Source organism: Tamilnaduibacter salinus (genome assembly GCF_003096655.1).
Taxonomy (GTDB): Bacteria; Pseudomonadota; Gammaproteobacteria; order Pseudomonadales; family Oleiphilaceae; genus Tamilnaduibacter; species Tamilnaduibacter salinus.
On the sequence record NZ_QEKQ01000007.1, the window covers coordinates 172,179 to 229,849 of the forward strand.

Annotated in this window: 51 protein-coding genes (2 of these 51 cut by a window edge); 26 read left to right on the forward strand and 25 right to left on the reverse strand. The window is 60.3% G+C overall.

All coding sequences use genetic code 11. The annotated features are described in order from the left end of the window. From sthA to C8D92_RS11850, 10 genes are all read right to left on the reverse strand, one after another. Positions 1-711: the 5' portion of a Si-specific NAD(P)(+) transhydrogenase gene (gene sthA / locus C8D92_RS11805; protein WP_095609527.1), read on the reverse strand. The gene continues 681 nt to the left of window position 1, outside the view; only the first 711 of its 1,392 coding nucleotides appear in the window; its start codon is at positions 709-711; its stop codon lies beyond the left edge, outside the window. 231 nt (positions 712-942) lie between these two features. Beyond that, positions 943-1,179: a (Na+)-NQR maturation NqrM gene (gene nqrM / locus C8D92_RS11810; protein WP_116919458.1), complete on the reverse strand. Its 237-nt coding sequence runs from the start codon at positions 1,177-1,179 to the stop codon at positions 943-945. A 10-nt stretch (positions 1,180-1,189) separates the two neighbouring features. Beyond that, a complete protein-coding gene (locus C8D92_RS11815) occupies positions 1,190-2,224 on the reverse strand; it encodes an FAD:protein FMN transferase (RefSeq protein WP_116919459.1) in 1,035 nt (344 codons plus the stop codon). Positions 2,225-2,233: 9 nt separating this feature from the next. Further along, positions 2,234-3,460, reverse strand: coding sequence for an NADH:ubiquinone reductase (Na(+)-transporting) subunit F (nqrF, locus tag C8D92_RS11820; protein WP_116919460.1), 1,227 nt, complete (start codon positions 3,458-3,460; stop codon positions 2,234-2,236). A 32-nt stretch (positions 3,461-3,492) separates the two neighbouring features. Further along, the gene (gene nqrE, locus C8D92_RS11825) at positions 3,493-4,101 is read right to left on the reverse strand and encodes an NADH:ubiquinone reductase (Na(+)-transporting) subunit E (protein ID WP_095609523.1); all 609 of its coding nucleotides are present in this window, start codon (positions 4,099-4,101) and stop codon (positions 3,493-3,495) included. Beyond that, positions 4,101-4,766, reverse strand: a complete 666-nt coding sequence (locus C8D92_RS11830; protein WP_095609522.1) for an NADH:ubiquinone reductase (Na(+)-transporting) subunit D — start codon at positions 4,764-4,766, stop codon at positions 4,101-4,103. Before C8D92_RS11830 ends, nqrE begins: the two co-directional genes overlap by 1 nt. A gap of 2 nt (positions 4,767-4,768) precedes the next feature. Further along, the gene (locus tag C8D92_RS11835; protein ID WP_095609521.1) at positions 4,769-5,572 is read right to left on the reverse strand and encodes a Na(+)-translocating NADH-quinone reductase subunit C; all 804 of its coding nucleotides are present in this window, start codon (positions 5,570-5,572) and stop codon (positions 4,769-4,771) included. Then, a complete protein-coding gene (locus C8D92_RS11840) occupies positions 5,565-6,770 on the reverse strand; it encodes an NADH:ubiquinone reductase (Na(+)-transporting) subunit B (RefSeq protein ID WP_095609520.1) in 1,206 nt (401 codons plus the stop codon). Before C8D92_RS11840 ends, C8D92_RS11835 begins: the two co-directional genes overlap by 8 nt. 3 nt (positions 6,771-6,773) lie before the next feature. Beyond that, complete coding sequence (locus tag C8D92_RS11845) at positions 6,774-8,120, reverse strand: Na(+)-translocating NADH-quinone reductase subunit A (RefSeq protein ID WP_095609519.1); 1,347 nt, start codon at positions 8,118-8,120, stop codon at positions 6,774-6,776. A gap of 319 nt (positions 8,121-8,439) precedes the next feature. After that, positions 8,440-9,897 carry a glyceraldehyde-3-phosphate dehydrogenase gene (locus tag C8D92_RS11850; protein ID WP_165819273.1) on the reverse strand — a complete coding sequence of 486 codons (1,458 nt, stop codon included), beginning with the start codon at positions 9,895-9,897 and terminating at the stop codon, positions 8,440-8,442. A gap of 370 nt (positions 9,898-10,267) precedes the next feature. Here C8D92_RS11850 and mfd point away from each other — a divergent pair, with 370 nt between their 5' ends. Both mfd and C8D92_RS11860 read left to right on the forward strand, forming a co-directional pair. Continuing rightward, a complete protein-coding gene (gene mfd / locus C8D92_RS11855; RefSeq protein WP_116919497.1) occupies positions 10,268-13,801 on the forward strand; it encodes a transcription-repair coupling factor in 3,534 nt (1,177 codons plus the stop codon). A gap of 8 nt (positions 13,802-13,809) precedes the next feature. Next, positions 13,810-14,601 carry a CsiV family protein gene (locus C8D92_RS11860; protein WP_165819272.1) on the forward strand — a complete coding sequence of 264 codons (792 nt, stop codon included), beginning with the start codon at positions 13,810-13,812 and terminating at the stop codon, positions 14,599-14,601. Here the strand turns inward: C8D92_RS11860 and C8D92_RS11865 are convergent. From C8D92_RS11865 to C8D92_RS11885, 5 genes are all read right to left on the reverse strand, one after another. Continuing rightward, positions 14,595-15,359, reverse strand: a complete 765-nt coding sequence (locus C8D92_RS11865; protein ID WP_116919462.1) for an S-methyl-5'-thioinosine phosphorylase — start codon at positions 15,357-15,359, stop codon at positions 14,595-14,597. The two genes, C8D92_RS11860 and C8D92_RS11865, sit on opposite strands and share 7 nt — an antisense overlap. Beyond that, positions 15,356-16,579, reverse strand: coding sequence for a mechanosensitive ion channel family protein (locus C8D92_RS11870; protein ID WP_243402436.1), 1,224 nt, complete (start codon positions 16,577-16,579; stop codon positions 15,356-15,358). Before C8D92_RS11870 ends, C8D92_RS11865 begins: the two co-directional genes overlap by 4 nt. Positions 16,580-16,619: 40 nt before the next feature. Next, positions 16,620-17,123, reverse strand: coding sequence for a L,D-transpeptidase (locus tag C8D92_RS11875; RefSeq protein ID WP_116919463.1), 504 nt, complete (start codon positions 17,121-17,123; stop codon positions 16,620-16,622). A 98-nt stretch (positions 17,124-17,221) separates the two neighbouring features. Next, positions 17,222-17,881, reverse strand: a complete 660-nt coding sequence (locus C8D92_RS11880) for a TetR/AcrR family transcriptional regulator (protein WP_095609514.1) — start codon at positions 17,879-17,881, stop codon at positions 17,222-17,224. A 60-nt stretch (positions 17,882-17,941) separates the two neighbouring features. Further along, positions 17,942-18,880 carry a hypothetical protein gene (locus tag C8D92_RS11885; protein ID WP_207775167.1) on the reverse strand — a complete coding sequence of 313 codons (939 nt, stop codon included), beginning with the start codon at positions 18,878-18,880 and terminating at the stop codon, positions 17,942-17,944. Positions 18,881-18,957: 77 nt separating this feature from the next. Between C8D92_RS11885 and C8D92_RS11890 the strand changes: the two genes are divergently transcribed. The 3 genes from C8D92_RS11890 (at position 18,958) to C8D92_RS11900 (ending at position 20,680) form a co-directional block, all read left to right on the forward strand. Next, complete coding sequence (locus C8D92_RS11890) at positions 18,958-19,566, forward strand: riboflavin synthase subunit alpha (protein WP_116919464.1); 609 nt, start codon at positions 18,958-18,960, stop codon at positions 19,564-19,566. Between the two features lie 116 nt (positions 19,567-19,682). Next, positions 19,683-20,099, forward strand: a complete 417-nt coding sequence (locus C8D92_RS11895; protein WP_095609512.1) for a hypothetical protein — start codon at positions 19,683-19,685, stop codon at positions 20,097-20,099. Between the two features lie 224 nt (positions 20,100-20,323). Next, positions 20,324-20,680: a TraR/DksA family transcriptional regulator gene (locus tag C8D92_RS11900; protein ID WP_095609511.1), complete on the forward strand. Its 357-nt coding sequence runs from the start codon at positions 20,324-20,326 to the stop codon at positions 20,678-20,680. Here C8D92_RS11900 and C8D92_RS11905 read toward each other — a convergent pair. The 4 genes from C8D92_RS11905 to C8D92_RS11920 all read right to left on the reverse strand — a co-directional run bounded on the left by C8D92_RS11905 (position 20,646) and on the right by C8D92_RS11920 (position 25,381). Beyond that, complete coding sequence (locus C8D92_RS11905) at positions 20,646-21,482, reverse strand: hypothetical protein (protein WP_116919465.1); 837 nt, start codon at positions 21,480-21,482, stop codon at positions 20,646-20,648. The genes C8D92_RS11900 and C8D92_RS11905 overlap by 35 nt on opposite strands. A 5-nt stretch (positions 21,483-21,487) precedes the next feature. Further along, a complete protein-coding gene (locus C8D92_RS11910) occupies positions 21,488-22,498 on the reverse strand; it encodes a class I SAM-dependent methyltransferase (protein ID WP_116919466.1) in 1,011 nt (336 codons plus the stop codon). After that, a complete protein-coding gene (locus C8D92_RS11915; RefSeq protein ID WP_116919467.1) occupies positions 22,495-23,601 on the reverse strand; it encodes a tRNA-queuosine alpha-mannosyltransferase domain-containing protein in 1,107 nt (368 codons plus the stop codon). Before C8D92_RS11915 ends, C8D92_RS11910 begins: the two co-directional genes overlap by 4 nt. Positions 23,602-23,860: 259 nt before the next feature. After that, the gene (locus C8D92_RS11920) at positions 23,861-25,381 is read right to left on the reverse strand and encodes a fumarate hydratase (protein WP_116919468.1); all 1,521 of its coding nucleotides are present in this window, start codon (positions 25,379-25,381) and stop codon (positions 23,861-23,863) included. Positions 25,382-25,541: 160 nt separating this feature from the next. On the opposite strand from C8D92_RS11920, the gene C8D92_RS11925 reads away from it, so the two are divergent. The 3 genes from C8D92_RS11925 to C8D92_RS11935 all read left to right on the forward strand — a co-directional run bounded on the left by C8D92_RS11925 (position 25,542) and on the right by C8D92_RS11935 (position 32,267). Further along, positions 25,542-26,315, forward strand: coding sequence for an enoyl-CoA hydratase (locus tag C8D92_RS11925; RefSeq protein ID WP_095609506.1), 774 nt, complete (start codon positions 25,542-25,544; stop codon positions 26,313-26,315). Between the two features lie 266 nt (positions 26,316-26,581). Continuing rightward, on the forward strand, positions 26,582-29,512 hold the full coding sequence (locus C8D92_RS11930; protein WP_116919469.1) for a hypothetical protein: 2,931 nt from the start codon (positions 26,582-26,584) through the stop codon (positions 29,510-29,512). A gap of 283 nt (positions 29,513-29,795) precedes the next feature. Next, a complete protein-coding gene (locus C8D92_RS11935; protein ID WP_116919470.1) occupies positions 29,796-32,267 on the forward strand; it encodes a penicillin acylase family protein in 2,472 nt (823 codons plus the stop codon). On the opposite strand, the gene C8D92_RS11940 is transcribed toward C8D92_RS11935, so the two are convergent. Continuing rightward, on the reverse strand, positions 32,254-33,300 hold the full coding sequence (locus tag C8D92_RS11940; RefSeq protein WP_095609503.1) for an AraC family transcriptional regulator: 1,047 nt from the start codon (positions 33,298-33,300) through the stop codon (positions 32,254-32,256). The genes C8D92_RS11935 and C8D92_RS11940 overlap by 14 nt on opposite strands. A gap of 398 nt (positions 33,301-33,698) precedes the next feature. Between C8D92_RS11940 and C8D92_RS11945 the strand changes: the two genes are divergently transcribed. Then, the gene (locus C8D92_RS11945; RefSeq protein ID WP_116919471.1) at positions 33,699-33,941 is read left to right on the forward strand and encodes a FitA-like ribbon-helix-helix domain-containing protein; all 243 of its coding nucleotides are present in this window, start codon (positions 33,699-33,701) and stop codon (positions 33,939-33,941) included. Further along, positions 33,938-34,360: a type II toxin-antitoxin system VapC family toxin gene (locus C8D92_RS11950; protein ID WP_116919472.1), complete on the forward strand. Its 423-nt coding sequence runs from the start codon at positions 33,938-33,940 to the stop codon at positions 34,358-34,360. The genes C8D92_RS11945 and C8D92_RS11950 overlap by 4 nt, the downstream gene beginning before the upstream one ends. A gap of 262 nt (positions 34,361-34,622) precedes the next feature. On the opposite strand, the gene C8D92_RS11955 is transcribed toward C8D92_RS11950, so the two are convergent. Beyond that, positions 34,623-35,834, reverse strand: coding sequence for an argininosuccinate synthase (locus tag C8D92_RS11955; RefSeq protein ID WP_116919473.1), 1,212 nt, complete (start codon positions 35,832-35,834; stop codon positions 34,623-34,625). A 248-nt stretch (positions 35,835-36,082) separates the two neighbouring features. Further along, the gene (locus C8D92_RS11960) at positions 36,083-36,988 is read right to left on the reverse strand and encodes a flagellar protein MotY (RefSeq protein WP_116919474.1); all 906 of its coding nucleotides are present in this window, start codon (positions 36,986-36,988) and stop codon (positions 36,083-36,085) included. A 119-nt stretch (positions 36,989-37,107) separates the two neighbouring features. Here C8D92_RS11960 and pyrC point away from each other — a divergent pair, with 119 nt between their 5' ends. Further along, on the forward strand, positions 37,108-38,148 hold the full coding sequence (gene pyrC / locus C8D92_RS11965) for a dihydroorotase (RefSeq protein WP_116919475.1): 1,041 nt from the start codon (positions 37,108-37,110) through the stop codon (positions 38,146-38,148). 41 nt (positions 38,149-38,189) lie between these two features. Then, positions 38,190-38,810 (forward strand): ribonuclease T, encoded by a 621-nt coding sequence (gene rnt, locus C8D92_RS11970; protein ID WP_095609562.1) that lies wholly within the window; start codon positions 38,190-38,192, stop codon positions 38,808-38,810. A gap of 225 nt (positions 38,811-39,035) precedes the next feature. Here rnt and C8D92_RS11975 read toward each other — a convergent pair whose 3' ends face one another. Together C8D92_RS11975 and C8D92_RS11980 are read right to left on the reverse strand one after the other, a co-directional pair. Next, complete coding sequence (locus C8D92_RS11975) at positions 39,036-39,638, reverse strand: peroxiredoxin (RefSeq protein WP_095609492.1); 603 nt, start codon at positions 39,636-39,638, stop codon at positions 39,036-39,038. 318 nt (positions 39,639-39,956) lie between these two features. Beyond that, complete coding sequence (locus C8D92_RS11980) at positions 39,957-41,942, reverse strand: SDR family oxidoreductase (RefSeq protein WP_116919476.1); 1,986 nt, start codon at positions 41,940-41,942, stop codon at positions 39,957-39,959. Between the two features lie 320 nt (positions 41,943-42,262). Here C8D92_RS11980 and C8D92_RS11985 point away from each other — a divergent pair, with 320 nt between their 5' ends. The 13 genes from C8D92_RS11985 to rdgC all read left to right on the forward strand — a co-directional run bounded on the left by C8D92_RS11985 (position 42,263) and on the right by rdgC (position 53,975). Next, entirely contained in the window at positions 42,263-42,547 is a 285-nt protein-coding gene (locus C8D92_RS11985; protein WP_095609490.1) for a hypothetical protein, read from the forward strand. 21 nt (positions 42,548-42,568) lie between these two features. Beyond that, a complete protein-coding gene (locus C8D92_RS11990; RefSeq protein ID WP_243402437.1) occupies positions 42,569-45,403 on the forward strand; it encodes an insulinase family protein in 2,835 nt (944 codons plus the stop codon). 105 nt (positions 45,404-45,508) lie between these two features. Then, a complete protein-coding gene (gene mtnA, locus C8D92_RS11995; protein WP_116919477.1) occupies positions 45,509-46,540 on the forward strand; it encodes an S-methyl-5-thioribose-1-phosphate isomerase in 1,032 nt (343 codons plus the stop codon). Further along, on the forward strand, positions 46,513-47,856 hold the full coding sequence (locus C8D92_RS12000; RefSeq protein WP_116919478.1) for a TRZ/ATZ family hydrolase: 1,344 nt from the start codon (positions 46,513-46,515) through the stop codon (positions 47,854-47,856). Before mtnA ends, C8D92_RS12000 begins: the two co-directional genes overlap by 28 nt. 11 nt (positions 47,857-47,867) lie before the next feature. Continuing rightward, on the forward strand, positions 47,868-48,596 hold the full coding sequence (gene ubiG / locus C8D92_RS12005) for a bifunctional 2-polyprenyl-6-hydroxyphenol methylase/3-demethylubiquinol 3-O-methyltransferase UbiG (RefSeq protein ID WP_116919479.1): 729 nt from the start codon (positions 47,868-47,870) through the stop codon (positions 48,594-48,596). Further along, complete coding sequence (locus C8D92_RS12010) at positions 48,593-49,255, forward strand: HAD-IA family hydrolase (protein ID WP_116919480.1); 663 nt, start codon at positions 48,593-48,595, stop codon at positions 49,253-49,255. The genes ubiG and C8D92_RS12010 overlap by 4 nt, the downstream gene beginning before the upstream one ends. A 231-nt stretch (positions 49,256-49,486) precedes the next feature. Further along, positions 49,487-50,239, forward strand: a complete 753-nt coding sequence (locus C8D92_RS12015) for a YciK family oxidoreductase (protein WP_095609485.1) — start codon at positions 49,487-49,489, stop codon at positions 50,237-50,239. Between the two features lie 244 nt (positions 50,240-50,483). Further along, positions 50,484-50,729 carry a glutaredoxin family protein gene (locus C8D92_RS12020; RefSeq protein WP_095610312.1) on the forward strand — a complete coding sequence of 82 codons (246 nt, stop codon included), beginning with the start codon at positions 50,484-50,486 and terminating at the stop codon, positions 50,727-50,729. Positions 50,730-51,056: 327 nt separating this feature from the next. Further along, positions 51,057-51,305, forward strand: a complete 249-nt coding sequence (locus C8D92_RS12025; RefSeq protein ID WP_207775168.1) for a type II toxin-antitoxin system Phd/YefM family antitoxin — start codon at positions 51,057-51,059, stop codon at positions 51,303-51,305. Next, the gene (locus tag C8D92_RS12030) at positions 51,299-51,676 is read left to right on the forward strand and encodes a type II toxin-antitoxin system VapC family toxin (RefSeq protein ID WP_095610314.1); all 378 of its coding nucleotides are present in this window, start codon (positions 51,299-51,301) and stop codon (positions 51,674-51,676) included. Before C8D92_RS12025 ends, C8D92_RS12030 begins: the two co-directional genes overlap by 7 nt. A 105-nt stretch (positions 51,677-51,781) precedes the next feature. After that, positions 51,782-52,558, forward strand: a complete 777-nt coding sequence (yaaA, locus tag C8D92_RS12035; RefSeq protein ID WP_116919481.1) for a peroxide stress protein YaaA — start codon at positions 51,782-51,784, stop codon at positions 52,556-52,558. Positions 52,559-52,570: 12 nt separating this feature from the next. Then, the gene (locus tag C8D92_RS12040) at positions 52,571-52,774 is read left to right on the forward strand and encodes a DUF2788 domain-containing protein (protein ID WP_095610316.1); all 204 of its coding nucleotides are present in this window, start codon (positions 52,571-52,573) and stop codon (positions 52,772-52,774) included. Positions 52,775-53,045: 271 nt separating this feature from the next. After that, positions 53,046-53,975: a recombination-associated protein RdgC gene (gene rdgC / locus C8D92_RS12045; RefSeq protein ID WP_116919482.1), complete on the forward strand. Its 930-nt coding sequence runs from the start codon at positions 53,046-53,048 to the stop codon at positions 53,973-53,975. 217 nt (positions 53,976-54,192) lie between these two features. Here the strand turns inward: rdgC and C8D92_RS12050 are convergent, their stop codons facing one another. Then, entirely contained in the window at positions 54,193-56,925 is a 2,733-nt protein-coding gene (locus C8D92_RS12050; RefSeq protein WP_116919483.1) for a bifunctional acetate--CoA ligase family protein/GNAT family N-acetyltransferase, read from the reverse strand. A 321-nt stretch (positions 56,926-57,246) separates the two neighbouring features. Between C8D92_RS12050 and C8D92_RS12055 the strand changes: the two genes are divergently transcribed. Beyond that, on the forward strand, positions 57,247-57,671 hold the 5' portion of the coding sequence (locus C8D92_RS12055) for a histone deacetylase family protein (protein WP_116919484.1). It continues 502 nt past the right edge of the window; the window shows 425 of its 927 coding nt (coding positions 1-425); its start codon is at positions 57,247-57,249; its stop codon lies beyond the right edge, outside the window.

The following is a 57,671-nucleotide window of genomic DNA, read 5'->3' on the forward strand; positions in this document are numbered from 1 at the left end:
CTTCTCGTTGTGACGAACCAGCACGCCATTGTTCCGAAGGTGGTAACTCAACGCATCCGATATCTCGTCATCCAGGAACGACAGCAACCGGCTGCCCGGATTAACGAGATCAACCTTGACACCCAGCCCGGCAAAGATCGAGGCGTATTCACAGCCGATCACGCCCGCGCCATAGATCGTCAGCGTCCGCGGTGTATGGGACAGCTTGAGGATAGTGTCACTGTTGTAGATCCGATGATGGCGGAAGTTCACATCCGGCGGCGAGTATGGCCGTGACCCGGTCGCAATGACGATATTGCGGGCGTGGATCACCTCGTCCGAACGGCCGCCTTTGATGGCCAGCCGGTTGGCATCGATGAACGAAGCCTGACCGCTGAACACGTCAACCCGGTTGCGGGCGTAGAACTGAGTGCGTAGTTTGACCTGTTTACCGATCACCTTTTCAGCATTCTGGAGCACCCGAGGGAAGGAAAACCAACGCGGATCGCCAATCTCACGGAACATCTGATTGGTGTTGAACGTGATGATCTGTTTCACCGAATGGCGCAGAGCCTTAGACGGAATCGTGGCCCAGTGGGTGCAGTTACCGCCCACCATGGCCTTGTCATCGATGATCGCGGTGCGTTTCCCATGTTTGGTGGCGTTCATCGCCGCCCCTTCGCCGGATGGGCCAGCCCCGATCACGACCACATCATAGTGATGTTCCGCCATACTCCCAGCTACTCCTTTCCATTCATTTCGCCAGTCAATTCGATTCCTCCGGCCCACCTCAGGATGGCTCTGCGCCACTGTCGCGCCTGGTTGATTCGCTGACTGACGGCGTGACTCTGACGGTCCTGGGCAAGTCGTCAGTCCGCAGGCGGGCCTACTCCCCTCAAGGGCTGACAACGTCGCTCCGGCGCCGCGCCCTTCAGGGGCTCAGTCAGTCAGCGAATTCATCCACTAGTCCTGCTTGGTGGCATCGTACGCCAACGGTTCATCGTCCGCGCCTCCATGCCCGGCGTTCTCTTTTTCACACTTCTTCTGGTCGCCGCCACAGACATCACAGGCAGTGTCCATTCCGAGCGCGCTCATACCACCGCATGAGCCACTGATAGGCTTGCGCCCCATGATGACGCCGATTGACATGCCCAGAAGCAGGAACGCCACCAGCCCCAGTGCGAGAAGAAAGGTACTCATACGCCCCTCCTTATTGAATCAGGTAAGACGAGAACTCCGGCGTGTACCGCACGCGAAACGACTCCCCGTCTCTGTAGACAAAGTATGCGGGCAGATCCCGCTCGACTGCAAACGCGTAACCGCGCTCCTCCCCCATGACGCTGAGCGCTGTCGCCAGTGCATCCGCCGTCATCGCCTTCTCTCGGATCACCGATACGGAGGCCAGGCTATGCTCAATCGGTCGACCGGTTTGCGGATCGACGGTGTGCGAGTATCGCTGACCATCCACCTCATAGTAGTTCCTGTAGTCCCCCGAAGTGGCAATCGCCCCTTTTTCCATCGCCACAACCTGCTGGATAGAACGCGCTGAGGAGATGGGCTGTTCAACTGCCAGCTTCCAGGCGTCTCCCGACGGTTTCCGCCCCTGAACCCGGATTTCACCGCCAATCTCGACCAGATAGGCGGCAATGCCTTTTTCCCGAAGGATTCGGCTTACCTCATCGACCGCATAGCCCTTCGCGATGGCCGAGAGATCGACATACTGCTCCCCCTGCGACTTAAGGGCCGGAGGCTTCTCGCGCAGCGCCAGCTTTTCATACCCTGTCTCTGACAATGTGGCAGACAAGGTCCGGGGGTCGGGAATCGTCTCCGGGCGCCCTTTCGGGCCGAATCCCCACAGATTCACCACTGGGCCAATCGTGACGTCGAATGCTCCGTCGGTCATGCGTCCAATGCGCAGGCTCTCTTCCAGCACCTCATGAAACCCATCCGACACGGGAAACCAGTCCCCGCTCCCGGACTGGCGGTTGAACCGCGAGAGCTCGGAATCATCCCGCCATGTCGACATGGCAGCGTCAACGTCTTCCAGAACCCGGTTGATATCATCACGCAGATCATCCGGCGTGCTCGACTCGCCGGTCAATACGACCTTGATGTGATAGCTGGTACCGAAGATGGGACCACTGATTTCGTGAACAACACGGGAAGGGCCAAACGAACAACCCGCCAGGGCGATGATGCCAACAAGCACCATCACGCTGGCGGGCCAAGTGAACCTCGCTGTCATGGACCGGCCTTATCCACCAAAGTCGTCCAGCATAATGTTCTCATCCTCAACGCCCAGATCCTTGAGCATTGTGATGCACGAGGCGTTCATGATGGGCGGCCCACACATGTAGTACTCACAGTCCTCGGGAGCGGGGTGATCCTTGAGGTACATGTCGTACAGCACGTTGTGAATAAAGCCTGTCGGGCCTTCCCAGTTGTCGTCCGGGAGCGGATCGGACAACGCCACATGCCATTCAAAGTTGTCGTTTTCTTCCTGGAGCTGGTTGAAGTCCTCTTCGTAGAACATCTCCCGAACGCTGCGGGCCCCGTACCAGAAGCTGATCTTGCGATCAGAGTTGAGGCGCTTGAGCTGGTCAAAGATGTGAGCCCGCATCGGCGCCATGCCGGCACCACCGCCGATAAAGACCATTTCGGCATCGGTTTTCTTCGCAAAGAACTCACCGAACGGCCCCATCACGGTGACTTTGTCCCCCGGCTTCAGGTTGAACGCGTAGGAAGACATCTGCCCCGGCGGGTGGTCCGTTCCGGGTGGCGGCATCGCAATCCGGATATTGAACTTCAGAACCCCTTTCTCTTCCGGATAGTTGGCCATGGAATAGGCCCGGATGATCGGCTCTTTCACTACTGACTTAAAGCGCCAGAGATCGTGCTTGTCCCAGTCTTCGTGGAACTCTTCCTCTATGTCGAAGTCCTTGAAATCCACTTCGTAGGGCGGTGCCTCAAGCTGCACATAGCCACCGGCACGGAAGTCGACTTCCTCACCTTCGGGCAGCTCCAGCACCAGCTCTTTGATGAAGGTGGCGACGTTGTGGTTCGAGCGCACGGTGCACTCCCACTTCTTCACGCCGAAGAACTCCTCCGGCACCTCGATCTTCATGTCCTGCTTGACGGGAACCTGACAGGACAGACGCCAGCCTTCACGCTCCTCACGGGGTGTGAAGTGGGTCTTCTCAGTTGGCAGCATCGCGCCACCGCCTTCAAACACCTTGCACTTGCACTGGGCGCAGGTGCCGCCACCACCGCAGGCGGAAGACAGGTAAATGCCACTGTTTGCCAGGGTGCCGAGCAGCTTACCGCCCGACTCCGCCGTCAGGGAGTGATCCGGGTCATCATTGATTTCAATCTGAACGGCCCCGGTGCTCACCAGTTTGGATCGTGCCGCCAGAATGACCGCCACCAGCGACAGCACGATGACGGTAAACATGACCACACCAAGAATGATTTCTGTACTCATGGTCTCGTCCTATGGTTATTCAACCGGATGGCTTACAGCGAAATGCCGGAAAAGGACATGAAGCCCAGCGACATCAGACCGACCGTGATAAAGGTGATGCCCAGACCACGCAGGCCTTCTGGCACATCACTGTACTTGAGCTTTTCACGGATGCCGGCCAGTGCGGCAATCGCCAGAGCCCAGCCCAGGCCGGCGCCAAAGCCGTATACCAGACTTTCCCCGAAGGTGTAGTCTCGCTCCACCATGAACAGTGATGCGCCCAGAATGGCGCAGTTCACCGTAATCAGGGGCAGGAAGACGCCCAGCGCGGCATAGAGCGTGGGTATGTACTTGTCCAGCACCATCTCAAGGATCTGAACCATCGCGGCGATCACGCCGATGTAGGTCAGCAGGCCCAGGAAGCTGAGGTTGACGTTGGGCAGACCCGCCCAGGACAGGGCCCCCTCACGGAGCACGTTGTTGTAGATCAGGTTGTTGACCGGCACCGTCAGCGTCAGCACGACGACAACGGCAACACCCAGGCCGATCGCCGCCTCCACCTTTTTGGAGATGGCCAGAAAGGTACACATCCCCAGAAAGAAGGCCAGCGCCATGTTCTCAACAAAGACGGCCTTAATAATCAGACTGATATAATGTTCCATCAGAAGGCCTCCTTAACGGTCTGCCGGGACATCCGGTACTCCGGCTCTTCCACCTGCTCCGGCTTCCAGGCACGCAGTGCCCAGATACCAAGCCCGATAATGAAGAACGCGCTCGGCGGCAGCAGCATCAGACCGTTGGTGGCATACCAGCCACCATCGCTGACCGACGGCAGAATCGTGTACCCCATCAGCGTGCCGGCACCCAGCAGTTCCCGGAAGAACGCCACAAAGACCAGCAGGACCGAGTAGCCCAAACCATTGCCGACACCGTCCATGAAGCTCAGGAACGGCGGGTTCTGCATGGCGAACCCTTCCGCCCGACCCATAATGATGCAGTTGGTGATGATCAGCCCCACGAAGACCGACAGCTGTTTACTGATTTCGTAGGCATAGGCCTTGAGGATCTGATCCACCACGATGACGAGCGAGGCGATAATGGTCATCTGAACGATGATCCGGATGCTCCCTGGAATCTGAGTCCGAACAAGCGACACGGCCAGATTGGAGAAGGAGCACACGGCAATCACCGAGGCACACATCACCAGCGTAACGCTCATGCTGCTGGTGACCGCCAGCGCTGAACAGATCCCAAGGATCTGGAGCGCGATCGGGTTATTGTCAAATATCGGTTCAAAGAGAACCTGTTTGGCTGATTTTTCGGCCACTGTCAGACCTCCCCGCTACGAAGCTGTTTCAGATAAGGCGCGAAGCCGCGATCCCCCATCCAGAAATTCACCATGTTCTGGACGCCTCGACTGGTGAGCGTCGCGCCAGACAACGCATCCACCTTATGCTGCTTGTCTTTGGCGTCGGCGCCGACACCGCCTTTGATCAGGCGAATCTGCGGCTCGGTCGAGTCCTCTTCATAGATCTTTTTACCGATCCAGTTCTGCTTCCACTCCGGGTTGTCGATTTTGCCACCCAGACCCGGCGTCTCACCGTGAGAGTAGAAGCCCAGCCCCTCAACGGTATTCGCGTCGCCTTGAAGCGCCATAAACCCGTACATCGTCGACCAGAGGCCGTAACCGTGGACAGGCAGGACGATCTTCGTCACCTCGTCGCCTTCACGGAGAATGTACACCTTGGCGATGTCCGCCTGGCGCTTGATACCCGCCTTATCCTCGGACGCCGGAATATTCTCCGAACGCTCGGGGTTGTTCGACGCCTGATACTGATCGTACGCCATGGCATTGGCCAGCCCGAGCGATTCGGGGTCGATATATTCCCCAGTTTCCAGACTCACCAGCTTGACGTCAAAGCGACTGAACAGCTCCTCTATCCGGTCGGAGGAGGCACCCTTTGGCAACATACCGGCAGCCGCCAGGATATTGGATTTCATATCCAGCAGACGGTTAGTCGCCTGCGCCGGACTGAGGGTGACGGCCGCCGTGGAGACAATCACCGAGCAGACGATGCACAGTGCCAGCGCGACCATGACGGTTCTGGAGACGGTTTCCTTCTTGTTAGCCACGGGCAAGCCTCCGTTTAATGTTGGACTGCATCACGAAGTAGTCGATCAGCGGTGCAAACAGGTTGGCGAACAGAATCGCCAGCATGATGCCCTCGGGGAAGGCCGGATTGACCACCCGGATCAGCACTGTCATCAGCCCGACGAAAATCCCGAAGATCCACTTACCGGTACTGGTCATGGAAGCCGATACCGGATCGGTGGCCATGAACATCATGCCAAACGCGAAACCGCCGACCACCAGGTGCCAGTGGGCCGGCATGGCGAACAACGGATTGGTCTCGGAGCCGACGGCATTGAGCAACAGGGACGTTGCAATCATGCCAATCATGACCCCGCCAACAATACGATAGGAGGCAATCTTCATCACCAGCAGCGCAATGCCGCCGATCAGAACGGCCAGCGTTGAGGTTTCACCCATGGAGCCCTGGATGGTGCCCATGAAGGCCTGCATCCAGCTGATGCTTTCCTGCAACGCCGCCATGCCGTCACTTGCCGCGACACTCAGAGCAGTGGCTCCGCTGAAGCCATCGACGGCGGTCCAGACCGTATCGCCGGAAATCTGCGCCGGATAGGCGAAGTACAGGAACGCCCGACCGGTCAGTGCCGGGTTCAGGAAGTTCTTGCCGGTGCCACCGAATACTTCCTTGCCGATCACCACGCCGAACGTGATGCCCAGCGCCACCTGCCACAACGGGATTGTCGGCGGGCAGATCAGGGCAAAGAGGATGGAGGTGACGAAGAAGCCTTCGTTGACCTCGTGTTTCCGCACGGTGGCGAACAGCACTTCCCAGAAACCGCCAACGACGAACGTGACGAAATACACGGGTATGAAGTAAGCGGCACCATACACAAGGTTGTCCCAGATACTGGACGGATCATTACCCGCCAGCGCAGCGATGAATGCGGTTCTGAGGCCGCCATCGCCCATCATCGCGTCCGGATTGGCCGCAAGGAAGCTGTTGGCCTGGTAGCCGATGTTCCACATACCGAAGAACATGGCCGGCCACACGCAGAACCAGACCGTGATCATGATCCGTTTCAGATCGATACCATCACGTACATGAGCCGTTGTGGACGTCACATGGCCCGGCGTATAGAAAATCGTATCGACGGCTTCATAGAGCGCATACCACCGCTCGAATTTGCCGCCCTTCTCGAAATGATGCTCGATGCCGTCAAGGAACTGTCGTAATGCCATGGTTTAGCCCTCGATCTCGATGCGGGTCAGGTTTTGACGCAGAATCGGGCCGTACTCGTACTTCCCGGGGCAGACGAAGGTGCACAGGGCCAGATCTTCCTCATCCAACTCCAGGCATCCCAGGTTCTGTGCCATCTCCGTGTCACCGATGATCAGTGACCGGAGCAACTGCGTCGGCAGAATATCCAGAGGCATCACCTCTTCGTACGCACCGACAGGCACCATGGCGCGCTCGCTGCCATTGGTGGTGGTCGTAAAATCAAACAGGCGACCAGGCGCCAGCTTGGACAGGTAGATGTTCAGCTTGGAGAACTTGCGACTGCCCGGTGAGAGCCACCCCATGAACTCGCGCTTGTCGCCCTCTTCCAGAACGGTCACCTGATTGGCGAATCGGCCCAGGTAGTTGCAGGGACCACGGCCGCTTCGTCCGCCAAAGACGGAGCCGGAAATCGTCCGCACTTCGCAGTCCGTGGCCACTTCGCCGGCCATCAGGTCCTCCAGGCTGGCACCCACTTCGGTACGGACCAGCCGGGGCTTTTCCGCCTTGGGACCACCAATCGCCACCACCCGCTCGGTTGGAAGCTCGCCGGTCGTGAACAGCCGGGCAATGGCCATCACGTCCTGATAGCCGATGGTCCAGACCTTCTTGTCTCCGGAAATCGGGTCCAGAAAGTGGATATGGGTACCCACGTTGCCCGCCGGATGAACACCATCAAACTGCTGTACCTCGATCCGGTCGTCGGACGGGACCGGCACATCAGAGCCCGGCTTGCCGCAGACAAACACCTTGCCGTTGGTCAGATGGCTGATGATTTTCAGGCCATTTTCAAACGCTTCCGGGTCATCTTTAATGATGACTGTCGGGTCCGCCGCCAGCGGGTTGGTGTCCATCACGGACACGAAAATGGAATTGGGGGCCGAGTCGATTTCCGGCACCTTGCTGTACGGACGGGTCCGAAGCAACGTCCAGAGGCCGGACTCCACCAGGTTGTCCACCACCTGCTGCCGCTCCAGAGAGCCCAAATCACTCGCCTCGTAGCGGGCGAAGGTTTCGGCCTCGTCGCCGTCCTTCTCAATCACGATGGACTGAAACACCCGACGCTCACCCCGGTTGACCTCTTTGATCACACCGGCGGCAGGCGCGGTATAGCGAACGCCTTCGGTCTTCTTATCCGTAAACAGCAGCTCACCGCGCTTGACGCGGTCTCCCTCTTTAACGGCCATGGTTGGCTTCATACCGTTGTAGTCAAATCCGATCAACGCCACGTGGCTCACGGGCCCGGCCTCGGAAATGACCTGTTCAGGAGCGCCACTGATGGGAAGATCCAGGCCTTTCTTGATCTTGATCATTAGCCCCATCCAATCATCAGAAACTTTACCGTCCGGCGTGGCTCAGAGCCCCGCAAACCTGTCTTTCCAGTCCAGAAACGGCGCGGGCATCGGGTCGTTTTCCCGATCAGTCTCAGGGAAATGAAATCGGCAGCCGGACGCGTCCAAAATCGCGCCAATTATAGAGAGTCGAGCCCGTCATTTCCACCACCCTTCCGTGCCGGAAACTGGCTGAATGGCCTCCTGAGGCAGCTTGGCACAGATTTCAGACAATAAAAAACCCGGCCCTCGGGAAAGGACCGGGTCTCGTGTGCCGTCCGGGATCACACCGGACCCGCCGTTAGCGGACCCGGGCCGGATAGACCGCGTGATTGACGCCAGCCATCTCGTTGACGATCCGGATCACCTGAGCGCTGTAGCCCGCCTCGTTGTCATACCAGACGTACAGGATGGCACGGTGATCGTCAGCAATGGTTGCCTGGGCATCAACGATGCCCGCGTGCCGGGACCCCACGAAGTCTGAGGAGACCACTTCCGGGGAGTTGACGAAGTCGATCTGCTTCTGGAGCTCGGAATGCAGCGCCATATCCCGGAGGTAATCATTGACCGCATCCCGATCCACTGCCTTGTCGAGATTCAGGTTCAGGATTGCCATGGACACGTTCGGGATCGGCACGCGGATGGCGTTGCCAGTCAGCTTGCCTTTGAGTTCCGGCAGTGCCTTGGCGACCGCCTTGGCCGCCCCCGTCTCGGTGAGCACCATGTTGAGCGGTGCGCCACGCCCCCGACGAGAGCCCTTGTGATAGTTATCGATCAGGTTCTGGTCGTTGGTGTAGGCATGGACCGTTTCCATGTGCCCGCCGTTGATGCCGAACTCATCATGGATGGCCTTGAGGACCGGCGTGATGGCGTTGGTCGTACAGGACGCCGCCGACAGAATGCGATCATCCTCAGTGACATCCTGATCGTTGATGCCATAGACGATGTTCTTGATATCGCCCTTACCCGGCGCCGTGAGCAGCACGCGACTGACGCCCCTGGACTTGAGGTGCAGCCCAAGACCTTCTTCATCACGCCATTTGCCGGTATTGTCAATCACGATGGCATTGTTGATACCGTACTGGGTGTAATCCACCTGGTCCGGTCCGTCCGAGTACAGCACCTTGATGAAATTCCCGTTGGCGATCAGCGCGCTGTTTTCATAGTCCACACTGATCGTACCGTTGAACGGGCCATGAACCGAGTCACGACGCAACAGGCTCGCGCGCTTCTCCAGATCGCTTTCAGCACCGCCATTACGGACCACGATCGCCCGCAGGCGCAGGTTGTTGCCACCCCCGGCCTTCTCAATCAGGATGCGCGCCAGAAGGCGACCGATCCGGCCGAAGCCATACAGAACGACGTCCTTCGTTTCTTCCTCGGCCTGCTTGCGGGACTGTTCGGTGTACTGGCCAACCACGCCAGACACTTCGTCACGCAGGAAATCCTCAAGCGAACGCCCGTTGCCCTGCTCGCGGAACCGAACGGCCAGCTTGCCGATGTCGATGTGAGCCTGACCCAGCTCAAGACGGTCCAGCGTTTCCAGAATCGGCAGCGTGTCGTGAACAGACAGCTCGTTCTCTTCCACCTGACGAACGAACCGGTGCGCCCGCAGGATGCCAATCACTGACTGATTGATAATCGCCCGGCCGTAGATGGACGTCACCACATTGTTCTTGCGGTACAAACGCCCGATCAGCGGGATCATCGCCTCGGCGGTCGCCTCACGTTCTGTCCACTCGGACAGGCACTCGTTCATCTGTTGCTGACTCACGTGTAAACCTCTGTCGTTTGCGCTGATAAAGGCGGCGGCTGGTGTAGCAGAACACGCCACGCCCACTCTGCGGGTTCCGTCTCACCGACCAGCTCAACCGGCGAACGGTTCGCTAAAAATGGGCGCATATTATCCAGCTTCCTGTACGTTTTATCAATGCGGCCCGAAAACCCCAGAGAAACGCCCTGGCGTAGCGAGAATGGAGGCACCCGGGGCGCGGAAAGCAAGGCATGCCTGACTGGCAGGACGGGGCGCGCAAGCCCATCGCGCATCGATCTGCCGTCGCAGGGAGTTTTTCAGAGGTGCCCCAGGGGCTAGAATGGCGTCCTTTTCACCGAGGATGACCCGAATTGCCATGAACGCAGCCAACGCCGGACCATCACTGATTGCACCGCCGCTCCCCCAAAAGGCGGGAAACCACGACCTCTGGAGCGGCCTGCATGGCACCAGCCAGGCACTGGCGATTGCCGAGGCCGCAAGGCGCCAGGATGGGTTGACGCTGATCGTTACCTCCAGCACCGACGAAGCCCTGCGCCTGGAACAGTCTCTCCGGTTCTTCCTCGGTATGAGCTCGGATGAGGACCAGCCAGGCATCTCCGATGACGGACTGGAGCTGCTGTCCCTGCCGGACTGGGAAACACTCCCCTATGATATGTTCTCGCCCCACCAGGACATCATCTCCCGGCGCATCCGCACGCTCTATCGACTGCCACGCATGGACCGCGGCCTATTGGTGGTGCCGGCCCGGACACTGATGCACCGTCTGGCGCCGGCGCATTACCTTCAGGGCAGCACCCTGCTGCTGAAAACCGGTCAGCAACTCGACATCGGCCGCTGGCGGGATCAACTGGAGGCTGCCGGGTACCGACACGCGGAGAATGTCTACGAGCACGGCGAATACGCGGTCCGCGGCGCCATCATGGACATTTACCCGATGGGGGCCACCAAACCCTACCGGATCGATCTGTTTGACGACGAAATCGAGACACTGCGGACATTCGACCCGGACACCCAACGTTCCGTCGAGCACATTGATGAGGTCGAGCTGCTGCCCGCCAACGAATTCCCGATGCACAAGGAGGCCCGAAGCACCTTCCGCAACCAGTGGTTCGAGCATTTCCCGGAGGCCGACCGGAATGCATCGGTCTACCGCGACATCAGCGACGGAATCACACCACCGGGCATCGAGTACTATCTGCCGCTGTTTTTTGACGAGACGGCCACACTGTTCGACTACCTGCCCGACAACACGCACGTATTCACCTTCGACGGACTCGAGGAGGCCTTCGAGGGAACCCGTCAGGATGTCGAAAATCGCTACGAGGAGCGCCGGCACGACCGTCTACGCCCGGTCCTGCCGCCTCTGTCCCTTTTCCTCGCCACTGAAACCTGCTTCGGTCACCTCAAGTCGTTCCCAAGAGTCACCCTGACACAGGAGCCACAGAACGCCGGCGCCCGCGAAACCATCTGCAACACCGCGCCACTGCCACCGGTCGCTATCGACGGCCGCGCCTCCGATCCGGCCAGCCGACTCAAATCGTTTCTGGGAACGCCCGAACGAACCCTGTTATGCGTTGAGTCAGCCGGGCGCCGCGAAGCGCTGATCGACAACCTCGCGGATTTCGACCTCAAGCCGTCCCTGGCCACCGACTGGGACGAATTTCTCAGCGGCGGAGAGCCCTTTGCTCTGACTGTCGGCGGCCTCGACGCCGGGCTGTACCTGAACGACGCCTCGGTGGCGGTAATCACAGAAACCGAACTCTACGGCGAGCGGGTGCTTCAGCAGCGCCGTCGCCAGAAGCCCACCGAAATCCGCGATGACGGTTACCGGGACCTGTCGGAGCTGCGCATCGGCGCGCCGGTCGTTCACATCGACCATGGCGTCGGTCGCTATCAGGGGCTACAGACCATTCCGGTGGACCGGGACACCGTCGAGGAATTCCTGACGCTGGAATACGCCGGCGGCTCAAAGCTTTACGTGCCCGTTTCAAGCCTCCACCTGATTTCGCGCTATTCGGGCTCCGACGAGAATCTGGCCCCGCTTCACAAGCTGGGCACAGAGCGCTGGAGCCAGGCCAAGCAGAAGGCGATGGAGAAGATCCGCGACACCGCCGCGGAACTGCTGGACGTCTACGCCCGGCGCGCCGCTCGCAAGGGCCACGTTTTCGAACACCCGGCAAGCGATTACCGGGCATTCGCCGCCGATTTCCCCTTCGAGGAGACCCCGGATCAGCAAGCTGCGATTGATGCCGTGGTCGCGGACATGACCGGCGAGCAACCCATGGACCGGCTCGTTTGCGGCGACGTTGGCTTCGGCAAGACCGAAGTCGCCATGCGCGCCGCGTTCATCGCCACCTGGGCGAGCAAACAGGTCGCCGTGCTGGTACCCACCACACTGCTTGCCCAGCAGCATTACGATTCATTCCGGGACCGCTTTGCGGACACCCCCGTCAAAGTCGAACTGCTGAGCCGTTTTCGGAGCAGCAAAGAGACCCGCGCCGCCATCGACCGGATCGAAAAGGGCCAGGCCGACATCGTGATCGGCACGCACAAACTCATCCAGGGCGATATCCACTTCAAGAACCTGGGACTGGTGATTATCGATGAGGAGCACCGGTTCGGCGTTCAGCAAAAGGAAAAGCTCAAAGCCCTGCGCGCCGAAGTGGACCTGCTGACACTGACCGCAACGCCGATACCCCGCACGTTGAACATGGCCATGGGTCATCTGCGGGACCTGTCCATCATCGCCACTCCCCCGGCCCGACGCCTGTCGGTGAAAACATTCGTACGCCAGCGCGAGGATGCCCTGGTACGGGAAGCCGTACTCCGGGAGGTGCTGCGCGGCGGTCAGGTGTATGTCCTGCACAACGAGGTCAACACGATCGACAACACCGCCTCCAGCCTTCAGGAACTGGTCCCGGAAGCGCGTGTCGGAATCGCCCATGGCCAGATGCGCGAGCGCGAGCTGGAACAGATCATGTCGGACTTCTACCACAAGCGCTTCAACGTCCTGGTCTGCTCCACCATCATCGAGACCGGCATCGACATCCCCAGCGCCAACACCATCATCATCGAGCGCGCCGACAAGTTCGGCCTGGCACAACTTCACCAGCTGCGCGGCCGTGTCGGCCGCTCCCACCACCAAGCCTATGCGTACCTGCTGACACCGCCGCCCAAGAGCATGACAGCGGACGCCGAGAAACGACTCGAGGCCATCTCCGGTGCGCAGGATCTCGGCGCGGGCTTCATGCTGGCGACACACGACCTGGAAATCCGCGGTGCGGGGGAACTGCTCGGCGAGGAACAGAGCGGCCAGATCGAAAGTATCGGCTTTACACTCTACATGGAGCTGCTGGAAGAGGCGGTGCAGGCCATTCGCGAGGGCCGGACGCCGAACGCCGAACTCCCACTCAGTCACGGCACCGAGATCAATCTTCGCATCCCGGCACTCATCCCGGACGATTATCTGCCGGATGTGCACAACCGGCTGTTGCTCTACAAACGCATTTCGGGCGCCCACAAAGCCAGCGAACTCAAAGAACTGCAGGTTGAGATGATCGACCGGTTCGGCCTGCTGCCGGACGCCACGAAAAACCTGCTGCGCCAGGCCCAGCTCCGCATTCGGGCCGAAGCCCTCGGTATCCAGAAGATCGATGGGAGCGGCGACTGGGGACGCCTGGAGTTCGGGAACAACACCCCGGTGGATCCGCTGGCACTGGTGGAAAAGGTCCAGTCTGCCCCAGACCGTTACCAACTGGAAGGCGCCAACACCTTCCGCTTTCGGCTGAAGGACACCTCAACCGATGGTAAACTCAGCGGCGTTGCCGACATGCTGGCCGCACTCGAACAGTCTTCCGACCAGAAGACGGACAAGGCCAGCGCCAAATGAGGATTTCCATGCCGTTGCTGACCGCTCTTCGACACCCGGTCCGGGCTGCTGCCTGGCTGGTTCTCGCCGCCCCGTTCGCTGCATCGGCGCCACTGGCGGCGCAGACCACGGACGATGACAACCTCTATCGCGCCGAGCTTGTCCTCATGGAGCGACTGGAAAGCCGCGACGGCATCGTTGAGAAAATGGTAGATCGTTCGCCCGCGCCATTACCCGAGGAGGCCGAAGCGTTATGGATTCCGCAGGACGACGCCCCCGCGCTCTCTGACCGAGACCTGCTGCCAGCGGAGGAGATGCATCTCCGCGAAGCCGCCGCCCGTCTGGAACGCAGCGGCCGCTACCGGGTCCTGATGACCGCAGCGTGGCACCAACGCTATGCGCCCGGGTTCGACAGCGGCCCAATGATCGTGCAGCTCGGCGACAAACTGCCATTGCTGGGGGATCGCCGCCAGTTCGAGGGCAGCATCCGCATTGAGCGACGCCGTTACCTGCACGTCCACGCACGGATCCATCACTGGCGCACCACGATCCCGACCCTGCCCGAATTCACGTCATTGACCGACTCACCAATCGCTGCCGGGTTGTCTCCGCATGATGGCGCAGAGCAAGGGGAGATGGCACCAGCCCCCCTGGCATTACCGAAACGGGAACTGGTGACCTGGCTGCATGAAACACGGCGGATGCGCAGCGAAAAACTCCACTATCTGGACTCGCCCACCCTCGGTCTGCTGGTCTACTTCGAGCCGATCGACGCGGATGATATGGAGACCGGTACGCTTGAGACGGCCGGCGATCAGTAGGCAGCCGCCCTCGGGATTGCCCGCTCAAGCACGGCCCGGACGTCTGCCATTCCCCCGTCGAGCACGGCCCGGATGTCATCGAGGGTGATGGCCTCTTCGGTTTTTCCGGCCGCCCAATTCACAACCAGCGAGAGGCTGGCGTAGTCCATGCCGAGTTCGGCCGCCAACGCCGCCTCGGGCATCCCCGTCATACCCACCAGATCGGCACCGTCCCGCTCCAGCCGGGTGATCTCGGCGGCGGTTTCAAGCCGCGGCCCCTGCGTCGCGGCATAGGTGCCCTCAGGCACACAGCTCAATCCGGCCTGTTCCACTGCCGCGATCAGCACCGATCGAAGCGGCGCGCTGTAAGGCCATGTGAAATCAATGTGGGTGGTCTCCGCCAGCTTACCTTCAAACATGGTGTGGCCCCGACCCCAGGTGTAATCCAGAATCTGGTTTGGCACGACGAGTGTCGATGGGCCCATGTCCGGGTGAATGCCCCCGACGGCATTCACGCCAATCACACGCTTGACCCGCGCTTCCTGCAGCGCCCAGAGATTGGCCCGGTAATTCACCTGGTGGGGAGGAATGCGATGCGGACTGCCATGGCGGGCCAGAAAAACGACCGGAATACCGGCCAGGTGCCCCTCCGCGAGTGACGAGGACGGGATGCCCCAGGGAGTGCTCACCGCCTTTTCTTCAGTGATGGTCAGACCCTCAAGCGATTCAAGGCCGGTGCCTCCGATAATACCGATGCGCTCTGATTCGTGCTGACTCATGCTTCTCCATCCGTTTTGGGCCGGGCAAACTGGGCGCCCGGCCCCTGATGTTCCGGTTCCTGCGCCCGGGCGGCGGGTTCCGGAGGCTGCGGGCTCCCGTTGGCATCTGGTCCAGCGGAACGCAGCCGTACCGGGTCGGCGACATGCAGCGTCCGGGTCGGGAAGGCCACTTCCGCGCCGTGCTCAGCGATGATGTCGCTGATCCGCAGGAGCAGGTCCTGTTTGGTCGCCTGATAGTCGGCCCAGGCCAGGTTCGTTGTGAAGGTGTACACCATAATGTCCAACGACGACGCGTTAAAGCGGTCAAAATTGACGATGGTGAGCTGATCCTGATCAATGTCCCGGTGATTGCGCAGCATCTCTCGAATGGACTCGACGATGCTCGCCATATGCGCAACGTCCACATACCGGACCCCGACGGTTTCGTAGATCCGGCGGGCGACCATCCGTGATGGGTTCTCCACCGAAATGGTCGTGAAGAAAGCATTCGGGACGTACAGGGGACGCTGATCAAATGTCCGGATGGTGGTCAGACGCCAGCCGATGTGCTCGACAACACCTTCGATCTGCTTCTCGGGGGATTTCACCCAGTCACCGATCTTGAACGGCCTGTCCAGATGAATCATGAAACCGCCGAAGAAGTTCGCCAGCAGGTCTTTCGCGGCAAAACCAACGGCGATGCCACCGACGCCGCCGAATGCCAGCACCCCTGAAATACTGAAACCCAGCGACTGCATGGCCGTGAGTATCGCCACAATGACCACCACAGCACGCGCAAGCTTGGAGACGGCGCTGACCGTGGTGTAATCCATCGGCCGCTCCATCTTGAGCGGCGACACCATGATCTTTTCGGTCTGTCGGATGAATCCCCACAGGGTCCAGACCACCAGCACAATAATGCCGAGTTTGAGCAGCGTATTGTTCGCCTGGAAAAGCGCGGCTTCCGAGTAATGATGGGCAATATCGGCCGCCCAGTAGATGCCCTGAAGCCAGACGAGACCGAGCGCGGGCCGACGCAGCGCATGGAGCAATGCATCGTCCCAGAGGTTTCGGGACCTCTCCGCGCGCCGCTCCAGTCGGACGACGACCCGGCTGACGACAAACGCCACCGCCGCGGTCATCAGTACCAGTGCACCAATGGCGATCAATGCCCGCCACTCCTGTGATAGCAGGTTCCAGCTCTCGATCCACCGGGTAATGAAATCAGGCAGGTTTTTCAAAGGGTTCTCCGTTCAGCCAGCCAGATTGATCGTGCCGGTGTCAGTGCCGGTCATCCGTTGAAATTGTCACCGGCACACCGGGTGCTACCGCATCAAACAACGCCATGAGGTCGTCGTTACGCATGCGAATACAACCGTGAGAAGCCGGCACACCCATGGGCTCGGAGTCCGGCGTGCCATGAATATAGATGAAACGGCGCATGCTATCGACACGGCCGCCACGGTTGAAACCGGTTTCACGACCGCACAACCACAGAATCCGGGTCAGAATCCAGTCGCGTTCCGGGAACCGGGCCGCCAGCTCCGGGGAATAGATTTCACCGGTCGGCCGACGCCCGACAAAGACGGCCCCGCACGGCTGGCCACCACCGATGCAGGCGCGGATGTAGTGAGCACCACGGGGTGTTGCTCCGGAACCGTTGGCTTCGCCGGGGCCCTTGGCCGCGGTTGAGACCGGCCGGCTCCACTTCTTACCGGACGGTCCGTAGGCCGTCAGGCGCTGGTCCGGCAGACTGATATGGATGGACTCGATGTGCTCGAGCATGAACGCTCCTCTTCAGGAGGCCCCGAATGTCATGGCGGCAGGTTCTGCCACGCCCTTCGGAGCTGTTGCTGAGGTGCGCCGCGGCCCGGACAGCTCGATCAGGCCGGCGATGACACAAGAAGCGGATCCTCCGCCTGCATCCCGGCTGCCAGAAACGGCACCAGGCGTGAGGCAATTTCCTGAACTCGCGTGTCAACGCCCAACTTGTTCTGCAGGATGTCGCGCAGCGCGTCACTGCTGGACATGGTAAACGCCGTGGCGCCCAGCATAAACTGGATTCGCCAGTAACGATCAACAGCGGAGAGCTGTGGAGTCGCTTCCTTCAGAAGACGCATAAAACGCCCGAACGGCTCACTGTATTCCTCTTCTAAAAACTTCCGGAGGTGTCCCTGGGATTGCGTGTAAGCCAGCCCGAGCAGGCGCATGAAGATGGAAATACCCCGCTCGTTGCGATGCGGCATGCGGATCGCGCTCTCGGTCAGTGCCCAGAGCGTTGTGTGAAGACAGGGCGGCCGCCCTTTGCAGTTGGCTTCCAGCTCGTCAAACGCACTCTCCAGAGTCTGGGAATACGGGGTGAGAAAACGGGCGAACACCGCATGGATCAGTGCATTCTTGGATCCGAAATGGTAATTCACAGCCGCCAGATTCACACCCGCTTTGCTGGTGATCATGCGCAGGGAGGTCTCTGCAAAGCCGCGCTCGGCGAACAGCTCTTCTGCGGCATCAAGAATACGGTCAACGGTGTCGTTCTGGGCCATGGGAAGCGCTTGTTATTGTCCAAACATACGTTTGAAACATACGTTTGACCCAGAATGTTGTCAAGTTGTCGCTGGCGGCGTTCCTGCCTCGTTGTCGGATTCGTCCGTCGTGGACTCGTCGTCCGCGTCCTCCGAGGATGACACCTCCTCCACGACCCATCCTTCGTCGATGGCCTGTTGATGGCCTTCAAAATAGGCGTTCTGCAACCGATGGTAGGCCTTTTCAGCTTCCATGAGAAAAATCAGGTACAGCCGCAGATGATCGCGCCGCCTGATGTGGCGAGCCAGTTGGCGTTGCTCGGAAAGCCGGACGATGGACGAGAAACGCGTTGAGCGCAGCGCCGGGTTGAAATCCGCCATCATCGCGCATTGCCAGGCCAGACCTTCGTGGCCCTCCAGATGTTCCACATGCATGCGCCCTTCCCGCAGGCGCTGGTGACGACGCAGCACAAGCTCAAGGTAGGTCGGCTGACTGGAAAAGAGACGTCGAACGAAGGGCACACCGGCCAACAGGATCAGCACAAAGACCCCAAAACCGCCGCCCGCGATCCATGCCGGTACGAATCCGGGAATGCCAGCCAGGAAAACGACGGCAGACAGAACCACGAAAGCCAGCCACAGGTCACGTCGGCGACGAGCCGAAATCACCTCGAAATTCGTTGGCCAATCCGGAATGGAAAGACGATCAAAATCCAGCAGCAATACACGCTCACACTGTCTCAACAGACGACGGCGCCCCATCTGACGCGCCATGACGTCCGCCTCTTCTTCCGCGTCGGTCTCATCGTCTGGCGCTTCTTCCGCTCCGGCGTCGTGTTCGCTTTCATCGACTGTCGCCGCCACCTCAGTGGTCGGCTGTTCCGGCGTCTCCCGTTGACGACGCACCACCGCACCACCGGCCTCGGCAGGCTCCGAAGACGGCGGCTGGTCAGCCGGCCGGCCCGGGCGCAGCACCGGTTGGCGGGGATCGGTGTTGGAGTCAGTGGATTCGTCAGCCATAAGCCCTTGTCCGGGTTCCTTTTGGGAGCACCTGCCGGTATTCTAGACCAGATTTTCAGGCGCCATCAGGAGTGTGTATGTTCACAGGCATTATCCAGGGGCTGGCCCGGGTTGAGCACATCGAGCGTCAAACCGGTCTGAGCCGGTTCCGGCTTCGTTTCCCGCCCGAACACCTGGACGCGGTCCAGACCGGCGCCTCCGTCTCAATAGACGGTGTCTGCCTGACCGTCACGAATCAGGAGGGCGACTGCCTGTTCTTCGATGCCATGCAGGAAACCCTCCGGCTGACCCACCTTGGTGACCTGAATACCGGGGACGTCGTCAATTTCGAGCGGGCCGCCCGCATTGGCGACGAAATCGGCGGACACCTCCTGTCCGGCCACGTCCACACGACGGCGGAAGTCATTGCCATCGACACGCCGGAGAACAACCGAACCATCACATTCCGGGTACCTGATGACTGGTGCCGCTACCTGTTTCCAAAAGGCTATATCGCCATCAATGGCGCAAGCCTGACCATCGGCGACGTTGTTGACGACACCTTCAACGTTCACCTCATCCCGGAAACCCTGCGCGTAACGACCTTTGCCAACCTGTCCGTCGGTGACCGCGTGAATGTCGAGATCGACAGCCAGACCCAGACGGTGGTGGATACCATCGAACGAATGGGCCTCCGGCCGCGTTGAGCCCCTGACGCCTTTGGCCCAATCAGACCAGATCCCATGCCGGAATTAGGCTGATTATTCTAATCCTGCTCCGTAACCTGCTCTCTAAATTGACACGACAGCAGACAGGAGTATCCATGCTGCAGGACACACTGAACAATGTCAGCGCCGCGCGTGAAAAGCTGCAATCGCGCGTCCAGCCCCAGGTGGACCAGGCCAGCGCTGAGCTGAAGAAAGTACTCAGCGATCTGGGCGTCGAAGTCACGGGTGAAACGCGCCTCCAGGAGCTGGTCACTCAGCTCCGCGAGCGCAACCCGTCGCTTCGGTCATTTACCCGCAATCTGGACGTCGCCACCTACGACCTGCGCAAGAAACTCTGGTGGAACGCCAATATGATGTCCGCTTACGTCGCCGATCAGGCGGGCCAGCGTTACGAAGCCGAGGTCAAGCCCAAGCTTCAACACTACCGCCAGACCGCGGAGAGTCGGGCGCGCACTCTCTTCGAGCAGATTCGTGAACTGGCACCCGCCAGTCAGCGCGCCGAGTCCGAGTAGACACTGATTGGGGAACGCGGGACATAGTGTCCCGCACGATCCACCCTTCGATTTCAGGTTGCTTGCCACCCTTAAGCGACCTGTCCTTTGGCCCCTCCACCCCAGGGGCTTTTTTTTATGTCACAATTTTGGCAGGTCGCAACGACAGCACGTCGCGATCGGCAAACCGGTTCCGTGAGCACCCCTCGTCCACTCAGTCATGACTGCCAGAGGGAATGCCATGCATGCTTGATGACACGCAACTCGCCGCCCTTCATCAACAACTCCAGGAGCGCGAAAAGCAGCTCACGGAAGTCCTGAACAGCGTTTCAGACCGAACGCAGACGGTGGCGCTCGACCAGCAGAGCACCGGTCGGGTCTCGCGGGGCGATGCCTTGCAGCAACAGGCCATGGCGATCGCCAACGAGAACCAGTACAAACGCGAACTCCAGCAAGTGCGGGCCGCCCTGAGGCGGATGGACGAGGACGACTACGGTTTCTGCGACGAGTGTGGTGAGGACATCCCCTACCCGCGACTGTCCGTGAAACCGGAAGTCACTCTCTGCCTCAATTGTCAGTCTGCCCGGGAAGGCGCCAACTGATGGCGAGAAACCAGGCATTGGCGGACGACGGGGTCCGCTCTGCCCCACGACCGTCTTCCAGACGATAGGACCAACGCCGGTCCATCAAGCGGGCCACGCCGGCGGCCAGCGCCACCTTCGGCAGGACACGCCACTGCAGGGCCAGGTCGGCCCGCCAGCGTGTCTGTTCGAGACGACTGACCCGGGTCCGGCTTTCATCCCGGACCTGCCATTGCCCGCCATCCGGAAACACGTCCAGCGAGAGCCGCCAGCGCTCGGTGACCCGCCATTCAACGCCATTCGATGGCAGGCCCAGCGTCAGCTCAAACGCCTCGCCCAGCGTCGTCTGCCACTGCACCAACGGCCAGGGCGCATAGTCACCGAAGCGATCATCCACGCCGATGCCCCAGCGCCAGTCGCCACCGGCCAGTCCCACCGTGCGGCGCACCACACGACCGTCGAGGCGCCAGTCGTCAAGACGCATCGATGCCGGATGCCGAAGCACATTGGAGGAAACCGCCAACGTCGGGGCGAGCGAGACGTCCCAGGCGCCCACCCGATCCGACCACCCAACGGCCAACTGATGGACATGGCCGTTGGTCGCCGGTGGCACACCATTCCGCGGCAGCAGCTCTAACACCCGGTATTCATGGTCCAGAGACCAGACACGGTGCTCGTCCGGTCGGACCATGACGGCCGACACCGTTTCGCGGTACGGCGCGCTCCGGTCAGCCTCCGCCCCGCTCACCCGAGCGGACAGTTCCGCCCGGGCAGGCGCCATGATCGCCACACCCAGAAGAAACAGAGCCAATCGTCCCATCATCGTTGTCACCCGAATGCACGGTACACCACAAACCGGTCGTTCGACGCCAGCTTCTCGCACCGTCCGACATACCGCCCGATCAACGCTTCATAGGGGAGGAACCGGTTCGCGACCAGGCGCAGCTCGCCACCCGGTGCCAGATGAGCCCGGCAGGATGTCAGGAAGGCCTCGGTGGCGGCCGTGGTGGTCTCCACACCCAGGTGGAAGGGTGGGTTGGATACAATCAGTTGGTACCGCCGCCCAACCTCATTGAGCCCATCGGAGGCCCAGACCTCACCGTCCACCCCCGCACGAGACAGGGTCTGACGCGCGCAGTACACTGCCTGGGCCTGTGCGTCCACGCCGTGCAATACCTCGCGATCAGACGGATGCCCCAACGCGGTCATGATGACCCCGGCCCCACAGGCAAAGTCGAGCACAGACCCCGCCACCGGCGGCTCGGAATCCAGCGTACCCAGTAACAGGGCCGTGCCCTCATCCAGACGCCCGTCGCTGAACACGCCCGGCAGGTGCGCCAGCGACCATGTCAGACCAATGTCGTGCCACTCCAGCCAGTCCGACAGCCGGAACGGCTCGGCACCCGCTGGAATGTCGGCCTGCCACACCTGACAGTGGCGGGCGCTGTCGATTTTTCGCGCGTTCGGGAACAGGTCCTTCAGTAGCCGGGAACCACCGCCGACCCCCTCTTTCTTACCACCCACCAGCCAGCACTCGCCTCCCGGCGCCAGACTCCGGGCCAGGGCCAGACGCATCGCCAATTCCCTGCGGGATTTGGGCATGAAGACCACAACGCCCTCCACCTCGCCCGGCGTCAGGGCGGGGTCGTCGTAGCCAAACGCAACACGCCAGCCGGGCCCACAACCGGCGATCAGATCATCATACGTGCCCCGGTGTTCGGTCATTGCCAGCCCTCCCCCCAACTCATTCGTCAGGGTCGGCTCGGCAACGCCGATCAGCGCGACACGCTCTGGCAACTCGTCCGCGCTGCGCAGCAACGCGTCATGGGTTTTCATCATGAGACCGCTCTCCGCCGTGTCGCATGAATGATCTCCGTATATCGACCGGCAAGCCGCGACAATCGCCAGGCCTCGGGTGGCGCCGCCTTGGCATCCGCCGCCGACAACAGGCGCACAAGATGCTCCGCCGCGCCCTCCCCCTCCCGGATCGGATCATCCTCCAGAGACGGGTAGCGCTGCGTCTCCGGCACGTACTCAGGATACGCCAGACGATCAGGCGCCAGCGCCAGACAGCCCGATGCCATTCCTTCGAGCATCGACAACCCCTGAAAATCGTGCAACGCCGTGGAAAGCACCACGTCCGCCGTGACCAGCAACCGGTCATAGTCCGCCCGGTCTTCCACGTAGCCCCAGTGGACCAGCCGTTGACCGAACCGCGACTGAATCTCGGCGAATGCCTCTGGTTCGCGACGGAACTGCTGCCCCACCACACTCAACCGGTATGGTTGCTCCAACGACTCCAACCGCGCCAGCATCGCCACCAGGCGGTCCGGCCCCTTGTCGTACTCCCAGCGATGGTTCCACAACAGATGGGGAGTCTGACGATCCACAGGCTGAGAGCGCTCGCGGAACAGGCCATCACTGATCGGGACCGGCAAGACGTCGCTTTTCGCGCGAATCCGTTCCGTCGCCGTCTGCGGCTTGCGATCCGGCATACGCCGGAGAAAGCGGCTCGTCCCGGCGAGAAAGCTCTCCCGGTTCCACTCACTGTTGAACACGACCCGATCCGCCGCCAGCGCGCTGAACAGGTTTACCATCACCGGCTCCGCACTGGAATGCTGCCGCCCGGAGCCGGGATACGCCACCTGATTCTCGTGCATGTACAGCAGCGTGGGAACGTGCGCCAGATGAGGATGAAACGCCCGCAGTCCCGCCAGGTCCACCATGGAGGTGGCCAGAATCAGATCCCAGGACTCGCCAAACTCCGGCGCCTCCAGCCAGCTCAACGCATTGCCACGAATCCGCCAGCGAAAATGCCGAGCCGGTAACGCCAGTGACGACCATTCAAACGACGGCTGACTCGCCACCAGCTGCTCCCGCCAGCGGCGGTGGCTGGCGGCGTCGTAGCCGGAGAGAAGGAGGATTCGGGGTCGGTCAGACATGGGGAATTTCCGGGTTCGCCGCGGAATCCGCGGAAACAAAGATATTAGCCACGGAAACCACGGAAGAACACGGAAACCGCCCTTCGGGCGGGAAAAAATTCTGAAAGTTTTGGAGTTCTTGTGGCCTGATTCTCGGGCGTTTGCCCGCCTTAGAACTGTCAGACTTTAAAACCTTAAAACCGTTATTTTTCCGTGTTCTTCCGTGGTTTCCGTGGCCATTCGTTCGTTACTTTTCCGCGTCCTTCCGCGGGTTCAGCGGCTATTCATTCACCGCTTTCGCGTCGATGATCTTGGCGTGCCACTCGGCCGGGCCGACCTGGTGGACGGATTTGCCGTCGGTATCGACCGCGACGGAGACGGGCATGTCTTCGACCTCAAACTCGTAGATCGCTTCCATGCCCAGCTCCTCGAAAGCCACGACCTTGGCGTCTTTGATGGCCTTGGAGACCAGGTACGCGGAGCCGCCGACGGCCATCAGGTACACCGCACCGAATTGGCGAATGGCGTCGATGGCCACCTGCCCGCGCTCGGCCTTGCCGATCATGCCCAGCAGGCCGGTCTGTTCCAGCATGGTGTGGGTGAACTTGTCCATGCGCGTCGACGTCGTCGGGCCAGCCGGGCCAACCACTTCGTCCCGGACCGGATTCACCGGACCGACGTAATAGATGAAGCGGCCTTTCAGGTCGACAGGCAGTTCCTCGCCCTTCTGGATCATGTCGACCATCTTCTTGTGAGCGGCGTCCCGGCCCGTCAGCATCTTGCCCGACAGCAGGACGGTCTCACCCGGCTGCCAGTCCTTGACGTCCTCGGCCGTCACCGTGTCGAGGTTCACCCGGCGGACGTCGTCGCCGACTTCCCAGGTGATTTCCGGCCAGTCATCCAGATTCGGCGGCGTCTGCAGGGACGGGCCGGACCCATCCAGCGTGAAGTGCGCGTGACGGGTCGCCGCACAGTTCGGGATAATTGCCACCGGCTTGTTGGCGGCGTGCGTGGGATAATCCTTCACCTTCACATCCAGCACGGTGGTCAGGCCGCCCAGGCCCTGGGCGCCGATGCCCAGCTCGTTGACCTTCTCGAACAGTTCAAGACGCAGCTCCTCGGAGCGGTTGTTCGCGCCGCGCTCCTTCAGGTCGTGAATGTCGATCGGGTCCAGCAGCGACTCCTTCGCCAGCTCCATCGCCTTTTCAGCGGTGCCACCAATGCCGATACCCAACATGCCTGGCGGGCACCAGCCGGCACCCATCTTCGGCACCTGCTCCAGCACCCAATCCACCACCGAGTCAGAGGGGTTGAGCATGGCAAACTTGGACTTGGCCTCAGAGCCGCCGCCCTTGGCCGCGACGTGGACCTCCACCGTGTCGCCCGGCACCATCTTGTAGTGGATGATGGCCGGCGTATTGTCCTTCGTATTGGCGCGCTTACCGTCCGGATCGGCCAGCACCGACGCCCGCAACACATTATCCTCGTGGGTATAGGCCCGGCGCACGCCCTCATTGATGATGTCGTCCAGCGGCCTGTCGGCATCCCAGGTCACGTTCATGCCGATGGTGACGAACACCGTCACGATGCCCGTGTCCTGACAGATGGGGCGCTTGCCCTGCGCGCACATGCGCGAATTGATGAGAATCTGCGCCATGGCGTCCTTCGCCGCCTGAGACTCCTCTTTCTGATAGGCCTCGTGCACGCCCTGAATAAAATCCTTCGGGTGGTAATAGGAGATGAACTGCAGCGCGTCGGCCACACTCTCGATCAGGTCGTCCTGTCGGATCACGGTCGTCATGGGTCTCTCTCTTCTTTGATTGCACTCGTTTGTCGGCCACGGTGCCGTCATGGAATGCCGCGGATTCTACCACCCGGGAGAGAGCCGGAACAGAATTAGAACCGCCCGCACAAATCCGTTAGATTGTTCCAGACCACAGAAATCACAGGCAGGAGTACGCGTGACCAATCTGATCCTCACCGAACAGCACGACCGGGTTCTGGTCGTCCGCATCAACCGGCCGGAGCGCAAGAACGCGCTGACCCATGCCATGTACGACGGGCTGGCGGATGCCCTGATGGAGGCGGAACAGGACAGCGCCATTCGCTGCACCCTGTTCACCGGTAATACGGACTGCTTCACCGCCGGCAACGACCTGAGCGATTTCGCCGACGGGCTGCCGGGCGATTTCGAGGAAACGCCGGTCGGGCGTTTCCTCTTCGGGCTCGCAAACGCCTCAAAACCCGTTGTTGCCGCCGTGAACGGCCCGGCCGTCGGCATCGGCACCACCATGCTGATGCACTGCGACCTGGTATTCGCCGGCGACAACGCCCGATTCCAGATGCCGTTCGCGAATCTGGGGCTTTGCCCGGAAGGCGGCTCCAGCTTATTGCTCCCGCAATGGCTGGGGCGCGTAAGGGCGTCCGAACTGTTGATGCTGGGAACGCGGTTTTCCGCCGAGGACGCGGACCGCCTCGGACTGATCAACCGGATCTGCCCGCCCGACAGCACCGAGACAACGGCGTTGGAGGTATGCCAGCAACTCGCGTCACAGCCACCGGCCGCGATTCGCGCGACCAAACAGCTCATCAACCGGGCCACGTCCGAGCGGCTGAACGCCACCATGCAGGCCGAGGGACGGCTATTTGCCGACCGCCTGCAATCACCGGAAGCGGCCGAGGCGTTTGCTGCATTCGCAGAGAAGCGCACGCCTGATTTCTCAAGCTTCGAGTGACCGCCTCCGCCATCGCGCCGTACTCGACAAACGGCGTGGCGCGGGCTATTTTTCAATGGATACCATTCACAGGACGTGGAGAGGTTCCGCGCGAGAATCACACTTTAGTGCGATCAAAGGGGCTCATCCCGTCGGCTATAGTCGAAGGGAGAATAATGCGCTGACCGGGAGCATCCCGGGACTTCAGACAGACAGGCGACCGGCCTGCTCCGCCAAAGTCGGGCCGGGCCAGAATAACGAGACAACAACAGGAAAAGGTTCCACCCATGTATAAAAAAACCCTCTTAAGCCTTGCCGTGGCGTCCAGTGTTGGCCTGACCGGCTGCCTGGACGACAGCTCCGTCGGAGGCAACGCCAACCCGGACTACAAGATCGAGAACGAAAACTTCTCGGGTAAGACCTGGCCGCTGTTCAACCCGGCGACCAGCGAGGTGCCACTCCCGAACGACTTCATTTTCGATTCGGAAGCGGGCGATGGAACCTTCGCGGTGGCCGACACGCAGCCGCCCGTTACAACGGCCCTGAACAGCCTCAGTGGCGCGTCCACCGTCGCGCCTGCAGTGATTCAGTTCAATGGCCAGATCGATGCCGACACCGTCGTGCTTGGCGAAACGATCTTCGTCGTCGCCGTCAACTACGCCAGCGGCGACCCCGTACAAGCGCTGTCATTGGGGGCTCCTCCGAGCGATGGAACGGCTCTGACAGATACCGAGATACGCCCCGATGTTGAAAACCTGGACGGCCAATCAGCCATTAGATTGCTGCCTCTCAAGCCGCTCGACCCGCGGCAACGCTATGTTGTGGGCATTACCAAGGGCGTAAAAGACGTCAATGGCGAACCGATCGTCGCTTCCCCATCCTACTCCAGCCTCACGAACCCAGACGAAGCGCTGGTGTCGGATGCGTTGGCTCCAATTCGAGGTCTAATCAACGGCTTCTGGGAGCCCAAGCTTGCGGAGACTACCGGCACAAACCCTAATGATTTCGCAATGACATACAGCTTCACCACCTCCAACGATGAGAAGGTGCTGGAGTACATTGCCGAGCCAGGCATCTGGTTTGCCGATCAGCTCGAAACATTCGTCGGCGTCAGCACCTCACGGCAGGTGACCGGTGCCGCCCGCTTCCTCGGTGGCGACGAGCTGACCGTTGACGGCGGCTGGGACATCAACGGCGACGGCAGCGTCACGGCGGCCGATTTTGACGTGAACGAAGACGGCAATCTCACGGCGGTCGACTTTGATTTTGATGGCAATGGCGAACTCGGCTACGCCGATATCAATTTGGCGATTCAAGGCGATCAACAGAAAGGCATCCCAGGCGCCTTCCCCTCGTTCCCAAGTGCAGGCCTTAAGGCCTCTCTCAGCCCAATCTTTGACAACCCACCGAATGGGGATCCCAAGGGCTGCGCTGGTCTAACCAATGTGGCGGCAATGAAATGCGCGGGCAACGCGCTTGCCTCACAGTTTGAAGGGCTCCTGCCCGATATCAGTGACGGTGGCATCTCTTTTGATTCCGCAAAAGAGGTTGGAAAAGTGTCCCTCGCCGCAAGCACCGTTCTTCAAAAACTGACCGCCAATCAAGACACGCCGATGCCCAGCGGTGTCGTCGCGGCACAAGGCTCTATCGAACTGCCGTACTACCTAGGAACCAGTAAGAGCAAGGTACAGAGCGTCAACTGGGAAGCCGACGCCGGGCTGGCAGCCGGACTCAACGCCGCATTTGAGCCGCTCGGCCTGAGCATCCCTCAAGCGGACCCGTCGGTGTCCAAAGCGGTTAACTACATCTTCCCGTTCCCGAAAGAGCGGCAAGTCGTTGATGCTCCGGTGCTCGCACTTTACCCCGATACCGGGACCATCAAAGGGGTCGTCATGTATCAACATGGCATCACGACAGACCGTAGCGCGGCTCTGACGTTCGGTACCGCACTGGCCGGATACGGCTACGCGGTCATTGCCATTGATCAGCCTCTGCACGGCGTGACTCCTTTCTCCACGGACGACCAGGAAGCAACTGCTGTTCAACTTCTTGTTAGCGGCGGGGTGGCCAAAGAAGCGGCTCAGCAGCTGGCGCCTGCTGTTGTCGCCGGCGATCAGCAGACTGTCGCAACCGCTATCGAAGCGAACACAGACCAGAATCAGACTGAAGCGAACGCAACTGCCGCCGCCCTTATCAGCACTGTGTCTCGGGCTGGGAGCACCGTGCCGGGCTTGGCAAACAGCGGTAACGAGCGTCACTTCAACCTCTTCGCCAACGCTCAGGGCCAGATTCAAAGCATGACCTTCGATACCAGCAACGCTGTCGGCGCTGGAGAGTCAGGCAGCCTGTATATCAATCTGAACAACTTCCTGGCGGCTCGTGACAACAACCGTCAGAGCGCCCTGGATCAGATGACTCTGCGAGCCAGTCTCGAAGGGCTTGAATTGCCCGCAGCGGGCATGGGGTCAACACTCGAAACTCTTGACACTGACTTCGCGTCGGACGGTACACCTCCAGAACACTCTGTCTTCTTTGCCGGACATTCTCTGGGGACGATCACCGGTACGCCTTACATCAGTTCTGTCAATCAAAACAGCCTGAACATCGCGGCCGACGCTTCAGGTAACCCGACCGGCAGCGCGCTTCCAATTGCGAGCGTGAACAACGACATCGCAGCCGCCAGCATGCTGACTCCGGGCGGTGGCGTGGTTCGTCTGCTGGAAAACTCGCCCACGTTCGCGCCGCAGATCCTTCTGGGCCTGCAGCAGAACGGCATTGAGCAAGGCAGTGCCAGCTTCGAGACGTTCATGAACGTCTTCCAGCACGCCATCGACTCGGCCGATCCGGTGAACTTCACCGACAACAGCGGTCTGCGGACGACGACGCAGCTTCTCTCCATGGTCGAAGGCGATTCGGTGATCCCGAATGCGGCGGACGCTGACGTCTGGGGTGACGGAAACGGCCCACTGAACCGGACCGTTCCGGCCGACGAAAGCGCGGCCCCCGTACCGGTGACCGTCAACAGCTTCCCGGCGCCGCTGGCAGGCAGCCTGCCGCTGACTCAGGCCTTCGGCACTGGCATTACGGATGGTCAGAACAGCCCGCTGTTCTCAACCTATTCCAGCGGCTCTCACAGCACGCCCGTCAGCGCCTCACCGGCCAGCGTGTTCGTGCAGATGGTTCTGGAAACGGATGCCACGTTCAATCCACAGAACTGATTGACTGCATCAACCCAAGAGCAAGAAAGCCCCCGGTTTCCGGGGGCTTTTGCGTTGCAACGGCCCAACGTTTCGCCCCTCCCGGAAGTCACCATTTCAGAACGTCGCCGCCGGAAACTCAGTCTGTTCTCCTCAATCCTGAAAAACGTGTATACAAACTGTCACCGCGAAATAACGTTGCTGACGTTTGAGGTCAACTTATGGCGCTCTCAAACAACCGTTATTCAGAAGGGCTTTGGCACGATGCCAGTGGGTCTACCACAACAACAAGGAGACACGATTCATGAGACGGGCCACCTGGCTTCCCATTGCCGCACTGAGTCTCGGCGTTATTGCCGGATGTAACGATGACAATGACAACAATCCATCCACCGGTAATACCGCAGCCACTTCATACGAAGCGGACATCACACGAACCACCCACGGCACGGCTCACGTCCGCGCTGAAAACTACGGGTCTCTCGGTTACGGCCAGGGCTACGCCTTTGCCGAGGACCGCTTCTGCACACTCATGGACCAGATCGTCAAGGTCCGGAGTGAACGCGCCAAGTACCTCGGGCCCGGTGAAAACAACGCCAACATCGCCTCCGATGTGGCTTATAAAGCCCTGAACGTGATGGAGCGGGCGTCCAACAATCTGCCTGAACTCAACAAGAACACCCGCGAGATGATTACCGGGTACGCCGCCGGTTTTAACGCGTACCTTGAGCAAACGGGTGCGGCGAACCTGCCAGGAGACTGCGCAGGCGCTGACTGGGTGTCGCCGATCACTTCACAGGATCTGGTGGCCTACTATCTGGATCTGGCCACACTGGCCGGCTCACGAAACTTTCTACCGGCGTTCGCCAACGCGAAGCCGCCTCAGGCCAACGCAACCGGTTTGGCACTGGACAACGTCAACGTCCGGATTCCACAGGATTACGCCAGCAATGGCATCGCGCTGGGTAAGGAAATGACCGCCGGAGAAGGGGGTGCCCTGCTGTCCAACACGCACCTGCCCTGGGAAGGCGAGGCGATCTATCACGAAGTTCACCTGACGATTCCAGGTGAACTGGACGTGGCGGGTGCCTCTCTGTCCGGCGGGATCGGCGTGCAACTGGGGTTCAATCAGAACATGGCCTGGACTCACACGACGTCGCCTTCAAAGCAGTTTATTCTTTATCGGCTGGATCTCGCCGAGGATGATCCGACGGCCTACGTCGTCGACGGCGAGAAGCGCTCGATGACCACCCGGGACATCTCGATTGATGTGAAAGGAATGGAGCAGCCTTTTACGCAAACATTGTACAGCTCCGATTTCGGTCCGATTCTGGCCGCTCCGAGCCAGGGGCTCGGGTGGGATAGCGACCAAGCGTTCGCCATCTATGACGTCAACATCGACAACGCCGAGTTCCTCGGGACCTTCCTGGAGATGGCCAAGGCTCAGTCGGTGCGCGAGCTCCGTCAGGTCTTCCTTGACCGAGGCGGCGTACCCTGGAATCACACCATGGCCACGGACAGCAATGGCGAGAGCTTCTACGCCGACACGACCTTTGTCCCGTTTCTCCTGCCACAGGTCGAGTCGCAACTGCTCCAGGCACTTCAGTCCGACCCACAGCTTCAGCAACTCTTCGACGCTGGGTTGTTGTTACTTGATGGGAAAACGGACCTGGCGAAGCCAATCGTTGTTCCGGGCTTTCCGGTGGCCGGAGCCATTCCGTTCGACCGCGCCCCATACACCTTCCGCGACGACTACGTGATGAACTCCAACGACAGCTACTGGCTGCCCAATGCGGACGAACGGCTGGAAGCTTCCACCCGCCTGTATGGCGATCCGGGCACCAAGCCGAGAAGCTTCCGTACTCGCATGGGGCTGACCATGCTCGAGGGCTCCAACGAGTTTGGTAGCGCATTGATCACGCCCGGACAGGCGACAAAGGAAAGCCTGCAGGACCTGCTTTTCTCGAACTGGTCCTTTACCGGACTGCTCTGGCAGGACCAGATCTGCGATGGGAGCGAGCCAGGCAGCCTCAGCGGAGCCTGCGGGACGATTGAGCAGACCTGGGACGGAAAGCTCAATCTCGACAGCCGTGGCGTCGCCCTCTTCCGAGAGGCCCTTTCCCCGGTCAAGGATCTTTTGACGGATGACGGTCAGCTGATTCAGCTCGACGGAAATGGCGACCCTCAACGTAACCCGGATGGAAGTCTGGTGACCGAGGCCATGTTCACAACGGCCTACGACCCCGCCGACCCGGTCAATACGCCGAGCGGACTGACAAACGTCGGGCGCCAGACGCTACAGGGAAGCCTGGCGCAAGCGGCCCAGAAGCTCGGCAATGCGAGCTTGCCACTGGACGCCCCGCTGAAGACATTGCAGTTCACCCGCAAAGGGGACGAGACCATTCCCATTCACGGTGGGCTTCAAAAGATCGATGGCGCCTATAACAAGGTGGAATACCGGGACGACGACAACCTGTTCACCTCCACCCTGCCGGCACTGGACCGCAAGCCGGTTCTCAACGAACCGAGCAACCTCACAGAGGAAGGCTACCTGATCAACTACGGCGCCTCATACGTCATGACGGTCGAATACACGGAAGAGGGTCCGTCCGCGGAAGCGTTGCTGACCTACAGTCAGAGCAACAACGCGGATGGTCGCGGCTTTTTCAAGGACCAGACCGAGCTCTATAGCAAGAAAACCTGGCGCTCAGTGCCCTTCACGGCTGAGGCCATCGCTCGAGAGGCCGTTGAGGAGAAAACGGTCAGCAGTCCGTAAAGCGATCATTCCGGGCCGGCTCCTGAGCCGGCCCGTTTTTCCGGTAATCCCGGGGCGACATCCCGGTGTAACGACGGAAAGCGCGACTGAAACTGGCGGTATCCGCGAACCCCAGCTGCTCGGCAATCACACCAATGGTCAGATCCATTCTCATCAGTCGGGACGACGCTTCACGCATCCTGACGTCTTCGACCAGCGTTGTGTACGTTAGCGAGCGATCCGCAAGTTCTCTCTGGAGCTTTCGCGCCGAGAAACCCAGCCTGCGGGCCGCAGTCGAGACGTCCGGGACTTCCGGGAATGACGATCGGATCAATGCCGCCAGGGACTCTTCCGGCGCCTCCGCCGTATTACGGTAGGCGCCATCGTTTCCGGCAAGGGTCAACCCTTCCGGCCAACGCCTGCCCCCATCAACCTCCAGCGTCTGCTCCAGCAACTGGGCCGGAACATAAACGCCGGCGTACTGATCGCTAAAGAGAACCTCTCCGGGAAGCCTCCGGTAACCTTTCAGATCGTTAGGCCTCTCATAATGAAAGTGCGCCCTCATGGCCGGAGAGGACGGAATACCCAGGCGAACCAGATTGTGCATTATAGCGGCAACAATGGACTGCACGAGAAAGCGTGCCATATCGTCCGGCAAATCCGGCTCCAGAAAGACACGAATGAAGACATCCTCCCCACCCTCAAGAGCAATTCGGCTAAGCCGAGAAATGCCCTCGTAGTGGTCCGAGAACAGCTGGATCGCCTCTCGGATGGTGGGTTGAGCGCTGGCCGCATACCCCAGAAGTCCAAGATCTGACAAATGAAGGTTCTCGCCGAACTCCAGACCCAATGTGTCTCGGCCGATACGCTGTATACCGTAACGCACGATCTTCTGATACCGGTCCTGGTCCAGCAGCGCATCGACCTGCATCATCGCTTCTGGCGGAAGATCGACCGCAGCCAGTATGTCCGTAAACGGAATACGCTGTTTGTCGACAAGAAACGCAATAAGACGACGGGGGAAATGAGCCGGAAGTGCTATCTCACGATCCATGGCGTCCCTTCTGAGAACAATGCCGTAATCTGTTGATATCTCATCTCAATTCGTCTGAGCACTGCAATCGGGAACCTGAACACCTGAGACCAGCCCAGTCATAATGCTCTTGTCTAAAAATACCAATAATTATCAACGATATTGCCAGTCCCCAGCACAAAAACACAACGGTTTCTCAGCTTTACAATCACAGAATCAGGCCACCACCAGACACTGTTTAAATAGCAGGCTCGACACCAGCCAGCGACGCCGAAGTCGGAGACATCGGCTACAGGTTAACGCCCGTGCCACTTTCAAACCTTCCGACGTTAAACCCTTCAGAGCGACCCGTTCTGCCCATGCAGGATAAACATGCGCCCAATATGCTATCATTGATTGCAATGCAACGGAGGTTCAATATGGCATCCATCACTATTCGTAACCTGGACGACGATCTGAAAGCGCAGCTTCGCATGGAAGCGGCCCGGCATGGCCATTCTATGGAGGAAGAAGTTCGGGTGATTCTACGGCATCGCTTCTCCGGGAAGCCAGTAGGTGGACTGGGGAGCCGTATCCGGGAGCGCTTCTCGGTGGCTGGCGGGGAAGAACTCGCACTGCCGGAACGCCGCGACGCCCCACGAGCACCGGATCTGGGCGAATGATTCTTCTGGACACCAATGTGCTATCGGAGCTGATGCGGCCTTCCCCTGCGGCACGCGTGGTGGATTGGCTGGATCAGCAGCACGCTCGGGATATCGCCGTTACCGCCATCACGGTTGCGGAAATTCTGCACGGCATCGAGCGGCTGCCTGATGGCAAAAGAAAGCGCCGTTTCGCAACGCTCGCCGCCGGAATGTTTGATGAGGATTTCGAGAGGCGGATTTTTTCGTTTGATGCAGATGCGGCCGCCATCTACGCCAGCATAGTGGCTGATGCCGAACGGAACGGATGCCCGGTATCGATGGCGGATGCACAGATTGCCGCCATTGCCCACCAGCATGAGGCAATGCTTGCCACCCGGAATACCGGAGATTTTGAGCCGCTTGGTTTGGCGTTGATCAATCCTTGGGATCAGACCTGAACGGTCGCGAGCAGGCTCGCTCCTACAACGGGTCGTCTGCCCTGCTTTCTCGTCCGAAGGACGCTTTCCGTGATTTCCGTGTATTTTCGTGGCTAAATCAATCGGTCACCCTAAGGGCGACTCCGAAGTCGGAGACATCGGCCACAAGTGCCTTCTACAACCTTCCGACTTTAAAACCTTCAGACCTTTAAGCTTTCAATAAACAAAAAAGGGGCCATAACGCATCCGACCCCCTTTCGTTTCACGGCCGCAATAGCGGTAATCAGTAACCCCGCCCCTTGCCAGCGGCAATACGCAGCCGCAGCGCGTTGAGCTTGATGAAGCCTTCGGCGTCTTTCTGGTCGTAGGCGCCCTGGTCTTCCTCAAAGGTCGCGATTTTCTCGTCGAACAGGGAATCGTCCGACTGACGACCAATTACCTCGACATTGCCCTTGTACAGCTTCAGGCGGACGACGCCGTTGACGTAGGTCTGGGTCTGGTCGATCAGCGCCTGCATGGCTTCGCGCTCCGGCGCCCACCAGTAGCCGTTGTACACGACTTCGGCGTAGCGCGGCATGATGCTGTCTTTCAGGTGGGCCACTTCGCGGTCGAGCGTGATGGACTCAATCGCGCGGTGGGCCTTGAGCATGATGGTGCCGCCCGGCGTCTCGTAACAGCCACGGGACTTCATGCCGACGTAGCGATTCTCGACAATATCAATCCGGCCGATGCCGTTCGCACCCGCGACCTTGTTCAGGTGGCTGAGCACCTCGTGCGGCCGCATGGACTGGCCATCGATGGCCACGATATCGCCTTTCTCATAGGTGAGATCGATGGTCGTCGGCGTATCCGGCGCCTCCTCCGGCGACACGCTCCAGCGCCACATATCGTCTTCCGCCGGGGTCCAGGGGTCCTCAAGGTTGATACCCTCGTAGGAAATATGGAGCAGGTTCGCGTCCATGGAGTACGGCGACTTGCCCTTCTTCTTCTCCACCGGAATATTGCGCTCGTCGCAATAGGCCATCAGTTTTTCACGGGAGTTCAGGTCCCACTCACGCCACGGAGCGATGACCTTAACGCCCGGCTTGAGCGCATAGGCACCCAGCTCGAAGCGGACCTGGTCATTGCCCTTACCGGTGGCGCCGTGGGAAATGGCATCCGCGCCGGTCTCGTTGGCAATCTCGATCAGTCGCTTGGAGATCAACGGCCGGGCAATGGACGTGCCCAGCAGGTACTCGCCTTCGTAAACAGCATTGGCGCGGAACATCGGGAAGACGAAATCGCGCACGAATTCCTCACGCAGGTCTTCGATGTAGATTTCCTCAACGCCCAGTTGCTTCGCCTTTTCGCGCGCCGGCTCAACCTCTTCGCCCTGACCGATATCGGCCGTGAAGGTCACCACCTCGCAGTCGTAGGTATCCTGAAGCCACCGGACGATCACCGAGGTATCGAGCCCGCCGGAGTACGCCAGAACGACCTTGTTTACGTCAGACATGCCGCATTTCTCCAAACATCAACAGGGACACCGCCGCCAGAACAGCGTCGGGTCATGTGGAAAGAAGACCGGTATTGTACGGCAGGACGGGGAATGAGCCAATTGGTGGGCTGTAACCGCCTTAAGGTTTTAAAGTTTTAAAGCCTGCAAGCATTAAGGCGGGTCAGTGTTCGAGGCTCGGCCACGAGAACCTTAAAACCTTCAGACTTTAAAACGTTCAAACCTTTGAATTCCGCCCGAAGGGCGAATTACCCACTCGCCCCATCGCCGTTTCCGCTATCCGCCCGTTGAAGGACGGTGGTTTCGCCCTGACGCTCCAGGCGAATGGTGGCTCGGCGGTTTTTGCGTGGGTCGGCGTAGGCCGGGTAACGCTCGCCATGGTAGCGCTGGATGATCATGTCTTTTTGGATGCCCTGCTGCTGAAGGTAACGAGCGACCACTTTCGCCCTTTCCTCCGACAGGGCGCGGTTGTCGATGCGGTTACCCTGACGATCTGTGTGACCATCGACGAAGATGCGCTCAACGGAGGGATCGGCTTCAACAAATTGCACGATCAGGTCCAGGCGCTGCCTGTGCTCGTCCGTCAGCGTTGAACCCCCCGAGTCGAATCCGATGCGTGATCGCCGGATCTGGTCATAGTTCACGGGCAGCAGCCCTGAGACGCAGGATTGATAGTCCTGCCAGGGACCACCGAAGTTGATGTTGGAGACCCGAACCCGGACTGGGTCGGCGCTGTACCGGGCCTCCTGAGTGATGGTTGGCGCCATGCCCCGGAGCAGACTGCGGGCCATGGAAAAGGCCTGGGGCGTTTCGATGTGTACAGGCCGTCGCTCACCGCTGACCGTCACGTTTCCCAACGGACGCGGGTCAACGCCCGGTCGCCATGCGGGCGCCTCAATCACCAACTCACCCCGCCCGGTCTTCATCAGGCGTGTCTGGGTCTCAAGATAGAACGTCAGGTCCTCACCCGCGCGGTGATGAAATACCGCACGCCCATAGCCCGGCACCTCATGGGTCAGGGTGCAGGCGAAAACCGATCCGGAGTGATACCACTGGCTGTTTTCAATACCGGCGCCGTAGGCCGATCCCATCGCCTGGGCCGCCCCCAGGGATAAAAAGCCGGTCGCGACAACGGCCAGTGATTTCTGGAACATGGGAAGACTCTCCGGAACCGATTCCTCTATTGATCGTTTAACGGCGACCGCATCGCAAACTTTAGCCGGTCGCGAATCTGGTATACTCCGGCTTCACATTTTCCGCCAAAGACCCATCCATGACCGATACGCTGACACTGACGCGCCCGGACGACTGGCACCTGCACCTGCGCGATGGCGATGTGCTTGGTGACACTGTGGCGGCGTCGGCCCGCTGTTTTGGCCGGGCCATCATCATGCCGAACCTCGTGCCACCGGTGGCGGATCTCGCTGCCGCAAACGCCTACCGCCAGCGCATTGAGCGGGCGATGCCAGCCGACAGCGCCTTCACTCCGCTGATGACGTTGTATCTGACCGGCGAGACAACGCCTGCACAGATCCTCGAGGCTCATCAGGCCGGTGTGCCGGCCGCCAAGCTTTATCCCGCCGGCGCAACGACCAATTCAGCATCTGGTGTACGGAACATCCGGGAGATCGACTCGGTGCTCGAGACCATGAGTGAGTGCGGCATGCTCTTACTGGTTCATGGCGAGGTCACTGACTCTGACATCGACATCTTCGATCGGGAAAAGATCTTTCTTGAGCGGGTCCTGGAACCGACGCGCCAACGTTTCCCGACGCTGAAGATCGTTCTGGAACACATCACGACGGCGGATTCGGCCCGGTACGTCCGTGAAAGCACGGATAACCTGGGGGCAACGATCACGCCTCAACACCTGATGTTCAACCGCAACGACATGCTGGTTGGCGGCATGCGCCCGCACCTGTATTGCCTGCCGATTCTCAAGCGCAACACGCATCAGCAGGCCCTGCGCGACGCGGTCGTCTCTGGTGACAGCCGTTTCTTCCTGGGAACCGACTCCGCCCCCCATGACCGGACGAAGAAGGAAAGCGCCTGCGGGTGCGCCGGGTGTTTTTCCGCGCCGGCCGCCATTGAGCTGTACGCGGACGTTTTCGAGGAGCTGGGCGTCCTGAATCAGTTGGAAGCCTTCGCCGCGTTCAACGGCGCCGACTTCTACGGCCAGCCGCGTAACACCGACACCATCACGCTGGTCCGTAAGCCCTGGACAGTGCCGGAGACACTGCCACTGGGGAGTGGTGAGATCCGGCCGCTGCGAGCCGGCGAGACTCTGAACTGGCAACTCGCCCGCACTGATTGACTGAGGTATCCGTGACCGAGAGATCCGACACGAAAACGCTCATGGCCGGCCGCTTCCGGGGGTTCCTGCCGGTCGTGGTGGACGTGGAAACCGCCGGCTTCAATGCGCGGACCGATGCCCTGCTGGAAGTCGCTGCCGTGATTCTGGAAATGGACGAGGAAGGCTGGATTCAGCCCAGCGATACCATTGAGCGGGCCATTCATCCTTTCGATGGGGCCAACCTGGAACAGGCCGCGCTGGATTTTACCGGCATTGACCCCTGGCACCCGGAACGCAATGCGGACCACGAGCGGGATGCCCTGACCGAGATATTCAGCCCCATTCGCAAAGCCGTCAAATCGCAGGGTTGCAAGCGCGCCGTGCTGGTCGGCCACAACGCCACGTTCGACCACAACTTCCTGTTCGCCGCGGCCGAACGGGCCGACATCAAGCGCAACCCGTTCCACCCCTTCTCCACGTTCGATACGGCCTCACTGGCCGGGCTGGCCTACGGCCACACCGTGCTTGCCAAAGCCTGCGAGATCGCCGGCATCGACTTCAGCAACCGCGAAGCGCATTCAGCCGCGTACGACGCGGAGAAAACGGCGGAACTGTTCTGCAGCATTGTCAATCGCTGGAAAGAACTGGGAGGCTTTCCACCGAAAGGGTTTGAGTTGGGATGAAGATGAACAGGGTTGACCACTGAAAGACACGGAAAATGACGGTCTTAAGGTTTTAAAGTCTGAAAGTTTGAAAGCGGGCAAGCGCCCGGGGCTCTGGCCAAGAGAGCTTTAGAACCTTAAAACTTTCAAACCTTAAAACCATCTTTTCCGTGGCAAAACCAACGAAAAACCCCGCTGACCAATCCGGCCAGCGGGGTTTTTCGTTGGCTCATGTGATCGCCTGGATCACAGGCCTTCGGCGTTCTCCGCCAGGTACTTCGCAACGCCGTCCGGAGATTCTTCCATAGCGGCGTCGCCTTTCTGCCAGCCTGCCGGGCAGACTTCGCCGTGCTTCTCGTGGTACTGCAGTGCGTCCACGAGGCGAACCAGCTCATCGATGTTACGGCCCAGCGGCAGGTCGTTGACCAGCTGAGAGCGAACAATGCCGTTCTTGTCGATGATGAAGGCACCACGGAATGCCATGCCGCCTTCGGACTCAACGTCGTACGCCTGGCAGATGTCATGGTTCATGTCTGCCGCCAGCGTGTAGTGGACGGGGCCGATGCCGCCCTTGTCTTCCGGCGTGTTCCGCCACGCGTTGTGCGTGAAGTGGGAGTCGATGGACACACCGATGATTTCAACGCCGCGCTCCTTGAACTCGTCCATGCGGTGGTCCAGAGCGATCAGCTCAGACGGGCAAACGAACGTGAAGTCGAGCGGGTAGAAGAAAACAATGGCCGGCTTACCCTTGATGGTTTCCGCCAGATTGAACTCATCAACAATGGTGCCGTCGCCCAGAACGGCCGGTACGGTGAAATCCGGAGCAGGCTTACCTACCAATACGCTCATAGTGAACTCCTTGGTCAATCATTCAGTGGTCTGGCCCGGCGTGCCCCGCCGGACCTCGGGAAAAGGGATGTGTCGGCACTCGTCGCCAACCGAAGCGGCTGTACTATACAGACTGAGGCATGACGCCTCCATGTCAGCCGCTATTAAGATTGGCAATGAATGCCATAGGTCGCCACTAACAGCGACCTGAACCGGATAGACAAAATAGATGGTTAGAGCGCCGGGTTCAACAGCGGCGCCGTAAGGATTCGTCCGTATAACGCAGGAAACGTGCCGAAAGCGGGCCCGAGCGGCCCGCCTTCGGCACACGGCAGGGCGTTACCAGTAGATACCACGCATGATCGCGGCAAATGCCACCTGTTCGGTGGACACCTGAGGTTTTTCGCCGGATTTCTTGCCTGTTGCGGCGGCGGAATCCGGGAACATGCGGTAACCGGTGTTCATGATGATTTCGCCCATTTTTGGTGCCAGCGCATGCAGGACCTGGGCGAATGTGCCCAGTCGCGTGGCAATCCGCTTCGGCCGGTGGACAATAGCGTCGGCCACCATGTCGGCCGCCTCCTCGGGTGTCAGGGTCGGTACCGAGTCGTAGATTTTCGTCGGCGCGATCATCGGGGTTTTCACCAACGGCATATTGATCGTCGTGAAGGTCACGTTCCGGTCGGACCATTCCGAGGCCGCACAGCGGCTGTAGGCATCCAGGGCGGATTTGGATGAGACATACGCCGAGAAACGCGGCGCATTGGTCAACACACCAATGGAGGAGATGTTGACGATGTGCCCCCGACGACGCTCCAGCATGGTGGGCGCAAAGCCCATGATGAGACGGACAGCGCCAAAAAAGTTCAATTGCATGGTCCGCTCGAAATCGTGGAAGCGGTCGAACGAAAGATCCAATGACCGACGGATGGAGCGGCCGGCGTTGTTCACCAGCACATCCACATGGCCGTGGTTGTCCAGCACGGTCTTCACGAAGCGGTCGCAGTCGTCCATGTCCGAGAAGTCGCACTGATAGGGGTGAATATCACCTCCCAGCCCTTCCAGCTGCTGGCTGACTTCATCGAGCTTATCCTTCGTGCGAGCACCAATCACCAGTATCGCGCCGGCTTCCGCCAGCTTAGTGGCCGTCGCCAGACCAATACCTGACGTCGCCCCGGTCACCACGCAGACCCGCCCCTCAACGGCGCCCTTGAGCGTGCGGTCCTTGTAGAGGTCCGGGTCCAGATGACGCTCCCAGTAGTCCCAGATCACCGGCGCGTAGTCCGGCAGGCGCGGCACCTCAATCCCGGACCCTTCCAGCACGCGCTCGGTCTCTCGGGCATCGAACTTGGTCGGGTAATTGAGGAATGACAGGACCGACGGTGGAATGCCCATGTCGTCCAGCACCGCGCCGGTCAGGCGCTTGACCGGTGGCAGGCTCTTCAGGCTCTGACGGATAAAAGGCGGGACGAACCCGAACATCCGGCTGTCGACCCGCATCGCCATGCGCGGCGCATGACCGGCCTCGGAGAAAATATTGAGCACCTCGCCGACCTTGTACGGGTCGCTGTCCACGAGATGGAAGCACTTACCGTCCTCACCCGGCGTGTGGGCGATGTAGTCCAGCGCCTTCACGACAAAGTCGACCGGCACAATGTTCAGCCGACCGCCTTCGACACCAATGGTCGGCACCCACTGCGGGAGGGTATTACGGATTTTCTGAATCAGCTTGAAGAAGTAGTACGGGCCATCAACCTTGTCCATCTGCCCGGTTTCGGAATGGCCAATCACCATGCCCGGGCGATAGATCCGGAACGGTACCTGACAGTTCTCGCGGACAATCCGTTCAGAATCATGCTTGGTGCGCAGGTAGGGGTGATCCATCTTTCCCGCTTCCTCAAACATGTCTTCCCGGAACGTGCCCTTGTACAGGCCCGCCGCGGCAATGGACGACACATGGTGGAAGCACCCGGCCTGCATGGCGTCGGCCGCGTCAATCGCATGATGGGTGCCGTCAATGTTGGCCGTGCGCTGGCTGGCCTCATCGGCGCCCATGTCGTAAACCGCCGCCAGGTGGAAGAAGTGATCGACGTTACCCTTCAGGGCGTTCATGTCGCTGTCGGCGATGCCCAGATTCGGCTTGCCAAGATTCCCCACGACCGCCTTCACCTGATCTTCAGACGCGCCCCAGCGCTCACGCAGCAAGGCCAGCTTGTCCAGGGACTCTTCCCGGACCAGAAGGTGGATCGTACCACCACGCTTGAGAAGCGTCTCGACAAAGAACCGGCCGATAAACCCGGTGCCACCCGTCAGAAAGTAATGCATATTGGTGTCCTTCCTTTTGTTGTGTTTGTTGCCCGTTCCGCCAGTAGCGCTGCATCACACCACCGGACTCGCGAAATCGGTCGCATTGTAACCAGATCACATCATCATGTATCGCACTTTTTTAGAGCCTTTACTCTTGTAACCATTTGTTTTGAATGGGTTTATCTAGAGCATTTACTCCAAACGCGATCTGCGGGACATGTCTTCAAAGCTAGCACAAGCTGAGAGAAATGGATCAGTGCACGGCGGGGAATTTGCCCCGCTGGCAATCCGCTGTTCATAATCCACCTTCTTTTCAGGGAACTTGCGGGAGCGCCACCATGTCGAACACCGACCGCTACATCGCCATCGCCCGCGCCTGCCTGCGGGCGATCAACGACGCGGCCCAGCCTGGGGCCGGGCGCGAAGACCAGATCCAGGCCGTTTACGATGCGATTGACGACGCCTTCAATGCCGAATTCCAGACTTATCGGGAGAACGAGGCCATCATGATCTCGGTACTGGAGCGGATTGCCACCGGTAAACTCGATGCCCAGGCGGCGGCCGACCTGGCTGCCAGGACACTGGCACAATCCGGTTCATCGCCTGGAACGACGTTGCAATAAACCGACAACAAGGAGCCGTTCGTGCTGCGAGATCCCTCTCTTAGATTCCGGTTGTTCCCGCTGGTCGCAGTGCTTTGCCTTGGGCTTGCGATCTCCCAGGCCGTGGGCGCAACCACACCGATCAAGAGCCCCAACGATGACAACCGCTATCGGGCCCTGACCCTCGAAAACGGGCTTGACGTGTTGCTGATCTCCGACCCGGATACCGACAAGGCGGCGGCCGCCCTGGACATCGAGGTCGGCAGCGGTGATGACCCCGTCGATCGGGCCGGGCTCGCCCATTTTCTGGAACACATGCTCTTTCTCGGGACCGAGAAGTACCCGGACCCCGGCGAATACCAGCAGTTCATCAGCAGTCACGGCGGCAGTCACAATGCCTTCACGGCGTTTCAGGACACCAACTACTTCTTCGATATCCAGCCCGACTCTCTGGAACCGGCGCTCGACCGGTTTGCTCAGCAGTTCACGGCCCCTCTGTTCAACAACGACCTTGTCGAGCGGGAGAAAAAGGCCGTTCATTCCGAGTATTCCTCCGGACTCAAAAGCGATTCGCGGCGGTTCCAATCCGCCCGCAAAGCCGTGACCAATCCGGCACACGCTTTCAGCCAATTTGCCGTTGGCAATAAAAAGACGCTGGTCAGCAACGAAGAGACCAACCTCCGTGATGAGCTGATCGAGTTCTGGGAGAACCATTATTCGGCCAACCTGATGACGCTTGTCGTCTACGGTCAGCAGTCTCTTGACGAACTCGCCGCCATGGTCAGGCCGCGATTCTCGACGATTAAAAACCGGGAGCTCACCAAGGCCCGCCACGACGCACCGCTATTTGAGCCGGGCACATTGCCGGCGGAACTGACAGTTCAGGCGGAGAAGGAAGTACGCCGGCTCACACTGGCGTTTCCCATGCCGTCGCTGGAAGCCGAGTACGCTGACAAGCCGGCCAGCTATATTGCCAACCTACTGGGCCACGAAGGCCCCGGAAGCCTGTTGAACGTGCTCCGTGAGGCGAACCTCGCGGAGAGCCTGTCGGCAGGGCTCGGGCAGGATCTGGGGGCGGAAACCACCTTTGAGATCACCATCGGTTTGACGCCCCAGGGCGTTCAGAGGCGCCAGCGCATCGTGGACCTCACCTTTGATGCCATCCGCCAGATTCGTCAGAGCGGGATTCAGGAGCGCTACTTCCGCGAACTGAAACAGCTCAATGAGATCAGCTTCCGGTTCCGGGACAAGCCGGACCCTCGACAGCAGGTCACCCACCTGGCCATGCGGCTTCACGACGTGGCTGCGGAGGACGTCCTTCAGGCACCGTGGATGCAGGAGCAGTACACGCCGGAAAAATACCGCCATGTACTCAGTCACCTCACACCGGACAACATCCTCATTGCGGTCCTCAGCCCCACAGCGTTGCCGGATGATACAACGACAACCCAGTGGTATCGCACGCCCTATCAATTCACGACACTCGAGCCCGGCGATGTGACGGGGCAAGCCAGCCAGGCACTGGCCAGTCAACTGGCTTTACCCGCGCCCAATCCATTTATTCCGGAGGATCTGTCCCTGGTCGATGGCGCCACGATGGACCATCCCGAGCCCCTGACGACGGACGGCCCCACGACCCTCTGGTATGCCCGTGACACCAGTTTCGACGTGCCCCGGGCCAGCGTCTACCTCAGCCTGCGTTCGCCACTGGTGCGGAACACGGCACGCAATGCCGTGCTCACCGATCTGCTGGTTGAAAACATTCAGGACCGGATCAACGCCTACGCCTACCCTGCACGACTGGCCGGGCTCGACTATTCCGTCTACAGCCATCTCCGCGGTATCACCATCCGTGTGGGAGGCTACAACGACAAACTGCATGTTCTGTTGCGTCGCATTCTCAGCAACCTCGCTTCACCCTCTGTCCAAAAGGACCGATTCGAGGTAAACCGAAAGGCGCTGATCGACAGCCTCAGGAACCAGCGACGGCAAAAGCCCGTGCAGCAGGCCTCCCGGGCCATGCAGGAAGCCCTGATTGATGGTGTCTGGTCCATCCAGTCCCGCCTGGAGGCCGCCCAATCGCTGACGGCCGACGACCTTCGCTCCTATGCCAGCGAGTATCTCAGACGCCTGGACCCGGTCATGCTCGCCCATGGCAACATCAGCAAGGCAGCCGCCCTCAACCTTCACGGCCAGGCCCGGGCCCTTCTACTCGGGGACAGCGAACGGGTTGATGTCCCCAGGGGCGGTATCCATGCGTTGCCGAAGGGGCTCAGCAACGTGTCACTGAACGTCGGGCACCCGGATGTTGGCTATGCGCTATATCTGCAGGGACAGTCGACGGCCTATCCAGTGCGTGCACGATACCGCGTCCTGGCCCAGATGGTGGGGAGCCCGTTCTACCAGAGCCTCAGAACGGACCAGCAGCTCGGCTACATTGTGTCGGCATCGTCCTGGGAGATCCTCGAGACGCCGGGACTGGGTATGCTCATCCAGTCGCCGTCAGCAACGCCTGAAGCGATAGATCAGGCGGTCAACGAATTCCTCAGCGACTTCACGTCCACTCTGGTGGGTTTCTCGGAAAAGGACGTGAGCCGGGAAAAGAATGCGGTGATCAGTCGGCTCAGGGAAAAAGACCGTCAGCTCTCTGAACGGTCCGAACGATACTGGCGTGAGATCGACCGGGGCGAAACCGGCTTCGATAGTCGTGAGCAACTGATCGACGCGGTCCGCTCGGTGGAGAAGTCCGAACTGCTGTCGGCCTGGAAAGAGACCATTCAGCCGCGCAAGCGCGCTCTTCGCGTCAAGGCGGCCAAAACACTGGAGACCGACCGATCCGTGATTGAGGCGTTGCAGGATGCGCCGTTTGTGTATTGAAGGACGCGAGAGGTTTTGATGCCTTCACCGTCGCCGAACATTGCTTTTGCCAAACCCTCTTCGTGTTCGGCTACACTGGCCCTGACCAACACGGCGTAACACCCTATGACTGGAAACCAGGAACCATCGACGACCGCCCTGCTCTGGCACGGGGACCATCTGGCGCTGCTGGATCAGCGCCTGCTGCCGGAGCGGGAGGTCTGGCTGACCTATACGGATGCCGACGGCGTTGCCAGCGCCATTCGCGACATGGTGGTGCGCGGAGCCCCGGCGATTGGTATCTGCGCCGCCTACGGGCTGGTTCTGGCAGCGCGCCAGGCCGCACGGTACAATGACTGGCGCGGGATGACCCAGGACGCCGCCCGCACGCTCGCCGAGGCCCGTCCAACCGCGGTCAACCTGTCCTGGGCCCTGCAACGCCTCCAGTCCGTTCTCAACGACGCGGATGACGCCCGCGAGGCCATTCGTCGGCTGGACCTCGAAGCCCGTGCCATCCACGACGAGGACGTCGCCGCCAATCACCGCATGGCCGAGCATGCCCTGAGCATCATGGATCACGGGCCGTTCGCGGTACTGACCCACTGCAACACCGGCTCTCTTGCCACAGGTGGTTATGGCACAGCGCTCGGGGTGATCCGCCACCTCTGGCACCAGGGCAGGCTGACGCGGGTCTACGCCGACGAAACCCGGCCCTGGCTTCAGGGCAGCCGACTCACCGCCTGGGAACTTCAGCAGGAAGGCATTCCTGTCACCCTGAACACGGACGGGGCCGCTGCGCAGATTCTTCGGCGTGGCGACGTCCGCTGGGTCATCGTGGGCGCCGATCGCATTACCGCCAATGGTGACGTCGCCAACAAGATCGGCACCTACGGGCTCGCGGTTCTGGCCCGCCATCACGGCGTACGCGTCATGGTCGTGGCGCCTTCCAGCACCGTGGACCGCTCCCTGTCATCCGGCGACGACATCCCTATTGAAGAACGAGGGGCGGACGAACTACGTATGATCCAGGGACTGCCCATCGCCCCCGATGGCATCAGCGTTTACAATCCGGTTTTTGACGTTACACCGGCCGACCTGGTGGACGTGATTGTCACCGAACAGGGAGTCACATGGCTGCAGACACCATCATCGCTGTAGACACCCGCATCAACGCACGCTGGGTCATTCCCGTTGTGCCGGAACACCAGGTTCTGGAGCACCACGCCCTGCTGATTCTCGGCGACCGGATCGAAGCCATCGTGCCCCAGTCCGAGGCCGACCGTCATTACCGCGCGCGTGAAACACTGAATCTGGGCGACCATGTCCTGCTGCCCGGACTAGTGAATGCTCACGGCCATGCCGCCATGTCCCTGTTCCGCGGACTGGCCGACGACCTGCCGCTGATGACCTGGCTACAGGAACACATCTGGCCTGCCGAAGGCGCGTTCATTTCTGCGGATTTCATCGGTGATGGCACGACGCTCGCCATGGCGGAAATGCTGCGCACCGGCACGACCTGCTTCTCCGATATGTACTTCTTCCCGGAAGTGGTAGCGGAAAGCGCCCGGGACACGGGCATGCGCGCCCAGGTGTGTGTTCCAGTCATCGATTTTCCGACGCCCTGGGGCAGTGGCCCGGAGGAATACCTTCGCAAAGGCGATGATCTGATCCGTCGGTGGCCGGATGACGACTACATTCGAGTGGCCCTCGGCCCCCACGCGCCCTACACCGTATCGGACGGTCCGCTTCAGGACATCGCGCGTCTGTCCGAATCCCGGAATGTGCCCGTACAGGTCCACCTTCACGAGACGGCTGGCGAGATCCGTGACGCCCTCGAGCAAACCGGCGTCCGGCCCTCCGAGCGACTGGCGAGCTTCGGCCTGCTGACCGACACCACCCAGTGCGTCCACATGACACAGGTGGATAAGACGGACCTCGCCCTGCTGGAGCGTACCGGCGCCCACGTCATCCACTGCCCGGAATCCAACCTGAAACTGGCGTCCGGGTTCTGCCCGGTCCATCAACTCCAGTCGCAGGACATCAACGTCGCTATCGGCACCGACGGCGCCGCCAGCAATAACGACCACGACCTGTTTGGCGAACTGAGCTCAGCGGCCATGCTGGCCAAAGCGGTCTCCGGCAATGCCGCTGCCCTGTCGGCCCATCAGGCGCTCGCCATGGGCACCATCAATGGCGCACGGGCACTGGGTCGGGATCACGAGATTGGCTCCCTGGAAGTCGGCAAACAGGCTGACGTGATTGCCGTCGACCTGGGCGATCCCTTCGCCCAGCCGGTGTACGATCCAGCCTCGCACCTGATCTACAGCCTGCACGCACGACAGCTCAGTCACAGCTGGATCGGCGGCATTCCCCAGGTTCAGGATGGCCGCCTGACCCGAATCGACATGAACGACCTGATGCTCCGGGTCCGGGACTGGTCCGACCGGATTCGTCAGCACCGGAACAACACCTGAACGGAACCGCCATGACCACCCAGAACGTCGATCCACAGGAAATTGCCAAGTTCGAGGCACTCGCCAGTCGCTGGTGGGACCCGGAAGGCGAGTTCAAGCCACTCCACGACATCAACCCGTTACGACTCAACTACATCGACGGTCGCGCGGGGCTGCCCGGAAAACGAGCGGTCGATGTCGGATGTGGCGGCGGTCTGCTGTCCGAAGGCATGGCGCAACGGGGCGCACAGGTCACCGGTATCGACATGGGCGAGGCGCCCCTTTCCGTGGCCCGGCTGCATGGTCTGGAATCCGGCGTTCAGGTGGACTACCGCCAGACAACGGTGGAAGAACTCGCTGACGACCCGGATCATGCCGGCCAGTACGACGTAGTGACCTGCCTGGAAATGCTTGAACACGTGCCGGAACCCGGGTCGGTTCTGCAGTCCTGCGCGCGGCTTCTGAAACCCGGCGGCCACCTGTTCGTCTCCACCATCAACCGCAATCCAAAATCGTTTCTGTTTGCGATTGTCGGCGCCGAGTATGTGATGAACATGCTGCCGCGCGGAACCCACGAGTGGCGCCGGTTCATCCGCCCGTCCGAGATGTCCGCGTATCTCCGCCAGGCCGGACTCGACGTTCAGGACCTGACGGGCATGACCTACAATCCGATCACACGGCACTACAAACTGGGGCGGGATGTGGACGTGAACTACCTGATGCACGCCACGGTGGCTGACCATGGGGAGGCGTCGGGTTGAGTCGCCCCAGCGTTGCTCTGTTTGATCTGGATGGCACACTGATTGACACGGCACCGGACTTCATCCGATGCCTCAATATGATCCGTGCGCGCTACAACCTTCCAAGCCTGCCACATCAGCGGATACGGCGGCATGTGTCCGATGGCGCCAAAGCGATGATCCGCGTCGGTTTTGACCTGTTGCCGGAGGACGACGACTATTTCGACCGACACGCGGAGTTCCTCGATCTCTACGAATCGGAAATCGCCGTTGAAACCCGGCTGTTTCCAGGAATGGACAAGGTGCTCCAGTGGCTGGAAGTCCAGGGCGTCCCCTGGGGCATCGTCACCAACAAGCCACGACGCTTCACGGTGCCACTGCTGGCCGCACTGGATCTGGCCGAACGCTGCGATGCCGTGGTCTGCCCGGACGATGTAGACTACCGCAAACCGCACCCGGAACCACTCCTGCTCGGCGCCCACCTGGCCAAGGCCAATCCCGAAGGCGGTGTCTACGTCGGAGACCATCAACGGGACATTGAATCGGGCCGACGCGCCGGCATGACCACCATCGCCGCCCGCTACGGCTACATCGCCGAACCGGCCGATGTGCCCTCATGGGAAGCCGACGTGACGATTGATTCGGCGCGTGAGCTGTTGGCATGGTTGGAACAGGGTTAACTATTTCGCCGCGGAAACCACGGAAAAAGAACGGTTTTAAGGTTTTAAAGTCTGGAAGTTTTAAGGCGGGCAAATGCCCGAGGCTCAGGCAACGAGAACTTTAAAACCTTCTGACTTTAAAACTTTCAAACCTCTTGGTTTCGCCCGAAGGGCGTTTCCGCGCCCTTCCGCGCTTTCCGCGGCGAAACGTAAAATCACGAATCGTTTAACACCACACCGAGGACCAACGTCATGCATGACTACCAGGCCCCCGCCGACCTTCTCAGAGACCGCATTATCCTGGTGACCGGCGCGGGTGACGGGATTGGCCGGTGCGCGGCGAAAACCTACGCGGCGCATGGGGCGACGGTGATCCTGCTGGGGCGGACGGTGAGCAAGCTCGAGAGCGTCTACGATGAGATTGAAGCCGCCGGGCACCCACAACCGGCGATCGTGCCGATGAACCTGGATGGCGCCGCGGTCAAGGAATACGAAGACCTGGCGATGCAGGTGGAGGAATCGTTCGGTCGGCTGGATGGTCTGCTGCACAACGCCAGCATGCTGGGTGACCGGACGCCGGTTGAGCTGTATGACCCGGAGACGTGGAACCATGTCATGCACGTCAACGCCAATGCCCCCTTCCTGCTCACGCGTGCCCTGATCCCTGCCCTGCGCAAGTCCGGCACGGCCTCCGTGATTTTCACCAGCTCGAGCGTCGGGCGCAAAGCCAGGGCCTACTGGGGCGCCTATGCCGTCTCGAAGTTCGCCACCGAAGGGCTCAGCCAGTTACTGGCCGACGAACTGGACGACGAGCGCAACAACATCCGCGTCAACACACTGAACCCGGGCGCCACACGCACCAACATGCGCGCCCACGCCTACCCGGCGGAGGACCCCCAATCCGTGACGGCGCCGGAAGACATCATGCCGCTGTACCTGTACCTGATGGGGAAAGACAGCGAAGGACAGACCGGCCAGCAGTTCGACGCGCAACCGAAGAAATAACCGATTCGCCGCGGAAACCGCGGAAGGACGCGGAAATGGTGATTGGCCACGGAAAGACACAGAAAGCACGGAAACGCCCTTCGGGCAAAAAAAGCAGGAAGTGACAGGTCACAAGTCAAAAGTGTGCACTGCCCCCGAAAGGCGCTTCCGCGTTCTTCAGCGGATTCCGCGGCAAAGCCATTTCAGTGTCTTTCCGTGGTTTCCGTGGCTACAAATCGCTTTAAACACTCCCAGAGACTGAACCATGGCCGATCCCCAATTCCTGTTCTACACCACCACTCACTGCCACCTCTGTGAGCTGGCAGAGAATCTGATGATGCAGACGCCGATGGACCCGCCGGTGCCGGTCGACGCCGTCGATATCGCGCAGGATGCCCGTCTGGTGGAGACGTATGGTGAGCGGATTCCCGTTCTGCGCCGACTGGATACCGATGAGGAGCTGGACTGGCCGTTCACGCAGGAGCAATTGTTGCAGTTCATCGGACGGTAGATAGGACGGTTTTAAGGTCTGAGCGTTTTAAAGCGGTTGGAATCCGTACCTGTCGCCGATGTCTCCGACTCTTAGCAGGCTGCCGACCCTCCGAAGGCCGCTCAACCCATGCAGGAAAGCGACTGATTGAGGCGCTTACCGCTCGGCCGGTCGCGAGCAAGCTCGCTCCGACATTGACCCATGCCAAGTGACTGTCGTAGATCTATCCGGTCGCCCTGACGGGCGACTCCGAAGTCGGAGACATCGGCTACAAAGCCATCATGCATACATTGGTTAACAACGCACCGGCTCTCAGGTTACACTTTTCCGTGTAACTTAAAGGACTCAATGATGGAAGCAACCACCAAAGACCTACGCCTGCACACCCGGGAACTGCTGGCGGCCACTCACCGGGGTGAGGAGATCGTCATCACTCTTCGTGGAAAACCCACAGCCCGGCTGGTGCCGCTGACAACTCAAACGGAATCAGAACCGAAGAAGAGAAATCCTGGCTTCGGGATGTGGTCTGACGACCTGAAAACCGTGGATGATCAGGTGCGCGCACTCAGAAAGGGAAGGCAATTTGACGAATGCTAGTCGACACGGATGTTCTGATCTGGAGTTTCCGGGGGAACGAGCCAGCAGCAGACCGGCTGGACAGTGAACCCGGGTTTGCCATCTCCGCAGTAACATACATGGAACTGCTACAGGGAGCGAAAAACCAGCGGGAAAGCCAGTTGATTCGCCGTACCCTGCGCTTCTGGAATGCACACATCGAAACAATGGACACCGGCATTTCCAACCGGGCCATGTTTCTGGTCGAGCGCTATGCGCTGAGTCATAGCATGGCACTCGCCGATGCCTTGATCGCTTCCACCGCCATTTCCACGGGTGACGCTCTTCTGACAGCCAACGACAGGCATTATCGCTTCATCGACGGGCTCGACATTGAGGTATTTCGACCGTAAGGCAGGAAGTTGCGACTTGCGACTTAATAGTTCTTTATTATTGAAAAACAGAAACCCCAACCGTAAAATCTATCGCAACTCAATCAGACGCTCCGAGGTGCTGACATGCTGATGGTCGTTTCCCCCGCCAAAAATCTGGACTACGAGAGCCCGCTTCCCACATCGGCCTATTCCCAGCCGGCGTTTCTGGAAGACGCGCGGGAGCTGATCGATCAACTCAAGGGGCTGGAACCTCACCAAGTCAGCAATCTGATGGGCATCAGCGATAAGCTTGGGCAACTCAACGCCCAGCGCTATCAGGAGTGGCACACGCCCTTTACACCGGACAACGCCCGTCCTGCCGCGCTGGCGTTCAATGGAGATGTCTACACCGGGCTGAATGCGTCGTCGTTCACAGACGACGATTTTGAGTTTGCACAGGAGCATCTCTACATCCTGTCCGGTCTTTACGGTGTGCTGCGCCCGCTGGACCTGATGCAACCCTACCGGCTCGAAATGGGCACGAAATTCGAGAACAGGCGCGGGAAGGACCTCTATGCCTTCTGGGGCGAGCGGATTACCCAGGCCCTGAACGAGAAGCTGGACGGCGACGACGATGTACTGGTGAATCTGGCTTCCAATGAGTACTTCAAGAGCATCCAGAAGAAAGCGCTCAAGGGGCGAGTGATCACCCCGCAATTCAAGGATTGGAAGAACGGCCAGTACAAGATGATCAGCTTTTACGCCAAGAAAGCCCGGGGGCTGATGGCCGCCTACGCCATTCGAAACCGCATCACCAACGCGGAAGATCTCAAGCACTTCGATGTGGCCGGTTATTACTTCAGCCCGGAGCATTCGAAAGGAGACCAATGGGTCTTCCTGCGTGACGAGAAACCGGCTTGAGGACACCAACCTGTGAGTGAAGCGCTTTTCTCCAAGATCGCCCTCGTCGTTCTGCTCACCGCACTGATCGGCTACATGGGGTTCATCGTCTGGGACCTGGCAAAGAAGTCACAGGCCGGTCGATTTGGTACGATTGCCCTCTTCATCGTTCTCGGCGCCGGCGTCGTCGGATTCGTGATCAAGACCATTCTGGTTGAGGTGATCGGGATCGGGTGACGTCATCCGGCACGCGGAGCGGTTGTTGTTATTCGCCACGGAAAGACACAGAAAGCACGGAAACGCCCTTCGGGCGAAACCGAGAGGTTTGAAAGCGAGTAGGTTGGGCTGACGCAGGAAGCCCAACAGGTCGGAAGGCGGGTTAATCGCTTGTTGGGCTTCCTCCGTCAGCCCAACCTACGGGGCTCTCTCTTTTCCGTGCTTTTCGTGTCTTTCCGTGGCTAAAACAACGCTTTTCACCGATTTTCATTTAGAAGGACCCTTTCCCCCCATGTGGTTCAAGAACGCGCGTTTGTTTCGTTTTACCAAACCTTTCGACATTGACCCGGAAGAGCTCGAGCAGAAGCTCGAAGCGGCGGCTTTCAAGCCCTGTGGACCACAGGAAGCATTCCGCCAGGGCTGGGTGTCACCCTTGGGCCGCAAAGGGCAGCAGCGCGTACACAGCGCCGGGGGCTACCATCTGATCGCCCTGCGTCGTGAAGAGCGGGTGCTTCCCGCGACTGTGGTCCGCGAAGCCGTGGACGAGCAGGTTGAGCAGATTGAGACTGAACAGGTCCGGAAAGTGGCCCGCAAGGAAAAACAGGAACTCAAGGATCAGCTGACCCAGGAGTTGCTCCCCCGCGCCTTCACAAAATCCCGCCGGACCTTTGCCTACCTGGCGCCAAAAGACGGGTTTCTGATTGTCGACGCCAGCTCGGACAAGCAGGCCGAAGAGCTGGCCAGCGAACTGCGCCGGGCGATCGGCTCACTGCCTGTGCGCCCTCCGGCGGTCGAGCAAGCGCCGGCGTTCACCTTCTCCGGATGGCTGAACGAATCCATCGATCTGCCCGGCGCGTTCTCCCTGGGGACGGAATGTGAACTCAAGGATACCAGCGAGGAAGGCGGCGTCGTACGCTGCAAGGGGCTGGATCTGCGCGGCGACGAGATCCGGAATCACCTGGAGGCCGGCATGCAGGTCACGAAGCTGGCTCTGGGCTGGGAAGACGCTCTGACCTTCGTGCTGGACGAAGACCTGGCGCTGAAGCGGCTCAAATTCGGCGACACGCTTCAGGAGAAGCTGGACGACATCGACACCGATGACGATCACGCGCGGTTCGATGCGGCGTTCAACCTGATGACCCTGGAACTGGCGCGACTTATCCCGACGCTGCTGGAAGCGATGGGGGGCGAAGACCGGTCCGCGATTGTGGACGCGGCGTAAGGCGGTTCGCCGCGGAAACCGCGGAAGGACGCGGAATCAAAAAAGAAAAGAAACTGAGTGATTGCCACGGAAGAACACGGAAAGCACTGAAAGCGCCCTGCGGGCGCGGAAGAAGACAGAAAAATCGACAAAACGAGTGGGTGACAAAAAGAGCCTCCGCTTTTTGATGGTTCTTCTTTTCAGTTTTCCGTGTCCTTCCGTGGATTCCACGGCGAACCTACTCCAACCGCTCCCGCTGCCAGTCGGTCTCCGGTTCGTTCAGCGCCAGCCGCAGGTCCATGACCTCTTCCTCGACGTTAAAGCGGATCTCGAAGCCCAGTTCACGGGCAAGATCGAGCATGGGGCGGTTGTCGGGGAGGACGTCGCCCACCATTTCCACCGTCCCCCGGGCCCGGCAGTAGTCGATCATCTTGCGCATCAGCGTGTAGCCGAGCCCCTCACCCTTCAGATCATCCCGAACCATGACCGCGAACTCACACTGGAGGTTGTCAGCGTCGGTCCAGGTCCGCACAGTACCAAGGGTTTCTTCGCCGGTGCCGTCTTCTTTCTCGGCGTTGGCGATGAAGACCATCTCCCGGTCATAGTCGATCTGGACCATCTGGGCAACGTCCTCGTGGGAGAAGTGCTTGCGGAACTGGAAGAACCGGTAACGGATGGATTCCGGTGACTGGCGCTCATGGAAATCCAGGTGGCTCGGCTCATCTTCGGCCAGCACCGGTCGGACGATCACCCGACGCCCGGAACGGGGCAGCACGACCCACTCCTCCAGCTCACGGGGATACGGCTGGATAATGGGTTTTGCCGGCTCAGCCGCCAGGTCAATCGCAACGTCCACCGCCACGGCATGATCGATATCAAACAGCAGTGGCTGAACCTCAATGCCGCGAATCCGCGGGATGTCGATCACGATCTGTGACAGGGTCACCAGCGTTTCACAGATCGCGCGCGTGTGCTCTTCGGGCGACTCGCTGTACTCCCTGAGCAGGCGATACATGTAGGTCCGCTGAAGGAGCTCACGGGCGAGCACCATGTTGAGCGGTGGCAACGCGATCTGACGGTCGCTCATCACGTTGACACTGGCCCCGGCCGCTCCACAGACCACCAGCGGCCCGAACACCGGATCCCGCGTGATCCCGACGCTGAACTCAATGCCTTCGACATGACTATGGCTGCGCTGGATCGCAAAGCCGAGAAAGCCACTCTGTGGGTAGTTCTCCCGGTAATCGGCCATGAGTTCGTCGCACGCCTCAATGATCGCACCCTCTCCATTGACGGCCTCAACCGTGCTCTTATAGCGGCCGAGGCCACTGCGCCCCTCCAGGAACGGGTGGCAGGCGTGCTCATGAATGAGCGTAATGTTGATGGGGCTGCGCTCGACAGCGTACGCCTCCACCACCTCATCGACGTCGTCGCAGTAGACGGTATGGACGGACTGGATGTCGTAGTCCTCGATCACCGCCCTCGCTTCACTGTTGGACAGGTGGTTGCGCCCTTCCCGGTCAGCGAGAGCCACAATGGCACGGGCGTCCGCACGGTCTTCGAAATGATCCAGAAACGATTCCGGCGTCTCCCGAAGCAGGCGTTGCACCCGCTGATGATGCACATGCTGCATGAACGCCTTGACCGCTTTTTCCGGGGAGAAAAACGATGGAATGCTCGCCTCGTAGAACGCCTCCCGGGCGTCGAGCACCGTGGCGTGCCCCAGCCAGCAGGTAAACACATTCAGCCGGGTGCCTTTGCTTGCCTGCATGACCGCATCAGCGATCTGGAGACTGTCTTCCGTCAGGCTCGGAGAGTACATGACCAGCACATTGGACACCTCCGGGTCCGCCGCCAGAATCCGGATCGCCTCGGCATACAGCGTCGGCGAGGCATCGTAGTTCAGGTCGATGGGATTCTTACGGGTCCAGTACGAGGGCAAATGCGCCGCCAAAGCCTCAATGGTGCGACCTGACAACGATGCCAGCTCGCCATCCAGCGCCTTCAGCCGGTCAACCGCGAGCACGCCGGGACCCACCCCGTTGGCCATGACAACCAACCCCTCGCGACGGACCGGACGCATCCGGGTCAGCGTCTCCAGCGCATCGAACATCTGCGATAACCCGTCGACCCGCAGCACACCGGCGCGCTTGAGAACCGCATCGTAGATCGGATCCGTCCGCGTCACTCCGGCCGGCAACGTGACAGGCATCCATTCGGACTCGGGCACCCGACCGCTTTTCACCGCAATGACGGGCTTGGTCCGGGACGCCACCCGCACGGCGGACATGAATCGCCGCGGCTGGGGGATGCTCTCCAGATGCAGCAGAATCGCCCGGCAGCGCGGATCCTGAGCGAGGTAGTCAATCAGGTCGTCGTGACCGATCCCCATACCGTCGCCAAGCGTCAGGAAATGGGAAAAACCAACCCCCCGGGCAAACGCCCAGTCGATAATGGAACTGGCCACCGAGCCGGACTGCCCGACAAACGCCACTTTGCCCGGCATCGCTCCCATGTGCGCGTAGGTCGCGTTCAGCTGGCGGGCCGGTACCATCAGGCCAATCGTGTTCGGACCAAGAATACGAATCCCCGTTTCCCGGGCGGCATCCCGCACCGAGTACATCAACGGCTGGCCCTTCTTGCTGTGAGCGCGAGAGAGGCCACCGGTCATGACGATGGCCGTGCGTACCCCCGCCTCACCCAGTTTTCGGACCGTTTTTGGCACCGTGTCCGGGGGCGTGCAGATGATGGCCAGATCCGGACGGGTCGGCATGCGGGAGACTTTCCGGACACAGGGAATGCCATGGACGTTGTCATAGTCATTCCGGTTGACCACCTGAAGCTGCCCCGGAAACCCGCCCGCCATCAGGTTTCGCAGCACCATCCCACCCAGGTTGGTCGCACGCTCCGACGCCCCGACCACAACGATCGATTCGGGATTGAACAGGCTTTCCAGATAGCGGGTGCTCACGGCACGTCTCCGTTGCCAGTATGGGAATCATGGTAGGTCAGCGCAGAGGGAATGGGAACCGCCCCTATTCGCCGCGGAAACCGCGGAAGGACACAGAAAGCACGGAAGCGCCCTGCGGGCGCGAAAGAAAGACAGAAAAAATGAGCAGGACACGCTGATTGTAAAGAGAAAGGCCGTTTTTTGGCTGCCCTCTTTTTTCAATTTCCCGTGCCCTTCCGCGGTTTCCGCGGCGAACAGGGCCCTTCCGTGGCCAACCCAAGATATCTACGACCAAAGTCACCCCCTATCCCCGCGCTGGCCCATCGCTGCTAAACTGCGGGGATGAGCACAGCATTCTTCCATCACGATGATTTCGAAAAGCACGACATGGGCGCCGGGCATCCGGAAAGCCCGGAGCGTCTGCGTGCGATTATCGCCCACCTGGCCGACCTGGGGTTGAATGAGACGCTCGACTGGGTACGGCCGGAGGAAGCGACGCGCGATCAGCTCCGGCTGGTGCATCCGGAGAGCTATCTTCATCAGCTCGATATGATGGCGCCCACGCAGGGGCGGGTGTTCACCGATCCGGATACCGCCATGACACCGCACACCCTTCGCGCCGCCCGTCTGGCGGCCGGTGCCAATGTGGAAGCCGTCGACATGGTCCTGTCCGGGCAGGCGACCAATGCGTTCGTTGCGGCGCGCCCCCCCGGGCATCATGCCGAGCGGACCCGGTCGATGGGGTTCTGCTTCTACAACAACATTGC

Excerpts from the sequence above, each read along its gene's own strand:
- nqrM (WP_116919458.1), bottom strand. The coding sequence starts at position 1,179 with ATGAGTACCTTTCTTCTCGCACTGGGGCTGGTGGCGTTCCTGCTTCTG.
- C8D92_RS11815 (WP_116919459.1), bottom strand. The coding sequence starts at position 2,224 with ATGACAGCGAGGTTCACTTGGCCCGCCAGCGTGATGGTGCTTGTTGGC.
- nqrF (WP_116919460.1), bottom strand. The coding sequence starts at position 3,460 with ATGAGTACAGAAATCATTCTTGGTGTGGTCATGTTTACCGTCATCGTG.
- nqrE (WP_095609523.1), bottom strand. The coding sequence starts at position 4,101 with ATGGAACATTATATCAGTCTGATTATTAAGGCCGTCTTTGTTGAGAAC.
- C8D92_RS11840 (WP_095609520.1), bottom strand. The coding sequence starts at position 6,770 with ATGGCATTACGACAGTTCCTTGACGGCATCGAGCATCATTTCGAGAAG.
- C8D92_RS11845 (WP_095609519.1), bottom strand. The coding sequence starts at position 8,120 with ATGATCAAGATCAAGAAAGGCCTGGATCTTCCCATCAGTGGCGCTCCT.
- C8D92_RS11850 (WP_165819273.1), bottom strand. The coding sequence starts at position 9,897 with ATGAACGAGTGCCTGTCCGAGTGGACAGAACGTGAGGCGACCGCCGAG.
- mfd (WP_116919497.1), top strand. The coding sequence starts at position 10,268 with ATGAACGCAGCCAACGCCGGACCATCACTGATTGCACCGCCGCTCCCC.
- C8D92_RS11860 (WP_165819272.1), top strand. The coding sequence starts at position 13,810 with ATGCCGTTGCTGACCGCTCTTCGACACCCGGTCCGGGCTGCTGCCTGG.
- C8D92_RS11865 (WP_116919462.1), bottom strand. The coding sequence starts at position 15,359 with ATGAGTCAGCACGAATCAGAGCGCATCGGTATTATCGGAGGCACCGGC.
- C8D92_RS11875 (WP_116919463.1), bottom strand. The coding sequence starts at position 17,123 with ATGCTCGAGCACATCGAGTCCATCCATATCAGTCTGCCGGACCAGCGC.
- C8D92_RS11880 (WP_095609514.1), bottom strand. The coding sequence starts at position 17,881 with ATGGCCCAGAACGACACCGTTGACCGTATTCTTGATGCCGCAGAAGAG.
- C8D92_RS11885 (WP_207775167.1), bottom strand. The coding sequence starts at position 18,880 with ATGGCTGACGAATCCACTGACTCCAACACCGATCCCCGCCAACCGGTG.
- C8D92_RS11890 (WP_116919464.1), top strand. The coding sequence starts at position 18,958 with ATGTTCACAGGCATTATCCAGGGGCTGGCCCGGGTTGAGCACATCGAG.
- C8D92_RS11895 (WP_095609512.1), top strand. The coding sequence starts at position 19,683 with ATGCTGCAGGACACACTGAACAATGTCAGCGCCGCGCGTGAAAAGCTG.
- C8D92_RS11900 (WP_095609511.1), top strand. The coding sequence starts at position 20,324 with ATGCTTGATGACACGCAACTCGCCGCCCTTCATCAACAACTCCAGGAG.
- C8D92_RS11905 (WP_116919465.1), bottom strand. The coding sequence starts at position 21,482 with ATGATGGGACGATTGGCTCTGTTTCTTCTGGGTGTGGCGATCATGGCG.
- C8D92_RS11910 (WP_116919466.1), bottom strand. The coding sequence starts at position 22,498 with ATGATGAAAACCCATGACGCGTTGCTGCGCAGCGCGGACGAGTTGCCA.
- C8D92_RS11915 (WP_116919467.1), bottom strand. The coding sequence starts at position 23,601 with ATGTCTGACCGACCCCGAATCCTCCTTCTCTCCGGCTACGACGCCGCC.
- C8D92_RS11920 (WP_116919468.1), bottom strand. The coding sequence starts at position 25,381 with ATGACGACCGTGATCCGACAGGACGACCTGATCGAGAGTGTGGCCGAC.
- C8D92_RS11930 (WP_116919469.1), top strand. The coding sequence starts at position 26,582 with ATGTATAAAAAAACCCTCTTAAGCCTTGCCGTGGCGTCCAGTGTTGGC.
- C8D92_RS11935 (WP_116919470.1), top strand. The coding sequence starts at position 29,796 with ATGAGACGGGCCACCTGGCTTCCCATTGCCGCACTGAGTCTCGGCGTT.
- C8D92_RS11940 (WP_095609503.1), bottom strand. The coding sequence starts at position 33,300 with ATGGATCGTGAGATAGCACTTCCGGCTCATTTCCCCCGTCGTCTTATT.
- C8D92_RS11945 (WP_116919471.1), top strand. The coding sequence starts at position 33,699 with ATGGCATCCATCACTATTCGTAACCTGGACGACGATCTGAAAGCGCAG.
- C8D92_RS11950 (WP_116919472.1), top strand. The coding sequence starts at position 33,938 with ATGATTCTTCTGGACACCAATGTGCTATCGGAGCTGATGCGGCCTTCC.
- C8D92_RS11955 (WP_116919473.1), bottom strand. The coding sequence starts at position 35,834 with ATGTCTGACGTAAACAAGGTCGTTCTGGCGTACTCCGGCGGGCTCGAT.
- C8D92_RS11960 (WP_116919474.1), bottom strand. The coding sequence starts at position 36,988 with ATGTTCCAGAAATCACTGGCCGTTGTCGCGACCGGCTTTTTATCCCTG.
- pyrC (WP_116919475.1), top strand. The coding sequence starts at position 37,108 with ATGACCGATACGCTGACACTGACGCGCCCGGACGACTGGCACCTGCAC.
- rnt (WP_095609562.1), top strand. The coding sequence starts at position 38,190 with ATGGCCGGCCGCTTCCGGGGGTTCCTGCCGGTCGTGGTGGACGTGGAA.
- C8D92_RS11975 (WP_095609492.1), bottom strand. The coding sequence starts at position 39,638 with ATGAGCGTATTGGTAGGTAAGCCTGCTCCGGATTTCACCGTACCGGCC.
- C8D92_RS11980 (WP_116919476.1), bottom strand. The coding sequence starts at position 41,942 with ATGCATTACTTTCTGACGGGTGGCACCGGGTTTATCGGCCGGTTCTTT.
- C8D92_RS11985 (WP_095609490.1), top strand. The coding sequence starts at position 42,263 with ATGTCGAACACCGACCGCTACATCGCCATCGCCCGCGCCTGCCTGCGG.
- mtnA (WP_116919477.1), top strand. The coding sequence starts at position 45,509 with ATGACTGGAAACCAGGAACCATCGACGACCGCCCTGCTCTGGCACGGG.
- C8D92_RS12000 (WP_116919478.1), top strand. The coding sequence starts at position 46,513 with ATGGCTGCAGACACCATCATCGCTGTAGACACCCGCATCAACGCACGC.
- ubiG (WP_116919479.1), top strand. The coding sequence starts at position 47,868 with ATGACCACCCAGAACGTCGATCCACAGGAAATTGCCAAGTTCGAGGCA.
- C8D92_RS12015 (WP_095609485.1), top strand. The coding sequence starts at position 49,487 with ATGCATGACTACCAGGCCCCCGCCGACCTTCTCAGAGACCGCATTATC.
- C8D92_RS12020 (WP_095610312.1), top strand. The coding sequence starts at position 50,484 with ATGGCCGATCCCCAATTCCTGTTCTACACCACCACTCACTGCCACCTC.
- C8D92_RS12025 (WP_207775168.1), top strand. The coding sequence starts at position 51,057 with ATGATGGAAGCAACCACCAAAGACCTACGCCTGCACACCCGGGAACTG.
- C8D92_RS12030 (WP_095610314.1), top strand. The coding sequence starts at position 51,299 with ATGCTAGTCGACACGGATGTTCTGATCTGGAGTTTCCGGGGGAACGAG.
- yaaA (WP_116919481.1), top strand. The coding sequence starts at position 51,782 with ATGCTGATGGTCGTTTCCCCCGCCAAAAATCTGGACTACGAGAGCCCG.
- rdgC (WP_116919482.1), top strand. The coding sequence starts at position 53,046 with ATGTGGTTCAAGAACGCGCGTTTGTTTCGTTTTACCAAACCTTTCGAC.